Consider the following 56,584-nt stretch of genomic DNA (forward strand, 5'->3'; position numbering starts at 1 on the left):
CCCCCAACTTACCCCTCGCTAAACAGTGCAACAACGGCGGCGTCTCGACCTTTAGAACGCCGGCACTGTGTCAATAAAAGGACTAATATTTTGAAAAAGTCGCTACTCGCACTTTCCCTCGGCCTGGCTGCAGGCGTGGCCGGCACTTCGGCATTCGCCAATACCGGCACCATCAACTTCGAGGGCCAGATCACCTCCGGTTCCTGCCCGATTGAAGTCGTCAACCCGGCGGACAACTCCATTGGCAACCAGGTAAAAATGGGCAGTGTTGCAGCCAGCCGTTTTACCGCGACCGGTCAGGAACACGGGGGCAAGAGCTTTGCGCTGCGCGTGCCGGACAATTCAGGCTGCAACATCACCGCGAACAGCAAGGCTAGCGTGAAGTTCAACGGCACCCCCGACCCTAGCGGCAGTTACTTTGCCTTGACCCCCACCCCAGACGCTGCCAAGGACGTGGTGATCGCTCTCAAGGATAGAAGCGGCACTCCACTGGTTCCGGGCACCTCATCACCCGATTACGACCTGAACGATTCCGGCCCGACCGACCTGCTGTTCTACGCAACCTACCGCTCGACAGCGACGACAGTGACGGCCGGTAGGGCTTCGGCCGACGTGCAGTTCGTCGTCGACATCAACTAATCCCCGCCCCCTGCCCTCCTTTGCCACCCACATCGCCAGGGAGGGCACCAAGCGCTGTCCAGCAGTCGCTTACACCTGAAAAAAGGTAATGAACCATGTTCGGTTTGATCAAGCAGGCGGCCGCTTCCCGGCCTGCCCTTGGCGTCTGCATGTCTGCAATCATGCTGGCGACCAGCATTCCCGCCGCCCAGGCCGCCTTGACACTCAGCGGCACGCGTGTGGTGTTTGAGAGCAACAAACGCAATACGTCATTGATAGTCGCCAACCCCAGCAAACGGATATACGCCGTGCAAACCTGGGTCAACACCGCCGCCGATGATGCAACCACGGCGGTGCCGTTCATGCCTTCCCCACCCTTGTTCCGGCTCAACCCCGGCAAGGAGCAACAAGTCCAGATCAATGGCCTGCCGAACGATCTGCCGACAGATCGGGAATCCTTGTTTTACTTCAATGTTCAGGAAATTCCGCAGGCCAATCCAGAGGCGGGCAATGTCCTGAACATCGCCCTGCGCACCCGAATCAAGCTGTTTTATCGCCCAAGCCAGCTCAAGGACAACCCCATGGCCCGGCTCAAGGACCTGCAGTGGTCCATCCGTCAGGCCGACGGTAAAACGCAGCTGGAGTTGTTCAATCCGACCCCCTTCCACGTGACGTTTGCCCGCCTTGCCGTCAAGGGTATTGACCACAGCCAACTTGTCGAGAAAGCCGAAATGGTGGCGCCACTGTCGCGGCAGACCTTTGTGTTGTCGGGATCAGTGCCTTCGAAGGGCCTGCAGGTCGAGTTCTCGGCCATCAACGATTTCGGCGGTAGTTCCGCACAGCTGAACCTGCCCGTTCAGATTACCCCTTGAGACAGTGCGCCCCCGACCATGACCATCCCCCTATCCTTTGAGTGCCGACGCACACCGCGGCTGCACCTTGTTCACGTGCTTGTGGTGGGTTACAGCGGCGCCACGCTCGCTGAGCCGAGGCTCGCACAGGCAGCCCCCCCTGTTGAATTTCAATCAAGCTTCATGCGCCAGAGCCCGGATCATGCAAGCAGTGCGGGCCAGCAAGCGCTACAGATCCTGGCTCAAACACACGATCTGGGACCGGGGCGCTATCTGGTCGAGATACAAGTCAACCTGTCGTACTTCGGCCAACGAGAAATCGAGTTCATCCTCAGCCCCCGGGGCAATCAACTGACGCCCTGCCTGAGCGCCGAATTGCTGGGTCAGATGGGTGTACGACTCGACAGCATCGCCGAACCCGAGCGACTGACAACCCGGTGCGTCGATCTACAGGCAATGATCCCCGGCGCCGAAATCGACTTTGATGGCAGTCAGCTGTTACTGGCAATTTCCATCCCGCATATCGCCATGCGCCGTGATGTGCACGGTCAGATCGATCCGGAACGCTGGGACCATGGCATCAACGCGGCGTTTGTCAGCTACCAGGCGACGGCGCAGCAAGGCACCAACCGTTATCGCGGCCGGCAAAACTCCGATGATCTGTATCTCAACAGCGGCATCAATCTTGGACCCTGGCGTTTGCGCAGTAACCAATCGTTGCGCCAGAACGACGACGGCAAGCGTGAATGGGCCCGTGCCTATGCCTATGCGCAACGCGACCTGCCCGGCACCCACGCCAACCTGACACTGGGCGAAACCTTCACCAGCGGCGACGTATTCAGAAGCCTGCCCATCAAGGGCGCGTTGATCGGTTCGGACATGGGCATGCTGCCGGATGTCCTGCAAGGGTACGCACCGGTGATCCGCGGCGTCGCACAAACACGTGCCAAACTTGAAGTTTTCCAGAACGGATATCCCATCTACACCACCTATGTCAGCCCCGGCCCATATGAAATCGATGACCTGAGTACCAATGGCGGAAGTGGCGAACTGGAGATCGTACTGACAGAGGCCGATGGTCAGGTCAGGCGCTTTACCCAATCCTTTGCCAGCGTCGGTAATCTGCTGCGCGAGGGCGTTTGGCGTTATAGCACAGCCCTGGGTCGCTACAACGGCGCGCAGAATCTCGAGCAGCCACTGCTCTGGCAAGGCACCCTGGCCATGGGAACGGGGTGGCACTCGACGTTGTATGGCGGCCTGATGGCCAGCGATTTCTACCGGGCCGGGACTGTTGGTGCAGCCCGGGATCTGGGTAGGTTCGGCGCCCTGTCTCTGGACCTCACGCACTCCAGTGCCGATATCGATACGCTGGATTCGCCACAGGTCCAAGGCATGAGTTATGCGCTGAAATACGGCAAGTCCTTCGCCTCCAACACCAATCTGCGTTTTGCCGGCTACCGCTACTCTACCGAAGGCTATCGGGACTTCGATGAAGCCGTGCGCCAGCGAAGCCATGACTCCCATTGGTACGGCAGCCGCCGCAGCCGGCTGGAAGCCTCGATCTACCAGAGCATCGGCGCCAGCAGTGCCTTGAGCCTGACGCTGTCACAGCAGGACTATTGGCAAAGCAGCCAAACACAGCGGCAATACCAACTCAACGCCAGTACCCAGTTCCAAGGCGTCGGTTTGAACCTGTTCGCGTCACAATCGCTCAACTCGTCCAGGGGCAACGACCGGCAGGTCGGCTTGAGCGTCACGATGCCGCTGGATTTCGGCCACTCGGCCAATGCAACGTTCGACGCCCAGAAAAATGGCGAACATTTTGCCCAGCGCGCCAGCCTCAGCGGCAGCACCGACCAAAACCGCCTCAATTACCAGGCATCGGTCAGCCATGAGGACAGTGGGCAATCGGCAGCACTGTCGCTCGGTTATCAGGCCCCCTTCGGCAGCCTTGGCGCCGGCCTGACCCAAGGCCAGGACTACCGTAACGTTTCACTCAATGCCAGCGGCGCGTTACTGCTGCATGCCGATGGTGTCGAGGCCGGGCCTTATCTGGGCGAGACTACCGCATTGGTGGAGGTACCCGGCATTGCCGGTGTCGGCGTATTGAATGCCGTCGGCGTCAAGACCAATGAACGCGGCTATGCCCTCGCGCCGCACCTGCGTCCCTATCGGAACAATCAACTGGTACTGCAAACCGATCAGTTGGGCCCCGAAGTAGAAATCGATAACGGCACCACTCAGGTCGTGCCAAGGCGCGGCGCCGTGGTCAAGGCCTCCTTCCCCGCGCGGACCGTCACCCGTCTGCTCATCACCGGGCGAACCGTCAGTGGTCAAACATTGCCGTTCGGCGCACAGCTGGCCGATGAAAAAGGCACGGTCATCGGCATGGTGGGTCAGGCGGGCCAGGTCTTGCTCTCGACCAGCGCCGAGCCCCAAGTGGTGAATGTGAGCTGGGGCGAGCACGTTGAACCTCAATGTCAATTGCACATCGACCCCCAGCAAATGGATCAGGCGCAAGGCTATCGAATGCAGGAGTTGACATGTCGCTGACCACTGCAAAATCGAAATACACGCCACGGGCCAAGCCCCTGACTGCCTGCCTGCCCCACTCGGGAGAAACAATATGAAACGTTCCTTACACTGTTTGACCGGGCTGCTGGGGCTCGCGGCCGGGTGCCAGGTGCATCTTGCCGCAGCGGCTAACAATACCTGCGAATGGGGCGCCAACGGGAGCGGGACAATGACGTTCATCCAGGACCTTGGAAGCGTTTACATCCCCCGGGATGCCCCTGTCGGCAGCATTATCGGCAGCCGACGGTTCAAGCGAACCGACAACAATGAAAGGCGCAACATTATGTGTGATAACGATGGCAGTGTTCGCCTGACCTTCAACGCACAAACCAGCGTGCCTCCTGTTCAGGGCCTGCCTTCCGGAAGCGGTACATACGGAGCGGTGCACACGCTGTTGCCCACCAACATTCCAGGGGTCGGAGCCAGATTTGAACTGGGATTCCCGTTCAATGGCAGTGCAACGAATGCATTCACCCCTGACACGGGAGATTCCACGGTTCCCTTCAGCGCCCACCATCAGCGTCCAATGGGAACAGCGCAGCTGAACTTCGCCAACCTTGAAAGCTACATCACGCTGATCAAGACGGGGCCCATTGCCCCTGGCCCACAAACACTGACCGGACAGGAACTGTTTAGCGGCGCCTTATCGGGTATCCCGGGCAAGAGCTTTCGGGTCGGACTGAGCGGCACGGTCATCCAGGCTCATTGCGGCAGCAACAAAGTCAGTGCCGACCCGGTACAGTTGGGAGACTGGAACCTTGCCGACTTTTCCGGCCCTGGTCATGTCACGAGCGCTGTTGCGTTCAACATCACCTTGAGTGCTTGCGTCGCGGACGACACCAACACCAACATCGCCACCGCCAATCTCCGCTTCGAGGGTAGCGGCGGGTCATCACCTGTCATCCCGGCAATTCCCGGCGTTTTCAGCCTGACTCCGGCGTCCGGTGCCAAAGGCATCGGTATTCAACTGCTCAGAGGGGACAGGTCGACACCCGTGGAGCTCAACACGGAAGTCCCGATACAGCAAATCACCACCGGTGACACCGTACTCGACTTTGCCGCGCGTTTTTACCAGATAGAGTCAAGAGCGAACGTCAAGCCGGGCGACGCCAAAGGTGCCTTGAACTTCACGCTGACCTACAAATAGCGCGCACCCGGCCCCGTTGATACGGGGCCCTGACTGCTGACGGCTAGTCAACTAAGGTCAATTGCAGCAGGGGAAAATTGGGCGCTGCCAAAGGCGGCCATGTTTGTCCGCCATCAAAGCTCAGATAGACCTTGCCCGTTAAAGGCGCATTGCGCCGCAGCGTATTGAGGAATGCCTTGGGGACTCTGATATCGGTACTGAAACCAATCCCGCCTACGACTTCCTGCGCCGTGATCGCACGTTTCCTGATCGCTTCGAACACCAGATCCCCCGATGTGCCGACTCCCGTCATGGTGATCATGATCCATTGATCCGTTGTGATTAAACTCCATTTAGCCAGCGTCAACCGGGCCCCCACGGGTGCAACCGCGCTATAACGCAGGTTGCCACCGGTCAGCCCGTCACATCGCACAGCCTCGAAGCGATTGCTCGGGATGGTTTGAACCTGAAGCTGGCGGCGGAAGGAAAAATGCTCCCCGTCCTGCTCGTCAATTACGCGGTATTGCACTGATAAGGTCTTGCCGATGTGAGCGGCCACTGCCTGCATGTCGACCTGATAGCGGCGCTGTCCCGGAGAGATGGGCTGCTCAATCCGACGTGCACCCAGGGTTCCGGGCTCACCCCACTGCACCCACATTCGTTCGCCTGGATAAATCACCGCGTCTACCGGGATTTCCACCACCGCACCTGTCGTAGCCAGCAATGGATCCAGCGTCTGTTGCTCTCCCGCGCCCGACGCTTTCTCAACGGTAGGCCATGGCAGGTTACGAGGTATCGGGGTCGCGGCAACGTCCAGCTCAACAGGATCGGAAGGCGGTCGACTCACGTTACCTGCACGGTCGGACACCTCGTACCAGGCATAACGCAGGCCGTCCTTGCGATCCCGTATCAATTGGCCCTCGATGGTGACTACCACGGGCAGCTCGTAGTTTTTTTCATCAAGTTCAATGACCCCCCCCTTATTCAGGTTGCCCCGGGTTTCCCCCCAATACCAGGTGATGCAGTCCCAGGGACGCGGCGTTGTATAAACAGGCAGGTCCACCTTTACCTCATCGTTGTTTTGTTCAAGGTAGCGAGCGGTGAGCGTGTTGGGCGGGAGTACGGCAGAAGGAAAAACAAATGCACTGGATGGATTGAGCAATGGCCCGTTTTTATCAACGGTGATCACGAGTGGATCCGACTCATGAGGCGTCCCACTCCAGATCGTCACGATATAGCGAAGTTCGTGTACACCCGAGGGGAGCTTGTCTTCGCTGATGGCAACAAAAAGATCGCTGGGGGGGATGGGTGCGGTCCACTCCTTGCGGCCGATTTCAACGTCATTGAGGAGGATCTGGACTGACTCCGGATCCCCCACGGACGGTTGCGAGTTTTCCCATGGATCGAAGCACACCTTGAGTGGATTGTTCGGGTCACTCCAGGCCGTTCGGTGCAACAGATTGGTTTCCCCGCCCACGACATTGCTCAAGGGAGCAGGGACTGTGGTCGGTGGCGGCAGCGGCACAACGGTTTGCTCTGATGACATGGATATCTCCTGCGCCGAGTGCCGAACGCTGGAGACTCGCAGAGTCAAAGAGCCCCGAGCGCAATCAACACTCAGCTCCGTTTTCGGGAGCGCCGAGTGCCGTCATCAATGACGGCACTCGGCAGTAATGGCTGGCTACTTCAGAGGTTCAATTACCAGCTGTAACGCGCACCAACGTTGAAACCCCAAGGCTGCTCGATTTTGTCGCCGTTGCTGTAATCAAAATCGGCGTGCACCGAGACCTTGTCGGTCAGGGTCATGGCGACCCCCGCTCCCAGCTCACCACGGGAGCCCGAAAGATCGGTTTTAAACGGGTTGTTGTTGACCTCGACATCGTTGTTCTCGGCGAACTCATGCACATAAGCCGCCCGCAGGTACGGTTGCACGACTTTGCCTTCACCCAGATTGAAATTGCGTCCGGCTGTGGCACCGACCTTGCCGAGCAAGGAGCGCGCGCGATCACCCTCGGCGGACATGCCGTTGTCCAGGTTGTAACTGGCACCCTTGACGACTACACCCGAAAGCTGGGTAAAAGGCTCGACAAAGTAATCGTCGGCCAACTTGATATGCCGGCCGAATTCGAGCGACGCACCGACGCCATTGTTGTTGTAATCACCTTTGGCTTTTGTGCCGTCGCTGAGTCGTACGTCGGACTCATTCTGGAAGCGGTTGAACTTGAGCACGCCGTCGAAATAGTACCCGCTCGGCTCATCCAGCCAGGTGGTGTAGGCACCCAGATAGTAGCTATCAACCGTGCCACTGGAGCCACGGGCCATGTTCAGGTCGGACTTGCTGTAACCACCCAGCAGCCCCACCAACCACTGCCCGTCACCCAACGGCAAGGGAGCATCGGCACCGAACGACAACCCCTGCTGGGTTTGCTGGTAGGCCACACCAGAACTGGCGCTGACATCGAACTTGTTGCCATAGGCCCGAATCCATCCACCGGCCTTGCCGTTGTCCATGCGTACTTCGCCCATGCGACTGCGCAAAGTGCTCAGTTCACCGTACCAGACAGTAGGCGCGGCATTGAACAGCGCCATCACCGATTGAGTACCCGGGCTGATGGTTTTTGTAGCCGTATTCAGAAACCAGTCGTTGTCGCCCTGCTTGATCAGGTCGTAGGAAAACGCACCAAGGTCGACAGCACCGCCGGCCAGTTTGAACGTCGCATCCCCCGAGCCGATATGGACGACTGCGGTCGATGCCGGAGCCTGCGGTTCAGTGCCGCTGCTGTCGAGCGCTATCACATGGTTGCCGCTGGCGTTGCCGGTGACCGTAAGGGTATCGACCTGGCCGGTGGTGAAGTCGTGGTGCATGTAAAACGTACCGCCCTCCCCCGACAACGTTCCCACAGAGAGCTTGAAGAATTCCCCAGGGTTGCCGAACTGCACCCCGCCGCCATTCAAGGCCAGGTTTTCAACACTGCCATCGCCGACCATTATCCATCGGGCATCGCTGTTGACCGCCAGGTTCTGCACGTTTTCCAGGCGTCCGGTCAGGGTGGCGAAGTTTTCCAGGGTTACATTGGCGGTGCTGCTGCCATCGGCAACGATATCGCCCACCAGATGACTGTTACCTACACGCAGATTGCCTTCGGCGCCCCTGACGACTTCCATCAATACGCCATTGCTGCCCGTCAGGGTCGAGCCATCGAGTACGGCGATATTGGCCGATACGGTCCCAGTGCTCAGCGGGTCGACAATAATGGCCGAGCCGTCACGCCCGATGACGTGAGAGCCTCTGAGATTCAGCGTGCCGGGGGCATCAATCGCCGGATCGAAATTGATTTGAACACCGTTCTTGGCACCGACAATGGTGCTGTCATTGGCATTGACCGTACCATTGAACAAACGCAAGCCCGCTGCGCTGCCCCCCGTCACCGTACTGCCGGTCAGTGTCAGTGTGCTCATGGCATTGACCGTCGCTCCGTTTTGCCCACCGGAGATGGTGCTGCTGTTCACTTGCACGACAGAGCCTCTGGTGTTGGCGGCATCGTGACTGAGTACCAGGCCGATCCGGTCGCTGCTGATAGCGCTGCCGGTAATGGTGGCGGTGCCTGCATCCAGATGAATGCCATTGTTGGTTCCAGTGCCCTGCACTTGACTGCCGGTCAGGTTCAAGTTGGAACCACTGCTGACTCTAATATCTTGTGTCCGGGCGCCGTTGGCATTCAACGTGGCGGCGTTGATCAATCGATAACTGTCGAACGCAGCGCTGCCATCGATGCCGAGCGTTGTTGCATTGACCGTGCGAGTCGCTGATACAGCGTGCTCGCCGAGTAACATCAGCGGAGCGAAGGACAACAGTTTCAAGATTTGAGACAGGGGGCTCAAGGTGAACAAACGCGTGCCAGCCATAACAGGCTCCATGATTTCTGGACGAAGAAAGCCCGGATCAGCCCTACAGGCTGTGATGATCCGAACTACAAAGACGACGCAGAATATCCAGTAACAACTGATTGAAATGCGGGAGTATCCTTAAGATCCTGTAGGATTTTTTACCACCGGTTTCGACGCCCATCGCCGAATCAAAGCGATGGGTCCGTGCCCCATGACACGGATCACCGAGGGTTTGCTCCTGCCTGTTTTCACTTCACGGAATGACACAAGTTCCCGATCCCGCCGAGAGCACCACCCGCGTGTCTGATGCTGGCGATGGCACGGGTACGCTGTCGACAACAAGGGTGTAAATCACTTCGCCCTTGCCTTCCTGATCAGTGGGGCCTCCCCAGGTCGGTAACAGGTGCGTGTCATAGGGCTCGATCAGCCACATCAAGCCGTTGGCTTCCTGCTCGGCCGTGACAGGACCAAGCGTTGCGGTCTTGCCGGCTCCCGGCACGGGTTGAGGGTTGGCATATGTGGTGTAGGCTTTCCACTCCACGCTCACCATCATCCCTTCCTTGAGATAGTCGCTGGCTGGAATAAGGTATTGGAAGCCCATCTTGCCGCCTTCTGTATGCAGCGATCGACAGGTCAATCTGCCGTTGATGAGATGTTGTGGCTGGGCAACCGGCAAGTTCACCGTCAGAAACTCGATTCCAACCTCGGTTGGGTCCTTTGGCTCTTGAGGGTTGGCGATGGCAGGATTGGACAGGGAGTACGTCACCGGCATTTTCGGATTGTTGCCTTGCCGGCGGATCACGTCCCAATCCAGTTCGATTCGAATCTCGTCGCCGGCGGTATCGTTGGCGATATTAATCACATAGGGGGCGCCGATTGGAACACCATTCCACAGCACCTGATATTTGTCGCCATCGGCAATTGGATCGACCAGTTCGATCACCGCTTCGATGAGCTCGTCCTCATCACTGGCAACCAATTTGTTGGCAACGTTTGATTTACCAAACACATCCAGCGGCAGCAGCAACGGGTTGCCAGGCCACGGATCGGGATTGCCAGGGCCTGTGGTTTCGAAATTGACCATCACCGTGCCGGACGCACCACCCAGTTCGAGTATGCCGCGGTACAACTTGTATTCAATGGGGGTGGAAACAGCTCCGGTCGCGGCGCCGTACTGGTCACGCATGTGTACCCAGCTCACACCGATACTGATGGTATTACCTGGGCTAGAACCGACCGGCGTCTTATAATCCAACGCTACCCCATTCCAGATGATCTCGACCTCATCGGTGCTCTTCGCATGCAGAATGCTGGCGAACTCGACGTGAACACCCTGAAGCGCGTCGTTTCGATCGACATAACCTTTGGGGACCGCTTCCGGCACACTCGGTGCGGGGTAGGGCGTTGGCGGAAGGGTGCCTAGCGCAACGGGGATCAAGTCATACAACGAAATCCTGCTGCGGTTACCCGCCTTGTCGAAAATGGTATAGCCACCACAGAACCCACCGTCACCCAGTGAGCGAATGAGCGCAACCGGGAACTTCACCTTTCGGTCCGGCCCCAACTCGACCACGGCAATCGGAACAATATCGTTCGGGTCTTCGGGTAGCCGGTCCTTCATCCAGGCAAAGGCCACCCTGTCGCCTTGCGCAGCCCCGGCCCAGACGGGGATGGTGCCATCAACGTCCGTCAACCCGGCAAGTTTGTCCTCAGTAAAGGGCGGTGCAATTGAAAATGTAATCTTGTCAGGTGCCGCTGTACCGTTGGGCGGGGTCTTGTCGATAAAGACCGGTACATCTACCGACCAGGCAGACGTCCCGACCCAGTTCACATGCTCGTAGCGGATATTGAATGCCCCCTCGTTTTCAGGCTTCAACAAAAATGCAGCCGGGAGGGTGATCGGCAAAGGGAAAGTCGACGTACCGTGGGTGTAGGTGACAGTTGCAACATCTTCGTATTCATCACTGCCAGGCCGCGCAATCTGGAGTATCACGCTTTCAATTTCACCGTCATCAGTTGGTAGCGTTGCCCAGGCTTTAATCTCCAGTCCGATTCCGGCATCCAGTGACGCCCGAGGGAACAGGCCTGGCGGGTTTCCGGGCATCGTTACAGTACTGACATCCGGCTCGTCGAACGCCAATGGGCCATTGCGCCCGGGTACACGTTGACTCCATGCGGCTAATGATTGCTTGCTGTCTTGACTCGCCATGACATCGTTCTCCCATGAACAACACTTCGACCCTTGCGCACGCAATGGCCACCAAGCCTGTCTGGCAGATCGAGACATCGGGTAAGCACAACACTGTCCCTTCGCTCTGCTCGGTAACTGGACCTTGAGCGAATTAAACGGCAGTTTTTTACAACGCGATACTGTCAAAGTTGACAGGTACCCGCGCTTTTTTTTGCACGATGCAGTGCGTTTAAACGAGATTGAAACGGGCAATGGGACGCTCAAGCCGAAGTAAAAAAACTCAGGCCCGCCGCCCTTCAAGCATGTTCGTTACACACATCACGATACGTCGGCAGGCATCCGCCAGCTTCGGCCGGTCCACCACCAGGCCGATGCGAATATGCCCGGCCGCACTTGGCCCGAAGGCCTCCCCGGCCAGCACCGACACGCCATAGCCGTCCAGCAGTCGCTCGGCAAAATGCTGGGCCGACAACCCGGTCTGGCGCACGTCGACCATCACGAACATGCCGCCATCGGGGCGAATCGCCCGGATGCCAGGGCACAGATCCAGGCTGGCGCACACCAGGTCGCGACGCTGGCGATATTCCTCTCGCATCTGCGCCACGTGCGGCAGGTTTTCATCCAGCGCCAATTGCGCGGCGTTCTGGATGAAATCCGGAATGCCGAACAACATGCACAACGACAGATTCACCAAATGTTCACACAGGGAATGCGGCCCGATCACCCAACCCACCCGCCAACCACTCATGGCATGGGATTTCGACAGGCTGTTGATGGTCGCCGTGCGCTCGGCCATGCCCGGCAAACTCGCGGGGCTGATGTGTTCGCCCTCGAACAGCAACTCGCTGTACACCTCGTCGCTGATCAACCACAGGTCGTGGCGAATGCACAATGCGGCCAGCGCTTTCCAGGTCGTCAGCGGCAGGTTGGCGCCGGAGGGGTTGTTCGGACTGTTGAGCAACATCGCGCGGGTGTTCGGTGTGATCAGTGCCGCGACATCCGCCGGATCGACCCGAAAGCCATTCTGCGAACGCACCGGCACCGGCACCACTTTCGCCCCGCAGGCACCGAACACGCCCTCGTAGGTCACGTACATAGGTTCGGCGACGAGCACTTCGTCCCCCGGATCGAGCAGGCATTGCACGACCGAATACACCGCGCACTGCGCCCCGGGGAAGACGATCACGTGCTGCGCATCCACTGCCTGGCCACTGCGCTGGCGATGATGCCGGGCGATGCTGTCGCGCAAACCCTGGCTGCCGCGCACCGCCGGGTAGTGAGTGTCGCCGGCCAGCAAGCTGTTGATGGCCGCCTGCACGATGGGTTGTGGGGTGTCGAAGTCCGGGTCGCCGATCGACAGCAGCAAGACATCGACACCCTGCTCGCGCAGCGCCAGCGCTCGATCGTGAATCTGCCAGGCCGCCGCTCCGTCACCGGCGATTCGTTGGGTCAAGGCTGAGTAGCGCATGGCGTTCTCCTGTCGCGCGTATTCCTGGCGACAACCCTATCTCAAATCGCGCAATACGGCACCTTGCCAGCACTTGTTTAATGGTGTTTAAGGTTACTTCATGAAAGCCACAGGACCTTGCGCCATTGCCTACGCTTACGCCAGAATCCGCCGGCTTGTGCGCCTGGGGGGCCATCGGTAACTTGATTCGCGTCACTGCTCATCAGTGATCGGGTTTAGTCGCCCGGCTAAGGTAAAGCGGTCGCACAAGCATCATCAGTCAGGTTTTTGCCTGCGCTTGATGGTAGCTGTGCGCTTGGCGTCCTCGGGCGCGCCGGTTTTGCTTTCCTTGCCGGTCGACTAACTTGCGCACAGCTGCCACCCCCGGTTCACTGTTTACCGTGAACCCTGAAGTGACGACCGAAACCCTGGTGGTTTACCTGGTGGAAACGCTGGCGTCAGTCGACGTGATGGTCCATCAGTTGGTGGATCATCTGGATGGGGGATCGCGCAATGCGCTGCTGGGGATTTCCAACAGCGTGATGCTGGCGGAGATCACGGCGAACCGGGTGCTGGATCAGATTGACCCGCCTGAGTAGGAATGGATGAACCTGTAGGAGCGAGCCTGCTCGCGATAGCGGACTGTCAGTCAACATCAATGCTGACTGATACACCGCCATCGCGAGCAGGCTCACTCCTACAGGTTTTGTGGTGTTCAAACGTTTACCGGCTGGCCACCCGCCAGACCCGCGCCACATCGGTCGCCCGCTCACGCAGCAAACGCGGCGCCTCGGCGCAGGCCTGCTCAAGGGTCATCGGCCCGCTCGCCAGGGCAAACGCAGCGTCGATGCCATGCTCGTACAGTGCCTGATAGCCCTCGCCCAACGTACCGGCGATGACGATGACCGGCACGCCGTGTTCCCGGGCGACCCGCGCCACACCAAAGGGCGTCTTGCCGCGCAGGGTTTGCGCATCGAAACGCCCTTCACCGGTGATCACCAGGTCGGCGCCTGCAACGGCGTCGGCCAGGCCCACGAGTTCGGCTACCACTTCAACGCCCGCCTTGAATTGCGCACCGAGGAACGCCTTGGCAGCAAACCCCAGGCCGCCCGCCGCGCCACTGCCCGGCTCGTCGCGCACGTCCTTGTTCAAGGCTTGCGCGCAATGGTCGGCAAAGTGCCCCAGGGCGCGGTCCAGTTGCTCGACCTGCACGGGCGAGGCGCCTTTTTGCGGGCCGAAGATCGCCGAGGCACCGTGGGGGCCGCACAGAGGATTGTTGACGTCGGCGGCGATGTCGAAGCGCACCTGGGCCAGGCGCGGATCAATCTCGCCCAGGTCAACACGGGCCAACTGCGTTAGGGCGAGGCCGCCCGGTGACAGCGTCTGCCCCTGGAAGTCGAGGAGTTTCACGCCCAAGGCCTGCATGGCACCGGCGCCGCCGTCATTGGTCGCGCTGCCGCCAATCGCCAGGATCACCCGTTGTGCACCGGCATCCAGTGCGGCGCGGATCAATTGCCCGGTCCCGAAGGTGCTGCTGATGCACGCATCCCGTTGCGCCACCGGGACCAATTGCAAACCGCTGGCCTCGGCCATTTCGATGATCGCGGTGTGGCTCTGGGGCAACCAGCCCCAGGCTGCATTCACCGTAGCCCCTAAAGGCCCGCGCACCTCATTGCGGCGCAGTTCGCCATCGCACGCCGCCAGGATCGACTCGACAGTCCCTTCCCCGCCGTCGGCCATCGGGCATTTGATCAATTGGGCATCAGGCCAGACCTGGGCCAATCCCAATGCAATGGCATCGGCCACGCCTTGGGCGCTGAGGCTGTCCTTGAACGAGTCGGGGGCGATCACGATTTTCATGGGAATTCTCCAGTTCCAATGCCCACATGCTGCCAGCCGCCATGAACAATAACGCCGGGCCGCTGCACAAGCGGTGTTGAGGATTATTGTTCATTTCCACAAAGCCCGTGGAGGAACGCATTCCCTGTAGGAGCGAGCCTGCTCGCGATGGCGGAGTGTCAGCGACATCAATGCTGACTGATACGCCGCCATCGCGAGCAGGCTCACTCCTACAGGGGCATTGCCTGGCTCACAGGCTAGTGTCTGTCTGGGGCAGCAATTGCACACCCAGATACAACGCCAGCATGCCGTCCAGCCGCAACGGATCAACCCCGCTCAGCTCGGCAATCCGTTCCATGCGATAGCGCAGGCTGTTGCGGTGGATGCCCAGTGCATCGGCGCAGGCCTGGCTCTGGCCATCGTGTTCGCACCAGCTGCGCAGGGTTGCCAACAGCTGACCGTTGTTGTCCTTGGCAATAACCTTGCGCAGCGGATTGAGCAATTCGTCGAGGGCGTCGTCGTTGCGGTGGCGCCACAGCATCACCGGCAGCCGATAGCGATTGAGCGTCAGCAATCGGGAGCGCGGCAACACTTCGCGCCCGTAGGCCAGCAAGTCACCGACCCGGCGATAGCAGCGACGCAAGCCCGAAAGGCCATCGGCCTGCCCACCCACGGCAATGCGCAGGATGTTCCAGCCCAGGCCGTCGAGCTTGTCCAGCAAGCGCTCGTTCTCCACCGTCTGGCTCGCCGGCCGGCACCAGAGCAACGAGGTCTTGGCCGAGCTCACGCACCAACTGTCGGGGTGACGGCTCGTCAACCAGGCGCTGAGTGCCTCGACGGTTTGCCCCGGAGCGTGCTCCAGGCCCAGTTCGAACAGGTACGGCACCCGGGTCATCTGGGGCTTGAGGCCCAACTGCTGCGCTTCATCGACCAGTCGCGGAGCATCCCCGGCTTCGCTGAGCAACAACGCCAGCAGGTCATCGCAGCGCTGGCGCCGCCATTGCTGTTCGGCCTGCTGATTGCGCTGGCCCACCAGCATTTCGGCGGTCATGCGCACCAGCTCGGCGTAGGTGCGCAGTTGCTCGGGTTCGCCAGTGATACCCAGTACGCCGATCAGGCGCTGATCGAGCATCAGCGGCAGGTTGATGCCCGGCTGCACGCCCTTGAGATGAATCGCCGTCTGCGCATCGATCTCCACCACCCGGCCATTGGCCAAGACCAGTTGCGCGCCTTCATGCCGGGTGTTGACCCGCTCCGGCTCGCCGCTGCCCAGGATCAAGCCCTGGCTGTCCATGACATTGACGTTGTACGGCAGGATGGCCATCGCCCGGTCGACGATGTCCTGGGCCAGGTCGTGATCGAGTTCGAACATGCAAGTGATCCTTGAAGACAGTGATGGAACGGGTTGTTCACCCGCACAGGCCTTGGTTGCAAACCCTGTGCTCAGGCACAAAGACAGCCACCCTGAGGGTGGTCGAGACTCTGGGGGCGATCAACGTTACCCTTTGCATCGCAAAAAATCATAATAAAGAGAGAGCCGCCATGACACAGAGCGCCGTAGCGTCCGACGCCATCGCTGACGACAAAAACGCCGTCTACAAGCGCATCACCCTGCGCTTGATCCCCTTCATTTTCATCTGCTACCTGTTCAACTACCTCGACCGGGTGAACGTTGGGTTTGCCAAACTGCAGATGCTCGACGCGCTGAAGTTCAGCGAGACCGTGTACGGCCTCGGCGCCGGCATCTTCTTTATCGGTTACGTGCTGTGCGGCGTGCCAAGCAACCTGGCGTTGACCAAATTCGGCCCACGGCGCTGGATCGCGCTGATGATGATTACCTGGGGAAGCCTGTCGACCTGCCTGCTGTTCGTCACCACGCCGACCGAGTTCTATACCCTGCGCCTGTTCACCGGCGCGGCCGAAGCCGGGTTCTTCCCGGGCGTGGTGTTGTATCTCTCGCAGTGGTTCCCGACCTTCCGCCGTGGCCGCATCATGGCCTTGTTCATGTCGGCGATCCCGGTCTCCGGCCTGCTCGGCAGCCCGTTCTCCGGCTGGATTCTCAACCACTTCGGCACAGGCCAGGGTGGTCTCGCTGGCTGGCAGTGGATGTTCCTCCTGCAAGGCATTCCCACCGTCATCCTCGGTGCGCTGGCTTACTTCCTGCTCAGCGACAGCTATGCGAACGCCAAGTGGCTGACCCCGTTCGAGCGCTCGGTGCTGGAAGCCGACCACGCCGAAGATCTGGCGAACAAGCCGAAAACCACGACCGATTCGCTGCTGGCGGTGTTCAAGAACCCGGCGATCTGGGCTTTCGGCCTGATCTACTTCTGCATCCAGAGTGGCGTGTACGCAATCAACTTCTGGTTGCCATCGATCATCAAGAACCTGGGCTTCAGCGATAACCTGGTGATCGGCTGGCTCAGTGCGATTCCGTACCTGCTGGCTGCGGTGTTCATGCTGATGGTGGGCCGTTCGGCGGACCTGCGCCAGGAACGTCGTTGGCATTTGGTGGTGCCGATGCTGATGGGGGCACTGGGTCTGCTGATCGCGGTGAACTTCGCCGCCAACCCGGCCATCGCGATTCTCGGCCTGACCATCGCCACCATGGGCGCCCTCACCGGCCTGCCGATGTTCTGGCCGGTGCCGACCGCCCTGCTCAGTGCCGGCGCCGCGGCTGGCGGCCTGGCGCTGATCAACTCGATGGGGCAGATGGCCGGCTTCCTCAGCCCGTACCTGGTGGGTTGGGTCAAGGACAGCACCGGTTCGACCGATGCGGCGTTGTACCTGTTGGCGGGTGTGATTGTCTGCGGCAGTCTGTTGGCACTGCGCATGACCCGTACGCTGCGCGCCTGATCACCACCCACTTCCCCTGTAGGAGCGAGCCTGCTCGCGATAGCGGTTTCACAGTCAACATGGATGTTGGCTGATACTCCGTCATCGCGAGCAGGCTCACTCCTACAGTTGATTGGAGTGTGTTTGAGATTTGCGTTTGCTCCCGGCAATGGTTCTGGTATCTGATTGAGCCTTTCCCACTGGTAAAAGGATTTGCTCATGAGCTACCGCACGCTGGGTCATTCGGGTCTGCAGGTGTCCACCCTGACCCTGGGCACCATGATGTTCGGCGAACAGACCAGCGCCGAAGATTCCCTGCGAATCATCGACAAGGCCTGGGACCAGGGCATCAACTTCATCGACACCGCCGACGTCTACACCAACGGCCGTTCCGAGGAGATCGTCGGCGAGGCCATCGCCAGCCGTCGCCATGAATGGGTACTGGCCACCAAGGTCGGCTTCGGTCCCGTGGACGGCGTCCCCAACCGCAGCGGCCTGAGCCGCAAGCATCTGTTCAACGGCATCGATGCCAGCCTGACGCGCCTGGGCACCGACTATCTGGACATCTATTACCTGCATCGCGAAGACCACAATACGCCGCTGGAGGTCACGGTATCGGCCATCGGCGACTTGATCCGCCAGGGCAAGATCCGTTACTGGGGCCTGTCCAACTACCGTGGCTGGCGCATCGCCGAAGTCATTCGCATGGCCGACAAGCTCGGCGTTGACCGGCCGGTGATCAGCCAGCCGCTGTACAACATCGTCAACCGCCAGGCTGAAACCGAGCAGATCACCGCGGCGCAAAACTACGGCCTTGGCGTGGTGCCCTACAGCCCGCTGGCGCGCGGGGTGCTCAGCGGCAAATACGCACCGGATGTAAAACCTGATGCCAACAGCCGGGCCGGGCGCCAGGACAAACGCATCCTGGAAACCGAATGGCGCGTCGAGTCCCTGCGCATCGCCCAGCAAATCCAGCAATACACCCAGGAGCGCGGTGTGGGCATCGTCGAGTTCGCGATTGCCTGGGTGCTGAACAACAGCGCCGTGACCTCGGCCATTGTCGGGCCGCGTACCGAAGCGCAGTGGGACGCCTACACTAAGGCGCAGGCGGTGAAGATCACGGCCGAGGACGAGGTGTTCATCGATTCGCTGGTGACACCGGGGCATGCGTCGACACCGGGGTTCAATGATGTGAGCCATTTTGTGTCGGGGCGTACACCGCGCACTCCCTGAATCAACACAGAACCCATTGTAGGAGCGAGCCTGCTCGCGATAGCGGTACTACATTCAACAGAGATGTTGGCTGAAAGATCGCTATCGCGAGCAGGCTCGCTCCTACAGTTGGACCGTGTTGATTGATTGGTCAATATTCGACGCTAAAACCACGTATCCTCCGCACCCCGTTTCACCTTCAACCTCGCGAGGACAGCTTGTCTAAAGGTATCGCTCTATCGGTTTCAGCCTCGGTGCTGTTTGCCGTCATGTATTACTACACGTCGCTGCTCACCCCCTTGAGCGGCGTGGAAATCTTCGGTTGGCGCATGCTGCTGACTGTCCCGTGCATGACCGTGTTCATGGTGGTGTCCGGGGAGTGGAAACGCGTGCTGGAGATCGTTCGGCGCGCCAAGGCCAATCCGAAACTGATGGGCGCGTTGATCGCCTCCTCTGCCCTGCTCGGTGTGCAGCTGTGGCTGTTCATGTGGGCGCCGTTGAACGGCTACAGCCTCGACGTATCACTCGGCTATTTCCTGCTGCCGCTGACCATGGTCCTGACCGGTCGCCTGGCCTACGGCGAACGCCTGTCCTATCTGCAAAAAGTCGCGGTGGTGTTCGCCTGCCTGGGGGTGGTCAACGAGGTGTATCAGGTCGGTGGTTTTTCCTGGGCGACCTTGCTGGTCTGCATTGGCTATCCGACCTACTTCGTCCTGCGCAAACGGCTGGCGGCGGACAACCTCGGCGGGTTATGGCTGGACATGGCATTGACGCTGCCGGTAGCGTTCTGGTTCGTCCAGAGCGGCGCGCAAGGTTTCGGAGTGTTTGAACAGCATCCATGGTTGTCGCTGTTGATCCCGATGCTCGGCGTGATCAGCGCCTCGGCACTGGTGGTCTACATCATTGCCAGTCGCCTGCTGCCGTTCAGCCTGTTCGGCTTGTTGAGCTATGTCGAACCGGTGTTGCTGCTGGGCGTGGCGTTGTTGCTTGGGGAGAGTATCAAGGCCGGCGAATGGCTGACCTACATCCCGATCTGGATGGCCGTGTTGGTGCTGGTGTTCGAAGGGTTCAAGCATCTGGTCCGCCAGCGCAGACCTTAACGCAAAAAATCGCAGCCTTCGGCAGCTCCTACAGGGAATGCAAACCATGTAGGAGCTGCCGAAGGCTGCGATCTTTTGATCAAAAAAAACCGGTCAACGACCGGTTTTTTACTTTGGATCAGTCAGTGGACAACACACCACGACGAACCTGGTCACGCTCGATGGATTCGAACAGCGCCTTGAAGTTACCTTCGCCGAAACCGTCGTCGCCCTTGCGCTGGATGAACTCGAAGAACACCGGCCCCATCAGGGTTTCCGAGAAGATCTGCAACAGCAGACGCTTGTCGCCCGAATCGGACGAACCGTCCAGCAAAATGCCCCGCGCCTGCAGTTCGCCCACCGGCTCGCCGTGGTTCGGCAAACGGCCTTCGAGCATTTCGTAGTAGGTTTCCGGCGGCGCGGTCATGAAGCGCATGCCGATGCTTTTCAGGTGGTCCCAAGTCTTGAGCAGATCATCGGACAGGAACGCAACGTGCTGGATGCCCTCGCCGTTGAACTGCATCAGGAACTCTTCGATCTGGCCGGCGCCCTTGGACGACTCTTCGTTCAGCGGGATGCGGATCATGCCATCGGGTGCGGTCATGGCCTTGGAGGTCAGGCCGGTGTATTCACCCTTGATGTCGAAGTAGCGGATTTCGCGGAAGTTGAACAGCTTCTCGTAGAAGTTGGCCCAGTAGGCCATGCGACCGCGATACACGTTGTGGGTCAGGTGATCGATGATCTTCAGGCCGGCACCGACCGGATGGCGGTCGACGCCTTCGATGAACACGAAGTCGATGTCATAGATCGAGCTGCCTTCGCCGAAACGGTCGATCAGGTACAGCGGCGCACCACCGATGCCTTTGATCGCCGGCAGGTTCAGCTCCATCGGGCCGGTTTCGATGTGGATCGGCTGGGCGCCGAGTTCCAGGGCACGCTTATAGGCTTTTTGCGAATCCTTGACGCGAAACGCCATGCCGCACACCGACGGACCGTGCTCGGCCGCGAAGTACGAGGCGACGCTGTGGGGTTCGTTGTTGAGGATCAGGTTGATCGCGCCCTGGCGATACAGGTGCACGTCCTTGGAACGGTGGGTCGCCACCTTGGTGAAGCCCATGATCTCGAAGATCGGTTCCAGGGTGTTCGGGGTCGGCGATGCGAGCTCGATGAATTCAAAGCCCATCAGGCCCATTGGGTTTTCGTATAAATCTGCCATGGTCGGCGCCTCATCATTTTTTTATCAATTAACAAAGGTTAGTTGTAAGCAATGCTGAGACCGGTGGGTGGCGCACAGGAGATACCCCGCACACTGCGGGCGAGAAAGTCACCGTAGATCAGTTGAAACCCGAATATCTTCATTTTCGACCCAAGGCTCTTGCGGGCGAGGCTTCTGCTGCCAGAAGACGATTATTATTGTATGCGTAACCCGATTCTACACAGCGTAAATCAGTTTGTCCGCCTTCTGTATCAAATCCCCTTTTTCCATACCCGCGCAAGGGGTTTGTTGCAGAGGAAAATCCCCGCCAGAATCAGCCCGCCACCCAGGCACATGGCCAGCGTCAGCGGCTCATCCAGCAGCAGCGCGCCAAGGATCACCGCCGTCAACGGGTTCAAGGCAATGAACACCCCGGAACGGGTCGCGCCGATCTTGCGGATGCCGTCGTAGTAGCCAATGTACGCCAGCGCCGATCCCAGCACGCCCAGGTACAAAAGGCTCAACCATTGCTGCGTACCCAGTTGGGCGATCGCGGCGACACTCACCTCTCCGCGCACGATGCTGGTGGTCCAGAGCATGACGGTGCCCAGCAGGATCGACCAGGTCACGGTTTGCACCGGTCCCAGGCTGTGGTTCAGCTCTTTGGAGCACAGCGAGTAAACACCCCAGCCGAGGACGCAGCCGAAAATCAGCAGATCGCCGAGCCAGGCACCGGCACCGCCGGCCAGTAGTTGCGGGTCGCGACTGACGATCACCATGCTCGCGCCCGCCATGCAGATTGCAATGCCGACGACTTTGGCCCGGTTCAAACGCTCCTTGAACAGCAGCCAGGAAGCGAGGCCGATCACCGCCGGATTCAGCGCCACGATCAAGGACGCCCGTGAAGCGCTGATGTAATGCAGGCCGTAAAAGAAGCACAGGTTGTAGAAAAAGATCCCGAAAAAGCCAAGCAATGACAGTTGCAGCCATTGCCGGGGGTTGGGCCGGACCAGCGGTGTGCGCGCCATGCTTATAAACAGCAGCAACGCCAGGCTGGCCAGGAGAAACCGCAGGCTGGCCGCCAGTAACGGGCTGAGGCTACCAGCCAGATAGCGTCCGGCGACGAAGGTGCCACCCCACACCATGGTGACCGCCGCCAGTTTCAGATACACCGGCAAATCCGAGGGTTTTGCCAGGCTTTGCTCGCAGATCGTCATGGATTCCAGGACCGGATAGTGGAGAGATGCCGTATCATTCGGCTAATACCCAGTCATCGTAAAATGAGCAAACACTCATGACCCTCACTCAACTGGAGATTTTCTCCCTGGTGGCCGAACTCCACGGTTTCACGGCAGCGGCCAATCGCCTGGGTATTTCCCAATCGGCGGTGTCCCATGCGTTGAAGTCCCTGGAACTGGAGTTGGGTGTCGAACTGTTGCGCCGCCATCAATCCCAGGTCGAACTGAGCGACATTGGCCAGCAGTTATTGCTGCGCGCCCGGGCGATGCTCGGCCTGGCCAACACCCTGCGCCAGGAAGCGGCCGATGCGCGGGGCATGAAACGCGGTACGCTGCGCATCGGCTCCTTCGGCCCGACCTCATCGATCAAATTGCTGCCGTTGATTCTGCAGCAGTACCGCGCCGCCCATCCCGGCATCGAGGTGCATATCGACGAAGGCCCGGACCGCCAAGTGCTCCAGTGGCTGGAGGAACGACGGATCGACATCGGCTTTGTGGTATTGCCCGAGGAGCGTTTCGACACGGTCGCGCTGATCGAAGACCAGATGGTTGCGCTGCTGCCCGCCGGCCACCCGTTGGCGATTCACGACAGCCTGAGCCTGAAGGACCTGTGCGATTTCCCGTTCGTGCTGACCGAGGCCGGTTCTTCGGAGCTGGTTTCACGCCTGTTCACGGCGGCCCGACTGACGCCCAACATCCGTTATCGCTGCTCGCAGTTGATCAGCACCCTGGATGTCGTCGCTCGTGGCGACGCAGTGACGGTGGTTGCCGAAGGTTCATTGCCCGAACAGATTGACCGCCGCTGGGTGAAAAAACCACTGTCGCCGGCAGTGTTGCGGCAGGTCGGCCTGGCAGTGCTCGATCGACGCCAGGCATCACCGGCGACACTGGCCTTTATCAAGCTGGCCGAAAGCCTTGACTTGCGTTGAGCCGCATAACCGCCAACGGCCAACTATCATTGGCCATACCCGAACTCTTCATGGGAGGCGTTTTGCCCTGCCATCATTTGAGAGCCTTATTTCTTCGTGACAGGATTCGCGAATGCCGTTGAAAGCCAAAACCCGCAGTCGCAGAAAAAAAATTGCGGTCACCCTGATCAGTGGATTGCTCCCGGTACTGCTGGGGGCTGCCATTCTTTACCTGCAAGCAGGGCGTGCGCTCCAACAAGACACCCAGCAAACCGCCGAAGAAGCGATTCGCCAGTTCGACCTGATGCTCGACAGCACCGCCCAGGCCGCTCGTGAATTGATACCGCTGGCGGGCCAAAGTTGCAGTGACGTCAAACTGGCGCTGCGCGAGCAGGTCACCCGCCGCCCCTTCGTGCGCTCAACCAATCTGGTGTGGGACAACAACCTCTATTGCAGCTCTCTGTTCGGCGACTACCAGGAGACGGTCAACCCCGGTGACTACACCCAGGGCGCCTTATGGCTCATGAGCGGCAATCCGGTAACGCCCAACACCGCCTTGCTGGTGTACCGCCTGAGCGAAGGAAAAAAAGGCGCGTTGACGACCATCGATGGTTATCACTTGAGCAATATCCTGCGCCTGATCGGCCGCAAGACCTTGCTGTTGCTGCAAGTCGGCCCGGACTGGTTGTCCGCCGACGGCAAGTTTCATACGGGCGCTGCGCCCGAGTTGCCCGTTGCGCAAAGTCGTTTGACCTCCGGGCACTATGCTTTTGCCGTGGAAGCCGGTTTCCCCAAAGGCGAAACCTGGCGCTACATGAGCAGCGAATATCCACCGCTGTTCAGCCTGCTTATTTTCTTTGGTGTGATTGCCGGGGCAATCGGTCACTTCCTGCAAAAGCGCTCGTCGTCACCCACCTATGAAATGCAGCGGGCACTGGAAGCCAAAGAGTTCATTCCGTATTTCCAGCCCGTGGTGCATGGCGACAGCAAAAGCTGGTCCGGCGCTGAAGTGCTGATGCGCTGGCAACATCCGAAGGAAGGCCTGGTGCGTCCGGATCTGTTCATTCCGTTTGCCGAACACTCCGGGCTGATCGTACCGATGACCCGCTCGCTGATGCGACAAACCGCCGCCCTGCTCGCACCGCAATCGGCCAGCTTCAACAAGCCGTTTCACGTTGGCATCAACATCACCGCCAGCCATTGCCAGGACCTGGAACTGGTCAAGGATTGCCGCGAGTTCCTCGATGCCTTCGAGCCGGGCTCGATCCATCTGGTACTGGAGCTGACCGAACGTGAACTGATCGAGCCCACGGCCATTACCCTGCAATTGTTCGAGCAACTTCGCGAACTGGGCGTGAAAATCGCCATCGACGACTTCGGCACGGGCCACTCAAGCCTTGGCTACCTGCGGCAGTTCAATGTCGATTTTCTGAAAATCGACCAGAGTTTTGTCGCCATGATCGGCGTCGACACACTGTCGAGCCACATCCTCGACAGCATCATCGAACTGGCGGTCAAACTCGACCTTGCCCTGGTGGCCGAAGGTGTCGAAACCCGTGAGCAGAGTGATTACCTGAGCGTTCACCAGGTCAACTTCCTGCAAGGTTATCTGTTCGGAAAACCCATGCCCGGCGCGGAATTCATTAGTGCATTAAGCGACCATTAACTCGCGAATTTAATCGCCAAAACAAACGATTAGCCGCACCAATTTGAATCAAAACACTACTGACGTTACATGAAGAAAAAGACAGGATTTACTCTTGGCCAATTAACTACTACAATTTTTCATGCCTGCGCTAAATTGGCAGGTGAGCCACTATCACCGAGTCGCTTCAAGGCTCTTGGCTTATAGCTTTGTTTGCGGTTGGTATCAGCCAAACACACTATTGGAGTAAAGATATTGTCCAGACTCGCTGAATTTCGTGCAGCCGAAAAGGCCCTTCAAGAACAGCTCAAGCAGTTGGAATCCCTGAAGAACGATGCCGGGCTCAAGAAAGAAATCGAATTCGAAGAAAAGCTCCAGGGCTTGATGAAAACCTATGGCAAGAGCCTGCGCGACATCATCGCCATTCTCGACCCTAACCCGGCAAAATCCGGCCTGCAGCAGGCAGCACCTAAAACCCGCCGCGCCCGTGTGGTCAAGGTTTATCAGAACCCGCACACCGGCGAGCTGATTGAAACCAAGGGCGGCAACCACCGCGGCCTGAAAGCCTGGAAAGAACAGTACGGTGCAGCCACCGTTGATTCCTGGCTGCGCGGCTAACTCTCGCGGCGACAAAAAAAGCCCTGCTCTTGCAGGGCTTTTTCATGGGCCATCTAAACCCGAAGGCGGACACCGCACAATTAGCTGATTGCCACCAACTTTGTGCTTAATCCATTTGGATATCTAAAATTTTCTTCATGCATCGAAAAAGCACTGTCGCTTACTAAAGTTTCAAGCTGTTACGGGCTGCGTCTATTTCATCCTGGCTCGCCTTATAAGCCTCGGCCTGCCCTGCGTAGGAAAGAACATAGGCTTTATCGGCATCCACTGCGGCCACCAATGTTTGCGAAAGCACATGCCTGCCGTTTTGCGTGATGGTGCAGGTTGTTTCCAGCGCTGCCAATCGACTCAAGGTAGTCGAATGAATGCGCGTGCAGACACTTTGATACCCGCCCTGAAAGAAGTCTTTTTGAACCGACTTGCGCATCTCCAGCAATACGCCTTCGAGGTTTACCTGATGATCGCTTTGCACCGGGCTCATGGTCAGTTCCATCACCATGAGCGGCGATCCATTCTGATCATTTTTCACCGCCCGCTGGCGACTGACTCCCGACGCCGATTCAGGCACTTCTTCGACCTGCCAGCCTTCCGGCCAGGTGATTACTGGCGCATCGGCGCGAACAACGCCAGCCAGCGAAAACACGCTCAGCAGGATGAACAGCACGTTACGAAATCGAATCATTGCAATGGGCACTCAAGGATCAAGCCGTAAAGTCTGGGCCCAGGCCGGCTGTCAGGCAATAGCGGACTGTTTGGGTTTGGTGATGTCCGAACCCTTGCGTATCATTGTCGCCATTCGTTAGCCCACATATTTCCCGGAGGGCCCATGAGCCTGCACGAATTGAACACCTTCCCCGGCGTCACCGCCCAACCGGACGCCGCTACACAGAAATTTGTCTTCAACCACACCATGCTGCGGGTCAAGGACATCACCAAGTCCCTGGACTTCTACACACGCATCCTGGGCTTTACCCTGGTGGAAAAGCGCGACTTCCCGGAAGCCGAGTTCAGCCTGTATTTCCTGGCGCTGGTGGACAAGAACCAGATCCCGGCCGACGCCGCCGCGCGCACCGAGTGGATGAAATCGATCCCCGGCATCCTGGAGCTGACCCACAACCACGGCACCGAGAACGATGCGGATTTCGCCTACCACAATGGCAACACCGACCCGCGCGGTTTCGGCCACATCTGCATCTCGGTACCGGACATCGTCGCCGCCTGCGAACGCTTTGAAGCACTGGGCTGCGATTTCCAGAAACGCCTGAGCGATGGCCGCATGAAGAGCCTGGCGTTCATCAAGGACCCGGACGCCTACTGGGTCGAGATCATTCAGCCAGCTCCGTTATAAAGCAAAATAAAAAACCCCATGATCACTCATGGGGTTTTGAGTTTTCAGCGCCTGGGATTATGCCGGGGCGGAAGTCCGGATCAAGTGATCGAAAGCGCTCAGGGAAGCCTTAGCGCCCTCGCCCACCGCAATCACGATCTGCTTGTACGGCACGGTCGTCACGTCGCCAGCGGCGAACACACCCGGCACCGACGTTTCACCGCGAGCGTCGACGATGATCTCGCCACGGGGCGACAACTCGATGGTGCCTTTGAGCCAATCGGTGTTGGGCAGCAGTCCGATCTGCACAAAGATCCCTTCCAGTTCCACACTGCGCAATTCATCGCTCTGACGATCCTTGTAGCGCAGACCGTTGACCTTCTGGCCGTCGCCGGTGACTTCAGTGGTTTGCGCACTGGTGATCACGGTGACGTTCGGCAGGCTGTGCAACTTGCGCTGCAACACCGCATCGGCACGCAACTGCACGTCGAACTCCAGCAGCGTGACATGGGACACGATACCGGCCAGGTCGATGGCCGCTTCGACGCCGGAGTTACCACCACCAATCACCGCCACGCGCTTGCCCTTGAACAGCGGACCGTCGCAGTGCGGGCAGTACGCAACGCCTTTGTTGCGGTATTGCTGCTCACCCGGCACGTTCATTTCACGCCACCGTGCGCCGGTTGCGAGGATCACGGTCTTGGCCTTGAGCTTCGCGCCGCTGGCGAAGTGGACTACGTGCAACTCACCTTCTTTGCCAGTGATCAATTTGTCTGCGCGTTGCAGGTTCATGATGTCCACGTCGTACTGCTTGACGTGTTCTTCCAGGGCCACGGCCAGTTTCGGCCCTTCGGTTTCCTGCACCGAGATAAAGTTCTCGATGGCCATGGTATCCAGCACCTGCCCACCAAAACGCTCAGCCGCGACACCTGTGCGGATGCCTTTACGGGCCGCGTAGATCGCCGCCGAAGCACCGGCCGGGCCACCGCCGACCACCAGCACGTCAAAGGCATCCTTGGCGCTAATCTTCTCGGCCTGGCGTTCGATGCCGCTGGTGTCGATCTTGGCGAGGATTTCCTCCAGGCCCATCCGACCCTGGCCGAAGTTCACACCGTTGAGGTAGATGCTTGGGACCGCCATGATCTGGCGCTCATCGACTTCGGCCTGGAACAATGCACCGTCAATGGCGACGTGGCGAATGTTCGGGTTCAGTACCGCCATCAGGTTCAGTGCCTGGACCACGTCCGGGCAGTTCTGGCAGGACAGCGAGAAGTAAGTCTCGAAGTTGAACTCGCCCTTGAGCGAGCGGATCTGTTCGATCACTTCGACACTGGCTTTGGACGGGTGGCCGCCGACTTGCAGCAAGGCCAGCACCAAGGACGTGAATTCGTGGCCCATCGGGATGCCGGCGAAACGCAGGCTGATATCGGCGCCCGGGCGATTGATCGAGAACGACGGCTTGCGTGCATCATCGCCGTTGTCGAGCAAAGTAATCTGGGTGGAAAGACTGGCAACGTCTTTCAACAGTTCGAGCATTTCCTGGGATTTCGCACCGTCGTCGAGGGAAGCAACGATCTCGATCGGCTGGGTGACCCGTTCCAGGTACGATTTCAACTGGGCTTTAAGATTGGTGTCCAACATACGGGCGATTTCCTTGAATTCTTGAGACAAAAAAACGCCCGAGCGAATCTCGCCCGGGCGTTTTTATTGGGCGGTGCAGCTTGCTTAGAAGGTGCGGAAGTCCGCCCTGATGAAGCGCGTCACAGACTTAGATCTTGCCGACCAGGTCCAGGGACGGTGCCAGAGTGGCCTCGCCTTCTTTCCACTTGGCCGGGCAAACCTGGCCTGGGTGAGCGGCGACGTACTGGGCAGCCTTGATCTTGCGCAGCAACTCGGAAGCGTCACGGCCTACACCACCGTCGTTCAGTTCAACGATCTTGATCTGGCCTTCAGGGTTGATCACGAAGGTGCCACGGTCAGCCAGGCCTGCTTCTTCGATCAGCACGTCGAAGTTGCGGGAGATGGCGTGGGTCGGGTCGCCGATCATGGTGTACTGGATCTTGCCGATGGCTGGCGAAGTGTTGTGCCAGGCAGCGTGGGCGAAATGGGTATCGGTGGAAACGCTGTAGATCTCGACGCCCAGCTTCTGGAACGCGTCGTAGTTGTCGGCCAGGTCTTCCAGTTCAGTCGGGCAGACGAAGGTAAAGTCGGCCGGGTAGAAGAACACCACAGACCACTTGCCTTTGAGGTCAGCGTCCGAGACTTTTACGAAGTCGCCATTTTTGAATGCGTCAGCTTTGAAGGGTTTAACTTGGCTGTTGATGATAGGCATCGTTGACTCTCCGTCAGGGGTTAAGAAGTTGATGGAGAGAACTTTACCCACTCGACGGACGGTTGGCTCATTGGCAAACCTGATGCTGCTGATTGGCTTTCGCTATTAGCCAGCGGTATTAATAGAAGAAAACGGTATCTAGGGTGACACGGGCTTTTCCGTGATGCGCGCCATGCCGAGGAACGGACTGGCCTCGATGTAACGCATGGCCGACTTCATGTCCTTCCAACCCACATAGCTCATCAGCGACTTCAGGTCCCAGCCACTCTGATGCGCCCAGGTGGCAAAACCGCGACGCAAGGAGTGGCTGGTATAAAGCTCGCCGGCAATACCTGCCCGCGCCAACGCCTGACGCAATAACGGAATCACGCTGTTGGCGTGCAATCCCTCCTCGCCCAGATGCCCCCAGCGGTCGATGCCACGGAACACCGGCCCACGCACCAGTGCTGCCTCGGTAATCCAGTCGATATAAGCCTGCACCGGACACAAGCGTTGCAAGGCCGGCGTATGGTAGGTCTTGCCGAGGTTGTCGCGATCACTCTTGCTGCGCGGCAGATAGAGACTGATGCCGGAACCGGCGTTGGCCTGCACGTGTTCCACCTGGAGCCGGCACAACTCATCACTGCGAAAGCCCCGCCAGAAGCCCAGCAGGATCAGGGCCATGTCGCGCCTGGCCCGCAGTAGACCCGGTCGGTCGCCTGCGACCCTGGCTGTCTGCACTTCTTGCTCCAGGCAACTGACCACCTGCTCCAGATGTTGAAGCTGCAAGGGTTCGGCTTGTTTTTCCTGGGCCGGGTGCAACGCGCGAATGCCCTTGAATACCTTGCGCACCACTGGCGCCTTGGTGGGATCGGCAAACCCCTGGCTGTTGTGCCACTGCGCCAATGCCGACAAGCGCAGTTTCAGTGTGTTGATCGACAACACTCCGGCATGGGCCACCAGGTAGCGCGCCACGCTGTCGCCGGTGGCCGGCAGAAAACCGCCCCACGTGACTTCGAAATGCTCGATGGCTGCGCGATAGCTGCGACGGGTGTTGTCGCGCGTCGCCGCTTGCAGGTAACGATCCAGCTCGGTCATGGGGTCAACTCTTGAATTCATACCGCTTTGACGGGTCAAAAACCGGTACTGGGTGCATCACACGGGGTAATACCAGTATATCCCGTGTTAGTTACGTTCAGTATTTAACTTTATAAATTGAATGGTACAATGTGTATTTACGTGGTACGTACCACATCATCAAAACCCTGGAGATCTCATGGCACGCGGCGGTGTAAATAAAGCGGTGGTTCAAGCCGCTCGGTTGGCGATCCTCGCCCGCGGCGAAAACCCCAGCATCGATGCCGTACGGATCGAGATGGGCAATACCGGCTCGAAAACCACGATCCATCGCTACCTCAAGGAACTCGACGACAGGGTCGAACCTGTCGACGCACCGACAGAACCGATCGACGACGAACTGATGGCGCTGGTGGCGCGGCTCGCGCAACGACTCAAGGAGCAGGCGCAGGAGCCCATCGACCAGGCGCGCACGCAGTACGAGGACCAACGCAAAGCGCTGGATAACCAGCTCAGCGAAGCGCAAGAGGCCAACAGCGAACTGCACCAGCAATATGAATTTCAAAGCCTGGCGCTGACCCAGGAGTCCGAGGCCCTGCAAGAAACCCGTGCCATGCTGCAAACGGAGCAAACCCGCAACGCCGGGTTGAACCAGGCGCTGGCCGATTTCGAACTGCGCTTGAAGGACAAGGACGAGCAGATCCGCTCCCTTGAAGAAAAACACCTGCACACTCGCGACGCGCTGGAGCACTACCGCAATGCGGTCAAGGAACAGCGCGAACAGGAAATGAGCCGCCACGAAGGCCAGGTGCAACAGCTACAGATGGAACTGCGCCAGGCACAACAAAGCGCGCTGGTACGCCAGGATGAAATCACCCAGCTGCACCGCGACAATGAACGCTTGCTGACTGAAAATCGCGGCACGCTGCGCGAACTGAGCCTGCTGCAAGAACAGCTCAAGCAAAGCAATACCCGCCAGGATCAATTGCTGGAGCAGGCCACTCGCGTCGACGGCGAGCGCACCCTCCTCCAGGAACGCCTGCGCGTCGCCCTGCTGGAAAGCCAGGCACTCAAGCAGAACGTCGATGAGCAGTCGCAACTCAACAGGTCACTGGAAATGGATCTGGCCAAGACCCGGGCGGATCTGGAAGAGCGCGTACGTCTGGCCGCGACCCTGGCGGCAGCGGCAGACGCAGCGAAGGACGCTTAACCGGCGACCGGCGTACGCATGGTGACGAACTCTTCAGCGGCCGTCGGATGCACCCCGATGGTTTCGTCGAAGTCGCGCTTGGTGGCGCCGGCCTTCAAGGCAATTGCCAGGCCCTGGACGATTTCACCGGCTTCCGGGCCGACCATGTGGCAACCCAAGACCTTGTCGGTCCTGGCGTCCACCACCAGCTTCATCAGCGTGCGCTCCTGGCATTCGGTCAGGGTCAGCTTCATCGGCCGGAAGCGGCTTTCGAAGATCTGCACCTCGTGGCCGGCTTCGCGAGCCTCTTCCTCGGTCAAACCGACGGTGCCGATGTTCGGCAGGCTGAACACCGCCGTCGGGATCATCTTGTAATCCACTGGACGATACTGCTCTGGCTTGAACAGGCGCCGTGCAACCGCCATGCCTTCAGCCAGGGCCACCGGAGTCAGTTGAACACGACCGATCACATCGCCCAGCGCCAGGATCGACGGCTCGGCGGTTTGATACAGCTCATCAACCTCGACAAAGCCTTTCTTGTCGAGTTTGACCCCGGTGTTTTCCAGCCCCAGGTTGTCCAGCATCGGACGACGGCCCGTGGCGTAGAACACGCAATCGGCTTCCAGCTGGCGACCATCCTTGAGCGTAACATTCAGGCTGCCATCGGCCTGCTTGTCGATGCGCTCGATGTCCGTATTGAATTGCAGGTCCATGCCGCGCTTGGTCAACTCTTCCTGCAAATGCTTGCGCACGGAACCGTCGAAGCCGCGCAGGAACAACTCGCCGCGATACAGCAGCGTGGTCTTGGCACCCAAACCGTGGAAGATCCCGGCGAACTCGACCGCAATGTAGCCACCGCCCACCACCAGCACACGCTTGGGCAGCTCTTTGAGGAAGAACGCCTGGTTGGAACTGATCGCATGCTCGTGCCCCGGAATCTCCGGAATCTGCGGCCAGCCACCGGTAGCGATCAGGATATTTTTGGCGGTAAAGCGCTCGCCATTGATCTCGACCTGATGCGGATCGACGATCTTCGCGTGCCCCTCATGCAAGGTCACGCCACTGTTGACCAGCAGGTTGCGATAAATGCCATTGAGGCGATTGATCTCGCGGTCCTTGTTGGCGATCAATGTCGGCCAGTCGAACTGCGCTTCATCCAGGCTCCAGCCAAAACCCGAAGCCTGCTCGAAGTCTTCGGCGAAATGCGCCCCGTAGACCAGCAATTTTTTCGGCACGCAGCCGACGTTCACACAGGTCCCGCCCAGGTAGCGGCTCTCGGCCACGGCCACTTTCGCGCCGAACCCGGCGGCAAACCGCGCAGCCCGCACACCGCCGGAACCGGCACCAATCACATAAAGGTCAAAATCGTAGGCCATTTTCAATCTCCTCGGCAGGCCAACAGCATACCTGCGGACGGCCGCTGAGCAAGCATTGTGCTGAAATGCTCGGGCCGTGCGATGCGCGGCCCAATCTTCGTTTTCGATCAATGCCCCTCTGCGGATTGCGTTTTCGGTGTCCGCAGAGTGCGCCAAGCAATCAAAACCGCCATGAGTGCCAAGCCGAACGTCACCCACGAAACCAAACCGATCCCACCTTCGAATGCCCTTCCCGCCTGCGCCATCAATTCCCTTGCTTGATCACCCGACAAGTCTGCCGCCACATGATAGGCGCCAGACAGCGTCTCTCTCGCCAGCATCATCTGCACTTCGCTCAGGAACCCCGGAAGCTGCAATGCGCCGCGATAGTAGGCGGTGACGACACCGCCGAGCACTGTCGTCCCCAAAACTACGCCCACTTCATAGGCCGTTTCGCTAATGGCCGACGCGGCGCCCGCCTTTGCCGGTGGTGCGGCTGACAAAATCACATCATTGGACACCGTCGCGATCGCGCCCACGCCAATGTTCAGCAAGGCAAAAGCCACCACTAGAACGGTCAGGCTACTGCCCATGCTGGCGACCAGCAACAACGCCGCTCCAGCAAACGCCATCAAAATCGGTATCAGCACATGCACCTGTAATCGCTGTGCGACAGGCACGACCGCCATCCCCACTACAATCGCCATGACCTGACCAGGAATCAACGCGAGGCTAGCACTCAAGGGCGACATCTGAAGAACGATTTGCAGGAACTGAGTGGTAAAGAATACGAAGCCGACGAGAAACGCGAGACTCATCAAATTGATCGCGACAGAGCCGCTAAAGGTGCCACTGCGGAACAGACTCAGGTCCATCAGCGGCACTGGCAGACGTAACTGTCGACGCACAAACATCCAGCCCGCAACTGCGCCGACTGCAAACGCTGTCAGCGTCATCCAGTCGATACCATTACTGGCGCTGTGTTTAACGCCATAAACGATGGCACCAAGGGCAACCATCGATTGCAGGATGCTAAGCGGATCCAGCGGTCCTGAAACATCTCGCTCGGATTCGGGCAACAACAGTGGCCCCAATACCAGCAGTGGCACCAACACGGGCACCGCCAACAGGAAAATCGACCCCCAACTGAAGAATTCCAGCAACACCCCGCCCACCAAAGGACCGAGTGCCGAGCCGACCGTCAACGTCGTTGCCCAGATCGCGACTGCTAGTCTGCGTTCTTCTCGGTCCTCGAACACCGAACGTATCAACGCCAACGTTGAGGGCATCAGCATTGCACCGAAAACGCCCATGCAAGCTCGCCCGGCAATCAGTTGCGTGGCGGTATCGGAATACGCGGTTAGCACCGACACAATCGCAAAACCCAAGGACCCGATCAGCAATAACTTACGATGACCGACCCGATCTCCCAGACTGCCCATCGACACCAGCAACCCCGCCAATACCAGCGAATAAGCATCGATCATCCACAGTTGCTGGCTAGCACTCGGACGCAGGGCCTCGGCAATTTTTGGTAACGCGAATCCAAGCACCGTATTGTCAACTGTCACCAGCAATACAGGCAGCATCAGCACGCTTAGAGCCAACCACCGTTTTAGGGTCACGCTTCCTGTTAACGCCATTCACGAAACTCCATTTCCTCATAAACCCCCAGCGACTTTAAGCGCACCCTTGACGTGACATGAGTCACGCCGAGCAAACCGGTCCTGCTATACCCCATTTAATACAGTGGTTTTTAGCCGCAACAATCATCGTTTGCGCCAGCAATTAACAAATCAGGATTTTCTTTCGCAAGTCCTACCGATGGATGTCAGGCGATACCTACCTTTCGCTCCCCTGCGTAACTGAGCCCGCACAAAAGCAAACGCCCCGAACAAGTCGGGGCGTTTGCCTGGGTCTTCATCTGTTTGTTGTTACACAACCTGAGAAGGTGAATTCAATGCAAGCAGCTCAAGCGCAATCAGTACGCCTTACCCGTCTTGTAGAAGTTCTCGAAGCAGAAGTTGGTCGCGTCGATGTAGCCTTCGGCGCCACCGCAGTCGAAACGCTTGCCCTTGAACTTGTAGGCAATCACGCAACCATCCTGCGCCTGTTTCATCAGGGCGTCAGTGATCTGGATCTCGCCACCTTTGCCTGGCTCGGTTTGCTCGATCAGGCTGAAGATGTCCGGCGTCATGATGTAACGACCGATGATCGCCAGGTTCGACGGGGCATCTTCCGGCTTTGGCTTCTCGACCATGTTGCGCACGCGGTACAGGTCGTCACCAATCAGGTCGCCGGCAATCACACCGTACTTGCTGGTTTCTTGCGGGTCGACTTCCATGATCGCGACGATGGTGCAGCGATACTGTTTGTACAACTTGACCATCTGCTTCAGTACGCCGTCACCTTCCAGGTTGACGCACAGGTCATCCGCCAACACCACGGCGAACGGCTCGTCGCCGATCAGTGGACGACCGGTCAGGATCGCATGACCCAAACCTTTCATTTCAGTCTGGCGAGTGTAGGAGAACGAGCACTCATCCAACAGGCGGCGGATGCCGACCAGGTATTTCTCCTTGTCGGTGCCCTTGATCTGGTTTTCCAGCTCGTAGCTGATGTCGAAGTGGTCTTCCAAGGCGCGCTTGCCGCGACCGGTGACGATGGAGATTTCGTTCAAGCCGGCATCCAGTGCTTCTTCGACGCCGTACTGGATCAGTGGCTTGTTCACCACCGGCAGCATTTCTTTGGGCATGGCTTTAGTCGCTGGCAGGAAGCGAGTACCGTAACCGGCTGCTGGGAACAAGCATTTCTTGATCATATAAGTCCTTGAAAGGGCTGTGTGTACGAGTTTCGGCGCAGTCTAATCAGGCGGCGTGCACCTTACAATGCCCCGCGCTGGCTAACCGATGTCAACATAGAGAAATATTCTTGCCGATAGTTCCCTGCGAGAGTGCGCAGGTCGCTGCACAGCCTCTTATGCATAGCAGAGACTTGCACAATTGCACGGCTTTCTACCGCCCGAAACCCATCACCATACGCCCATCGGCACCCCTTGAGTGCGTTTGGCGGTATCATGGCGCGATTGAACCAGACAACGAGGCAAGTAGATGTCGGCAGTAAAAAGCGTCAACGGATTCCTGATCAATCAGGAGAAAGACGGCCAATGGTGGGTGGCCAGTGTCTCCGGTGAAAATATCGCCGGGCCTTTCCCTTCCGAAGCCCTGGCAATCGAAGTGGCCTCGGTGCTGGAGCTTGAGCACCCGGAACCCAAGCGACGCGGCAAGGACAAGAGCTGATCGACGCTCGATGGGAAAAGCCCTGCCATGGCGCAGGGCTTTTTTATGAAAAACGAAAAAGAAGTGGCCTTTGGCTATAACCTTTTGATTACGGCGCTGTCTCAGCCTTAGCCCACCCCCCTGACGATGATCAAGCCATGAATAAAATTTTGCCTTTGCTAACGGTATTGGCCCTGAGCGGCTGCGCAACGTCGGAACAAACCTACCTCGCTAACGGAGAGCAAGGTCTATCGATTGACTGCTCCGGGGAAGCCAACTCCTGGGCTGCGTGCTACGAAAAGGCCGATGCGTCCTGCGCGGGCACCGGTTACAAGATTGTCGGGACCGATGGCACCCCCGCGCTCAAGGAGAGCGAAAAGACCCTCGGCGCCGACGTCGGCAACTACAAGAGCCGCAACGTCGTGGTGATCTGCAAGTAAGGCACCACGCCCTACAAATGGATTTCGGCGAATTTGATTCCAAGCCCGCGCACGGTATCGATCAGATCATCAAGGCGGCTGAAGGACTCGACTTCATCATTGTCATCCACCAGGAAATAGCTGCGCCCGGCGCTTTTCTTGAAAAACACGATCCATTCCCCCAGCTCCGCCGGGTTCTGAATCACGTGGGTGGCAGAGATCAAACCCTCTGCATGGCGCTCCCGGACTTGCTCTCGCTTCATGTTCGACTCCAGAAATGACGATGCCGCCAAAGCAGGGCTTGGGCGGCATCGGTGCTGATGGTCGATAGTCTATCAGCCGGAAATGCACTCGTTGGCAGCATTCTGTACGTCCTTTGGCCGCACCGGGACATTGGACATGCTCTCGTGCAGCTTGATGCTGCTGCCGCCGGAGCGTTCTTCAATGTCAAACACGGCAGACGGACCGGAGGAGTACTTGAGCGGCACGATCACGCGCAAGCCATCCTTGTGCGGCTGGATCTGCAAGGCACCACGGCTGGCGGCCAGCTTTTCGCTCAGGCATTGCGCGTATTCATGGGGCTTCTTGCCGGAAATCACGTTCATCGTCGGCAAGGACTCGTTGATCTCCGAGACGTTCGCGCAACCACTGATCGTCAATGCCATCGGCAACAACCACAAACCCCACTTCATACCAAACCTCCGATAAAGAAGCTCGGACAGCGCAACTGCGATTTTTCTCCGAGACAAACTGCTTTATCGCTCATCAAATGTGAAATAAGCGTTTTTTATTGTCGAAGCGGCCGGATAATAAGGCGTTCGGGCTGATAAACTGCGCCAATCGCCCATGCTATCGTTTTGATTTTGTAGAAAAAGCCCTTCTGGAGGCGCCTCATGAAATTTATCCATCAGCGCGAGCACCTCAATGAAGACGACATCGTCGTCATTCAATGCTCCCAAATGTGCAACATCCGCTTGATGAACGACGCCAACTTCCGCAGCTTCAAGAATGGCGGCCGTCACACCTATCACGGCGGTGCATTCGACACCTTTCCGGCCCGCATCACCGCCCCTAGCACCGGCTTCTGGAACATCACGATCGACACCGTCAACCACCGCGCCATCAGCGTGACGCGCAAACCCACCCTGACGCACTCGATCAAAATCATTCGCCGTTCCAGCACGAAACTGAGCTGATCAGCGAACCCGAAACACAAGACAGGCAGATACAACCGTGGCCCAAACGACCAAGTACGTCATCAAATACAAACTCAACGGTGAGCGCCGCTTCGAGTTTGCCCAGCTTGAAAACGGCACCCCGGAAGAAGCCAAAGCGGCGCTGGATGCCCTTCATGGGCAGGACGATGTCATCAGCGACATCAGCGTCAGCAAAGCGCTGTAACGCGATCCGGAGCGACAATGGACGTCGCCTCCCACTCGCAGTTCGACCGCAAGCACCGGAGTGCCAGCTTCATCCTTGCCTTGCAGACTGGCCACCTCAACAACAAGAGGCCCGGCAATGAGCGAGCAATATCTGGACCGGCTGGACTGGCCCCGGCTGGAGCAGCAACTTGATCAGGACGGCTACGCCGTCATCCCGTCACTGCTGAGCCACAAGGCTTGCGGCCAAGTCAGCGCCCTGTACCCTCGAACCGAACTGTTTCGCTCCCACGTGGTGATGGCTCGTCACGGGTTCGGCCGAGGCGAGTACAAATATTTCAGCTACCCGTTGCCGGAACTGGTGGTCCGCTTGCGTAGCGCGCTTTACCCACGACTGGTGCCCATCGCCAATCGCTGGCAGGAACAGATGGGGTTGCCGGACCGTTTTCCTGAAGCCCATCCCGCCTTCCTCGAACGCTGCCATGCCGCCGGTCAGAACCGTCCGACACCCTTGTTGCTGCAATATGGTCCGCAGGACTACAACTGTTTGCATCAGGATCTATACGGTGAACACGTGTTCCCGCTGCAAGTGGCGATCCTGCTGTCAGACCCGGATCAAGACTTCACCGGCGGTGAGTTTGTCCTGACTGAACAGCGCCCGCGAATGCAGTCACGCCCGATGGTCATCGGCCTGAAGCAAGGTGACGGGTTGATCTTTGCGGTCAATCAACGGCCGGTCAAAGGGACTCGCGGTTACTACCGCGTGACCCTGCGTCACGGCGTGAGTCGCCTGCACAGCGGCAAACGGCATACCCTTGGAATCATCTTTCACGATGCATCATGAACCCATGAATCCGCTGACTTTCGATCTGTTTGCCGATGCAGAGCCCGAGCAACAGCCCAGGCGCGAGCAGATCGGCGAACAGTCCTACGTACTCAGGGGCTTCGCCCTGCCCTGGCTGGAGCGCTTGCTGCCTGCCCTGGAAGAAGTGCTGGTGGCCGCGCCATTTCGGCAAATGGTCACACCCGGCGGTTTCACCATGTCGGTTGCCTTGAGCAGTTGTGGCACATTCGGCTGGACCACGGACCGCAGCGGCTATCGGTACACCCGCGACGACCCACAGACCGGCCGGCCCTGGCCAATGATGCCCGAGGTGTTTTTCCAACTGGCACAAGCGGCGGCGCAGGCAGCAGGGTTTACCGGTTTTGCGCCGGACTCCTGCCTGATCAACCGCTATATCCCCGGGGCAAAAATGTCATTGCACCAGGACAAAGACGAACATTCCTACGCAGCCCCCATCGTTTCGGTATCCCTGGGCTTGCCGGCGATGTTCCTGTTCGGCGGCTTTGCACGCGGCGACAAAAGTCAGCGCGTCCCCCTGTTCCACGGCGACATCGTGGTCTGGGGTGGCGTGGATCGCTTGCGTTATCACGGTGTGTTGCCGATCAAGGACGGACATCATCCGAAACTCGGCGAGCAACGCATCAACTTCACCTTCCGTACCGCTGGATAATGACTTCGAATTTGACCGCAAGCGCCGGAGTGTGTGGGAATTGCCCCATGGTTAATGTGCAGGCAACCCCTCAATGGACGTGACGCCATGACAACCCAATCGACCAAGGTCACCATCGAAAACGATCCGCGCTGGGCCGCCGTGGTCGCGCGCGATCCCAAGGCTGACGGACAGTTTGTCTATGCCGTGAAGACCACAGGCATCTACTGCAATCCCAGCAGCCATGCGCGCTTGCCCAAACCACAGAATGTCGAATTCTTCGATAGTGCCGAACAGGCCCTGGCCGCGGGTTATCGTCCGAGCAAGCGCGCGACGAAGGATCAGAGCGAACTCGCCGCGCAACATACCGCCACCGTGGCCGCTGCGTGCCGCCAGATCGAAAGCGCGCAAACACTGCCTGCCCTGGGCGAATTGGCCGAGGCGGCGGGCCTTAGCAGCTTCCACTTCCATCGCGTGTTCAAAGCCGTCACCGGCCTGACGCCCAAGGGCTACGCCGATGCCCATCGCTCACGCAAGGTGCGCGAGCGCCTGGCGGACGGCGGCTCGGTGACCGATGCCCTGTATGACGCCGGCTTCAACTCCAACAGCCGGTTTTATGAAGCGGCAGACCAGTTGCTGGGAATGAAACCCGGGGACTACCGCGCGGCCGGTCAAAACAACGACATTCGTTTTGCCGTCGGCCAGTGTTCTCTGGGCGCGATTCTGGTGGCGCAGAGTGAGCGCGGGGTTTGCGCGATCCTCTTGGGCGATGATCCACATCAACTGGTCTGCGATCTGCAAGACAAATTCCGCCGCGCCAACCTGATAGGTGCCGATCATGAATTCGAGCAGTTGATTGCCAGGGTCGTCGGCTTTATCGAGGCGCCGGCCGTTGGCCTTGATTTACCGCTGGACGTACGCGGCACGGCGTTTCAGGAGCGTGTCTGGCAAGCGCTGCGGGAGATTCCCGTGGGCAGCACTGCCAGCTACGCCGATGTCGCCCAGCGCATCGGTCAACCAAAAGCCGTTCGCGCCGTGGCCCAGGCCTGCGGTGCGAACAACCTGGCGGTGGCGATCCCTTGCCATCGCGTGGTGCGCAGCGATGGCAATCTGTCGGGCTATCGCTGGGGTGTCGAGCGCAAACGGCAGTTGCTGGAGCGCGAGTCGCAGTGATCAGCGATTCACATCCACCACCACGCGCCCGCGCAGCTGCCCGGCCAGCAAGCGCGGCGCGGCTTCGATGGCTTCGCTCAAGCCGATTTCGTGACTGATCAGCGGCAACAGGTTGAAGTCCAGATCCCGGGCCAAGCGATTCCAGGCCTCCACGCGCTTGGCTTTGGGCTGGGTCACGCTGTTGATGCCGGCCAGGGTCACGCCGCGCAAGATGAACGGCGCCACGGATGCCGGAAAGTCCATGCCCTGGGCCAGACCGCAGGCCGCGACGGTGCCATTGGCCTTGGTGCTGGCGCACGCGTTGGCCAGGGTGTGGCTGCCGACCGAATCGATGACGGCCGCCCAGCGCTCCTTGGCCAGCGGCTTGCCCGGCTCGGACAAGGTGGCGCGATCGATGATTTCGCCGGCCCCCAGTTGCTTCAGGTAGTCGTGCTCCGAGGTCCGTCCGGTGGACGCGACCACCCGGTAGCCGAGCCGGCTCAACAAGGCGATGGCGAAACTGCCGACGCCACCGTTGGCGCCGGTCACCAGAACTTCACCCTGCCCGGGCGTCACGCCGTTGTGCTCCAGCGCCAGGATGCACAGCATGGCCGTGTAGCCCGCCGTACCGATGGCCATCGCCTGGGCAGCGCTAAACGCCTTGGGTAGCGGGATCAGCCAGTCACCGTTAAGGCGAGCCTTCTGCGCCAATCCACCCCAATGCCCTTCGCCCACACCCCAGCCATTGAGCAGGACCGGGTCACCGACCTTGTAGTCCGGATGCCCGCTGGCTTCGACGACACCGGCCAGGTCGATGCCCGGCACCATCGGGAATTTGCGCACCACCGGACTGCTGCCGGTAATCGCCAGGCCATCCTTGAAGTTCAGCGTGCTGTAGGCAACACGCACCGTGACATCGCCCTCGGGTAACTGATCGTCCTGGATCTCCTGCAGTGTGGCCCGGTAACCGCTGTCGTCTTTGTCGATCAAAATGCCTTTGAACATTACGGCCTCTCAATGGAATCAGTCTGGTGGTGGAGCATTTGAAATAACACATGGCAACGGATTGCCGTACCCGACTTTAAGCCAATCAGGCAAACCGCCGAGCGTTTTCATTGACGGCAGCTATGCTTTTTCGCAACCCTGAAGTACCGCAACAAACTGTCTTGTCGATGGAGCTGACAATGCCTCAACTGCGTTTATTCACCGTTTTACTGATGCTCTGCATGATTCCGCTCAGCGGCGTCCAGGCAGCCGAGCAACCCGCCCAACCTCCCGCGAATCAGGCGCCGGCCTCACCCAGCTGGCCACAGGTGCTGGCTGCCGGCGACACCAAATTGACCATCTACCAGCCACAACTGGACAGTTGGGACGGTTACACTCTGCACGCGCGGGCTGCCGTGGAGGCCACGGACACCGATGGAAAATCCACCTACGGCATCGTGCAGTTCAGCGCCCACACCCTGGTCGACAAGGCCTCCCGCTGGGTGGCGCTCGACCAGTACACCATCACCAAGGCCGACTTCCCCGACAGCGCCACCAAGGCTGACAGCTGGGTCGCCGCGGTGAAGCAAGACGCCGAGAACCGCACGAAAACCATTTCCCTCGACCAGCTCGAAGCTGCGCTCGGCGTCATCGCCGCCGAGCAAAAGTCCAACAGCGAGCCGCTGAAAAATACCCCGCCGACCATTGTTTCGTCCGAGGTACCCGCGCTGCTGGTGTACATCGATGGCGAGCCTGCCTATCGCCCCGTTGATGGCACCTCGCTGCAGCGGGTGATCAACACCCGGCCGTTGCTGCTCAAGGATGCACAGGGCAAGCATTACCTGCACGTGTTCGATGGCTGGATGGTCGCGGACAACCTGGGCGGACAATATGCGCCACTGCCCTCGCCTTCGGCCGAGCTGGAAAAAGCCAAGAAAGCTGCGATCCAGGGTCACCAGGTTGACCTGCTGACAGGCCAGAGCGATCCGAAGGACAAGATACCGACGCTGGCCAAGCCGCCGATTCCGCAGATCTATATCGCCACGGTGCCGACCGAGTTGATCGTCACTGACGGCGCGCCGCAATGGCAGCCGATCCAGAACACCAAGCTGCTGTATGTGACCAACACCACCGGGCATATTTTCAAGGAGATCGGTGACCAGGACAGCTACGTGCTGATCTCGGGGCGCTGGTTCCGCGCCGGTGACATGAAAGGCCCCTGGACCTTCGTGGGTGCAGACAAGTTGCCGGCGGACTTCGCCAACATTCCCGATGACAGCCCCAAGGAAAACGTAAAAGCCTCGGTGGCCGGCACGCCCCAGGCCAAGGAAGCGGCCATTGCAGCGACCATTCCACAGACCTCGGCGATCAAGAAAAGCCAAGTGAAAATGACCAGGCCGACTTTTGACGGCGAGCCGCAACTCAAGGCCATCAAGGGCACGCCCCTGCAATATGTAGTCAACAGCCCGATGCCGATCATCATGGTCGATGCACAAAGCTGGTACGCGGTGGAGAACGGTATCTGGTTCGTGGCCACCTCGGTTCAAGGCCCCTGGACGGTCGCCTCTTCGGTGCCGGCGGTGATCTATTCGATTCCGCCCAGTTCACCGATGCACTACGTCACTTATGTGAAAGTCTACGAAGCCAGTGGCGATACGGTCGTCGTCGGTTACACGCCGGGGTACCAGGGTTCGACGCTGGACCCTGACAGCGGTGTGGTGGTGTATGGCACCGGTTATCCGTATACGCCGTGGGTGGGCAGTGTCTGGTATGGCCCGCCAGTGACCTATGGCTTTGGCGTGGCGATGCGCTACACACCCTGGACGGGCTGGACCTTCGGCTTCGGCTTCGGCTGGAGTTGGGGTGGCAGCACGGTCGCCGTGGGTTGGGGCTGGGGCGCTTATCCGTGGTGGGGCAATTACGGCTGGGGTTACGCCTGGGGCCCGCACCTGTACCCGGCGCCAATGCCCTGGGGCGGTGCCGCTTACGGCTATCATGGCGGCGCCGTCGCCTGGGGCCCCGGTGGTTGGGCCGGCACGACCGGCAACATCTACCGCCAATGGGGCGACCGGGCTTCGGTCAGCCGCTATGGCGGCGGTTACAACGCCTGGACCGGCAATCGCTGGGCCGGCCAGGTAGGCGCCTCCTACAACTCGCGTACCGGCATCGCTGCGGCAGGCCAGCGCGGCGCGGTACATAACGTCTACAACGGCAACTATGCCGCTGGCCGCAGCGGTGTGGCCGTCGGCCCGAACGGCGGGGCCATCGCCGGCCAGCATGTGACCGCCGGCAACGTCCGCACCGGCACCCAGGTCTCCGCCAATCGCGGGGCCGTCTACAACCCCAATACCGGCAACACCACCCAGTACGGTGGTATCCATGATCGCAACGGTGGCGTGGCGCATGTCGGCGACAACGTGTACGCCGGCCATGATGGCAACGTTTACAAGAGGACCGACAGCGGCTGGCAATCGATGGTCCAGGGCGGTGCAACCCGTCTCGATTCGGCCAACACTACCCAGGTCCAGAATCTCAACCGGGAATACGATGCGCGCTCCTTCGGCAATGATCGCTTCAACAGTTATCACGACTCGTCCCGGTTCATGAATCACTCCTTCGGGGGTGGCGGCTTCCACCGACGCTGAAAAAGCCTGAACCGCTGAAAAGACGACTGGCCTTGCGCCAGTCGTTGCGTTACAAATTCTGTTCTACCGTCCCTGCCCGGATCCAACGTCGGAGAACACAGCACATGAACCAATGGCCAGATACCCGCATTCTTGACCTGCTCGGGATCGAACTGCCGATCATTCAGGGGCCGATGGCCGGTGCCACCAGCTCGTCCATGGTGATTGCCGCCTGCAATGCCGGCGGCCTGGGCTCGATGCCAGCGGCGATGCTCAGCACCGAACAACTGCGCGAAGAGCTCAAAACCATCCGCCAACACACTCGGCGCCCGATCAACGTCAACTTCTTCTGTCATCAGCCTCCAGCTCCGGATGAGCAACGCGCACAGGACTGGAAAAACCTGCTGCAACCCTACTACCAGGAGCTCGGCATCGACTTCGATGCGCCGACGCCGGTGTCCAACCGGGCGCCGTTCGATAACGCGGCCTGCGAAGTGGTCGAAGCGTTTCGCCCGGAAGTGGTGAGCTTTCACTTTGGCCTGCCGGAAAAATCCCTGCTCGACCGGGTCAAAGCCACCGGTGCGAAAGTGCTGTCCTCGGCCACCACCGTCGCAGAAGCGGTGTGGCTTGAGCAGCATGGTTGCGATGCAATCATCGCCATGGGCTACGAGGCCGGGGGCCATCGCGGGATGTTTCTCAGCGATGACCTGAGCAGTCAGGTGGGGACTTTCGCCCTGGTGCCCCAAGTCGTCGATGCGGTGAAAGTGCCGGTGATTGCCGCCGGCGGCATCGCTGACGCACGAGGCGTCGCCGCCGCCTTCATGCTGGGCGCTTCGGCGGTACAGGTGGGAACGGCGTACCTGTTCACCCCAGAGGCCAAGGTCAGCCCGTCCCATCACAAAGCCTTGCGCACCGCCAGGGAAAGCGAGACGGCCGTCACCAACGTGTTCACCGGTCGCCCGGCCCGGGGCATCCTCAATCGGGTGATGCGTGAACTGGGCCCCATGAGCGCCAAGGCCCCGGCCTTCCCCCTTGCCGGTGGCGCGCTGATGCCGTTGCGGGCCAAAGGTGAAGCGGACTTCAGCAACCTCTGGGCCGGCCAGGCCTTTACCCTCGGCGTCGATTTGACCAGCGAGGCACTGACTCGAAAACTGGCTGAAGAAGGATTAGCGAGGCTGCTAGGTCGCTACTGAACATCAGTTTCGTTAAAATTGTATACAATTCTGCGACAACACATTCCGTTCAAAGGCATTTCGCTATATATTTAAGTACATAACGATTTACCCTTGCCGCGATTGCCTTTAACGGAGCCGTTTCATGACCATTCGTGCCTCACGTTTTGCCCCGACCTGCCTGGCGAGCCTTCTCGCCGTATTCGCCTTCGGCTCAGCCCAGGCGGACGAAGTCCAGGTGGCTGTCGCCGCCAACTTCACCGCGCCTATCCAGGCCATCGCCGCTGATTTCGAAAAAGACACCGGGCATAAACTGGTCGCCTCCTTTGGTGCCACCGGCCAGTTCTACACCCAGATCAAAAACGGCGCGCCGTTCGAAGTGTTCCTCTCGGCAGACGACAGCACCCCGAAAAAACTTGAAGCCGAAGGCGACGCCGTCAAGGGTTCGCGCTTCACCTACGCCGTCGGTACCCTGGCGCTGTGGTCGGCCAAGGAAGGCTACGTCGATGCCAAGGGCGATGTGCTGAAAAAGAACGAGTACCAGCACCTGTCCATCGCCAACCCGAAAGCCGCGCCTTATGGCCTGGCGGCGACCCAGGTGCTGGCCAAGGAGGGTCTGACCGACAAGGTCAAGGACAAGATCGTTGAAGGCCAGAACATCACCCAGGCCTACCAGTTCGTCTCCACCGGCAACGCCGAATTGGGTTTTGTCGCCCTGTCGCAGATCTACAAGGACGGCAAGATCACCAGCGGTTCGGCCTGGATCGTTCCCGCCAGCCTGCACGATCCGATCAAACAGGACGCGGTGATTCTCAACAAGGGCAAGGACAACCCGGCCGCCAAGGCACTGGTTGACTACCTCAAGGGGCCGAAAGCGGCAGCTGTCATCAAGTCCTACGGTTACGAAATCTAAATGTCGCTATCGAGTGCCGATTTTTCCGCCATCTGGCTGACCCTGAAACTGGCGTCCCTGACGACCGTTATCCTGCTGATTGTCGGCACTCCGATTGCGTTATGGCTGTCGCGCACCCGCTCCTGGTTGCGCGGCCCGATCGGGGCGATTGTCGCCCTGCCCCTGGTGCTGCCACCGACGGTGATTGGTTTCTATCTATTGCTGGCGCTCGGCCCTCACGGGTTCCTGGGCCAGCTCACCCAGTCACTCGGCTTTGGCACCCTCACGTTCAGCTTTGCGGGGCTGGTCATCGGTTCGGTGCTGTATTCGATGCCGTTTGTGGTCCAGCCGCTGCAAAACGCTTTTTCCGCGATTGGCACGCGCCCACTCGAAGTGGCCGCGACCTTGCGGGCCAATCCCTGGGACACCTTTTTCAGCGTGACGCTGCCCCTGGCCCGCCCAGGTTTCATTACCGCAGCCATTCTCGGCTTTGCCCACACCGTCGGCGAGTTCGGCGTGGTGCTGATGATCGGCGGCAACATTCCCGAGAAGACCCGCGTGGTCTCGGTGCAGATCTACGATCACGTCGAAGCCATGGAATATGCCCAGGCCCATTGGCTGGCCGGGGCGATGCTGGTGTTCTCGTTTGTCGTCCTGCTGGCGCTGTATTCCAGCCGTAAAACCAAAGCGGGCTGGAGCTGATCGATGATTCATATGCGTTTGAAACTACGTTATTCAGGCTTCGCCCTGGACGTCGACCTGCAGCTGCCCGGCCGAGGCGTCACTGCGCTTTACGGTCATTCCGGCTCGGGCAAGACCACTTGCCTGCGCTGCATCGCCGGCCTGGAACGGGCCGATCAAGGCTTTATCCAGGTCAACGATGAAGTCTGGCAAGACAGCGACAACCGGATCTTCGTCGCGCCGCACAAACGCGCGCTGGGCTACGTGTTCCAGGAAGCCAGCCTGTTTCCTCATCTGTCGGTGCTGGACAATCTGGCATTCGGCCTCAAGCGCATCCCCAAGCCGCAGCGTCGGGTCGACATGGCCCACGCCACCGAGTTGCTGGGCATCGGCCATTTGCTGGACCGGCACCCGCAACACCTTTCAGGCGGTGAGCGACAACGCGTCGGCATCGCCCGCGCCTTGCTCACCAGCCCGAAACTGCTGTTGATGGACGAGCCACTGGCGGCGCTGGATGCCCAACGCAAAAGTGAAATCCTGCCCTACTTGCAACGCCTGCACGACGAACTCGAGATCCCGGTGCTGTACGTCAGCCACTCCCAGGATGAAGTCGCGCGGCTGGCCGACCATATCGTGTTGCTCAGCAACGGCAAGGCACTGGCCAGCGGCCCGATCGGCCAGACCCTGGCACGCCTCGACTTGCCGCTGGCAATGGGCGATGACGCCGGGGTGGTGATCGAAGGCCGCGTCAGCGCCTATGACGCCGACTATCAATTGCTGAGCCTGCAACTGCCCGACACCGCCCTCGAAATTCGCGTGCCGCATACGCCAATGGACGTGGGCCAGGCACTGCGCTGCAAGGTCCAGGCGCGGGATGTGAGCCTGAGCCTGGACAATGCCGGGCACAGCAGCATTCTCAATCGGCTGCCGGTCACCGTGGTCAGTGAGATGAACGCCGACAACGCCGCCCATGTGCTGATTCGCCTGGACGCCGCTGGCACGCCACTGCTTGCGCGGATCACGCGCTATTCCCGTGATCAACTGAACGTCCATCCCGGCCAGCCACTCTGGGCGCAAATAAAAGCGGTCGCGGTGCTGGCGTAAATCCGAAAGCACGACTGCACCGGGCAGAGGTCAGCGCCTGAACCGACGAATTGACCTGCCTATTTTTTGCACGATCAGCAATGGCTTCTATAGTTGAACTGAACACGAATCCGCTGCGGAGACGCCATGGAAGACATTTTCGTCGTGAAGCGTTGCAACAAGATCATCATCCATGGCCGCCGTGCGGGTGAATACAGCCACCTGCCACCGGATGCCTCGGTCTGGTATCGCATCGCCGATACCCGCACCCAAGGCTTCATCGGCGATGGCTACGAGGTTGAAGAAGACGCCGTGCGTGTTTGCCGTCAGTTGAACGCTAAATCACAAGTGACAGCCCGACAAAGTTGAGGAGTGTCACCACTTTTTAACGGGTCTATACTGAAATGGCTGAAGGATCAGTAACCCATTCGGCAGAAAGCTCGCTCCCGGCGGGCTTTTTGCTGCCACACCAGGTTTCTTGAACGGAGGTGTCTCCCATGTCCGAAAAAGAGTCCATCACCACCCTGCTCACCTTGCTGGACTCCCGTCAGGCCCGCCTGGCCGCAGCCTGCAAGGAAATCGCCGACTGGGTCGATCATCAAGGCGGACACCCCACCGCCCTCAGAATCCGTGATCGCCTGAACGACATCGAAAAGGACACGCCGCTGATCCGGAACACGCTGTCGTCTCTCCAGCCTGTCGACCGGCCTCTGCCTCGGTTCAGATGATCCGTCACGGATTCGCGGTGCGAGGACAGGCCCGATTCGGGCAGCATGATCGGTGACACTGACGTCTCCGAACCTTTGGCTGCCTGCTGGATTTCCATCCTTTCTCAAAACCCGGCCTGGTGTCGGGATTTTTTGTTGCGCAAAACCAATCGAACGCCCCCGATCACGTGGAGTCAACCTGTCACATGTCACGAAGGAGACGTTACTTGACGACGCCCTTGCGCGCCGGCTCCATGACCTCGCGCAGGGACATGCGTTTGAACGCCTCGACCAGCGCTCGCCCCTCCTCGGGAGCACAAGTGACAGCCAACCGCATGGTTGCCTCGCCCAGGTGCCAGATCAAAAACGCGGACTCCTCGACCTGTTGTTCGTCGCAATCGGGATACACACGAAGCATCGCCTGGGCCAGCAGCGCTCCGGCAACCCGACTCTCCTCCAGCTCCAGCTGCAACAACTGCTTGTCGGCCTGCATGCCGGACCAGATGTCACGCATCACCGGTGTAGCCATCACGATCTCGTAATACAGGTCGAGCAACTGCGAATAGGCAGCCTGCAACCCCCGAGCATCCTCGACGGCCTCCATTGCCTCTGCAATGCAACGACGGCTCTCAGCGTTATAGCGCTCGGCCAACGTACGGATCACTGAACTCTTGTCGGGGAAATACTGATAAAGGGAACCGATCGAGATCTCGGAGCGCTCGGCGATTTCACTCATCTTGAGTTGATCGCTGCCCTTGTCCGCGATCAATTGAGTCGCCATGGCCAGAATCCGCTCCTGACGATCGCGGCTGCGCTGTTGCGTGGGATTGCGTCGAACCGGCTCTGCAGCAGGCTGTTCGAGGGTTTCAGAGGGCTTTTTGCGCACGAGTGAATTCCCGATCAAAAACGTGACATGTACTCACCTTAGCATCACCACTCCCTATGCCCAACAACAGATGCCACACGTCGGGGAATTCGATCTGATGGGTTGACGATAAAACATGAGCATCTATCATCTTTTAAACGTGAGCATCACTCACATTAACCGATGGAGATGAACGCGATGAAAACTGCCCAACCAATCACGCTGGTCCTCGGTGCCACCGGTAAAACCGGACGGCGCATCACACAACGACTCGAAGCCGCCGGCCTGCCCGTCCGCCGGGGTTCCCGCGACGCCAACCCACCCTTCGACTGGGAAGATCGATCAACCTGGGACGCTGTGATCGATGGCGTTCATTCTGTCTACATTTCCTTTCAACCGGATCTCGCCGTTCCGGGCGCCCTTGAAACCATCCAGGCGTTCACCGACCTGGCGGTGAAAAGCGGCGTCCGCAAACTGGTCTTGTTATCCGGGCGCGGCGAAGTGGAAGCCGAACAGGCCGAACGCGTCGTACAGGTCAGCGGGATTGACTGGACGATTCTGCGGGCCAGTTGGTTCTGCCAGAATTTCAGTGAGGCACACTTTCTTGAACCCATTCTGCAAGGTGAACTCGCACTCCCCGTCGGCCAGGTCGCCGAGCCCTTTGTCGATGCAGAAGACATCGCCGAGTGTGCCGTCGCGGCACTGACCCAACCCGGGCACACAGACCAGCTCTATGAACTGACCGGCCCTCGGGCGTTGACCTTTGCTCAAGCTGTCACCGAGATTGCCCGCGCCACCGGTCGCACCATCGAATACGTGGCCGTACCACCGGACGCCTATCGACAGGCAATGGAACAGGAACAACTTTCCCCGGCCTTGATCGATCTGGTGTTGTATCTGTTCACGACTGTGCTGGACGGGCGCAACACACCCGTGGCCGATGGCGTACAGTGGGCACTGGGACGCCCGGCGCGCGACTTTAGCGACTACGTACAACGCACTGCCGCTACGGGCATCTGGGGCAATGGCAGTCCGACGTAACGCAGTGGCGGTAACCCGCTTCGTCGACTAGGGTTTTGGACGTATCGAAATGCGGCGCCTTTATTGGCAGGAGCCTGATTAAGGAGGAACCCATGTCACCCAATCGTAGTGCTGAACAAACCTACCGCCAGTGGTCGACCCCGATCCTGTTGGAACTCAAGGAGCGAGAACATCAGATGGCCCCGTCAGACCGCCAGGCCCTGGAAAACGTACTGCTGGAAAGAAGACTGATCGATACCGGCAATCCGGCCGGCAGCGATCGTCGCAAGGCAGGCCCGGCGTCCTGAAAGCATCAGGCAACCACGATCAAAGATAGAAATTAATGAAGCAGAAACAAACAAGGGCTTGCATCCGCTTTCGCTTGCAAGCCCTTGCTCCTCGATGATGCCGCGCTAAAACCACCCGCTACGATCATCTTCCAGTTCCTGGCGACACTGCTTGAGCTGGGCGCTGTAGACCTCTGACTGCTTTTGCACTTTCTGGGCAACCTGCATCAGCCACGGTTTACTGCGATAGGTATTGCGGCTGAAGCCCCCTCGCCCCTCGTGATAAGCCAGGTACTGATTGTAGGTGTCCCATTTGGAGATTCCGAGCTGACGTTGGGTGCCAGTGGTGTACCAACCGATAAACATGATCGCGTCGTCGAAGCTGTCACGCGAACCACCGTTGCCAGTATTGTCCCTGTACTCACCCCACACCGGGTCCTGAGCCTGCGCATAACCGTAGGCCGAACTGACTCGCCCCCAGGGGATCACCCATAGCAGGTAGTCACGAGGCGGCAATGCGTCCGCCACGTAGCTGCTTTCCTGCTTCATGATCGCCATGGCCACATGCAGCGGCGTCCCATATTCACTCTGCATTTGCAGCGAGTCCTCATACCAGTCGGGATACTCACGGAAGATGCTGCAGAGATTGCCTTGGTCTTTTGGCGGCGTAGTCGTGCAACCCGTTAAAAACATAATCAACAAAGCCAACAGCAGAACTTGTCCTTGTTTCATTCATTACCCTCAAGAATAAGGGCATAGGTACCCTCCGTTTACTGCAAGGAGCCTGAGTCAGGCAGGTGCAGGCAAAAACCTCAGAAGACCTCCGGCTTGACCGCGTCACCCTTATCGAGAGGCTTCTTTGTAAGTCCCTATTGCACGGCGACCTGACGCAAGCCCTGAGCTCTGATTGAATGCTCACAGCCGTGGGCGTGAACTCCGGATTTCGATCTAGAGCATTTTCTCCAGGCCGATCTTGTCGCTGGGCTCCTTGCGCAAGGTCTGCAGGCGACCGTCGTCCTCGGTGAGCCAGACGATTTCGCCGTTTTCCAGTCGGGCCTGGTAACTCATGGCCGGCGCCATACCCTCAAGCGCCAGCTGACGCACCTGGCCGGCGAGTTCGGGACTATCGACCAGCACCCCGACTTCAGTATTCCAGAACACTGAACGCGGGTCGAAATTGAACGAGCCAATGAACACTTTCTGCTTGTCAAGGATCATGGCCTTGGTGTGCAGGCTGGAGTCCGAGCCGCCACTGAAACCAAACGAAGAGCTGCGGCCGGGATCGTCTGGCTGGCGTCGCAGCTCATAGAGTTTCACGTAATGTTCGAGCAGAGTCTTGCGATACGGTGCATAGCCGCCATGCACCTCCGGCACATCGGTGGCTTCCAGTGAGTTGAGCGCGTGGTGGCGCAACCGACGAGCAGCAGCGCGAACAGCATGGCGGGGAGGAACCGGGACATGGGCAAGGGCTGGTCCTCAACCTCGACAGGTAGTTTTGCACTCGGCATCCAGCCAGTACTGGCTGCCGAGAACATGCAGCCCTCGGTAATCTGCACGACTTGTTCCAGTAAAGCCCGTTTCAAGCAGCGTGTCGAAATTTCCCGGCAGCTGCGCCCGGAGCATGAAAGCGCCCTGGGACCTCGTTGCGCTACTGATCCGACGGCAGATTCGCTACTATGTTTACCCGCCTTCCCTGTCTGCGGATTTCTTCATTCTGGAGCCCGAATGCCTAGTCAAAAGGACATCGCCGCCGAAAGCGGCGCACCGATGATCCCTGAGCAGCGCCGTGAATTGATGCTGCGACAGTTGCGCAAGCATCAGGTGCTGAGCGTTCATCAATTGATGGAAATGTTCGACTGCTCGCACATGACCATACGCCGCGACATTGCGTTGCTGGAGCAGGAAGGTCGTGCTTACTCGGTAACGGGTGGGGTGCGGATCGCCAGCCAGCTGCACAGCGAACCCAGCCATCAGATCAAGGCGGTGGTGGAGTTGCCGCAGAAACAGGCCATGGCCAGGCTCGCTGCCCGGCTGCTGCATGCCGACATGACGATTTACCTGGATGCGGGAACCAGCACGCTGGAAATCGTCCCCTACATCAAGGCGCTGTCCGGCATGACCGTGGTGACCAATGACTTCGGCATTGTCCAGGCACTGATCGAAGCGCCCCATGTCACGGTGATTCATACCGGAGGACAGCTGGATCACTCCAATCAATCGTGCGTGGGCGGCCTGGCGGTTGCCACTTTGCGTCAGGTGGTCACCGACATCGCGTTCATATCGACCAGCTCCTGGGATTTGCGGCGCGGCCTCACAACCCCTTCGGCGCTGAAGGTTGAGGTCAAGCAAGCCGCGATGCAATCGGCTTCGCAAGTGGTGCTGGTGGCCAGCAGCTCGAAATACGGCACCTTCAGCATGTACAGGATCGCCGGACTCGAGCAGTTCGACATCATCCTCAGCGACGACGCATTGACCCCTGCGGCGGCCGATGGCATCCGCAAGCAGGGTGTCGAGTTGTTGTTGCCGGCTGACAACACACCAGCGTGAAACGACGGGTTCCTGCATCCAGTGGAGCCCGTCGCCACCCTTCCCTATAGCGCCCGCGCTTTCCAGTCGCGCAACCACTGCAAGCCGGCAGACGTGTTGCCTCGTGGCCGATATTCGCACCCTACCCAGCCGTCATAACCCAACTGGTCGATCAGCTCGAACAGATAGGGATAATTGACTTCCCCCAGGTCCGGTTCATGCCGATCCGGCACGCCGGCGATCTGGATATGGCCGATACCCTCGAAGTCGCGACGCAGTTTGGTTGCCAGGTCACCCTCGACGATTTGGCAGTGGTAGCAGTCGAACTGAACCTTCAGGTTGCTGGCGCCCACTTCCTTGCAGATGGCCTGGGCCTGATCCTGGCGGTTGAGGAAAAAGCCTGGCATGTCTCGTGTATTGATCGGTTCGAGCAATACGGTGACGCCTGCCTTGGCCGCCTGGGCGGTGGCGTAGGCGAGGTTCTCCAGGTACACACCGTGATGCCTTGGGCGATCGCTTTCCGACGGCAACAGCCCGGCCATGACATGGATGCGCGAATTGCCCAGCACACCGGCGTAATCCAGAGCGCGATCAAAACCGCTACGAAATTCACCCTCCCGACCGGGCAACGACACCGTGCCCCGCTCCCCCGCAGCCCAATCACCGGGCGGCGCGTTGAACAGTGCCTGCACCAGGCCGTTGTCGCTCAAGCGTTGCTTGAGTTCTTCAGCGCCGTAGTCGTAGGGGAACAGATATTCCACCGCTTCGAAACCGTCAGAGGCAGCGGCGGCGAAGCGATCCAGAAACTCATGTTCCGGGTAGAGCATGCTGAGGTTGGCAGCAAAACGAGGCATGGTAGCTCCTGAGATAAAGGGTTAGACAAAGGGCCAGATCAGCAGGGTAATACAGAAACCCAAGGTGCCGAGCAAAGTGGTCATCACCGTCCAGGTGCGCAGACCGTCGGCCACGTTCAGGCCTGACAGCTTGGTGAAGATCCAGTAACCGGCGTCATTGATATGGGACATGGCCAACCCGCCACCGCCCATGGCCAGGCACAGCAGGGCCATGTGGTTCGGGGTGAGATCGAGGGTCGCAATCAGCGGGCTGATGATGCCGGCAGTGGTCACCAGCGCCACCGTGGTCGAGCCCTGCACCGCGCGCAACAACATGGTCAGCAGAAAGCCCAGGGCCAGCACCGGCAGACCGGTGGTGCGCAGCATGTCGGAGACCACGGCACCGATTCCGGTATCCACCAGCACCTTGCCGAACACACCGCCGGCACCGGCAATCAGGATCACCATGGCCACACCAGGCAAGGCCGAACCGATCACGTCGGACACCTGAGTGCGGCTCCAGCCCCGACGCGAACCCAGCAGCCAGGCACACAGCAAGGTGTCGATCAGCAGCGCCACCAGCGGCGCACCGAGCACGGTCATGATGCCGCGCAGAGTCGATTCGGCAGGCAGCAACGAGGTAGACAGAGTCCCCAGCAGAATCAGAATGATCGGTAGCAGGATCAGGCTGACGATCAGGCCAAAACCCGGTGCGGGGGCCGGCGGCAATTTGGAAACGATGCTGCTGGTCGACTCTTCCAGGCCCATGTGTGATACGGCTTCAGCCGCTCGATCAGCGCTGATGTCGTTGCCATTGGACCAGGCAGCCAGATCCTCGTTGGTGACATGCGGGCCATAGACCTCGGCACGAATATCGTCGGTCATCGGGTACGCCCGACGGGTCATGCGCCCGGCCACGCGGTAGCCGACATAGCAAAGGAACGCGGTGATCGGCAAACCGAACATCAGCACGCGGCCCAGGTCCGCGCCCAATTGGCTGGCAGCGGCCACTGCACCCGGGTGCGGTGGCAAAAAGGCGTGTACGGTCAACAACGCAGCACACATCGGCAACGCAAACACCAACAGCGGCTTGCGCGCACGCCGGGCAATACCATAGGCCAACGGCATGAGGATGATCACGCCAACCTCGAAAAATACCGGCACCCCGACCATGAAGCCGGCAATCGTCAAGGCCAGGGGCGTACGCCGGTTACCGAAACGGGTGATCAGCGTCTTGGCCAGCGCCTCGGCACCACCGGAAAGCTCGATGATCCGCCCGATCATCGCGCCCAGAGCAATGATGATTGCGATATGACCCAGGGTCTTGCCCATGCCGCCTTCGATGGTGGCAACCAGATCGGCCGGTTTCACCCCGGCCACCAGCGCCACCAGAATGCTCACCAGCATCAAGGCCACGAAGGGCTGGAACTTGTACTTGAGCACCAGGAACAACAACAGCGCGATGCCTGCCCCAGCGGTAACCATCAGGATTAACGGGCTCATTTCACAAGCCCTCCACGGAGGGTAAATGAAAGGGTACTGCCACTGGATCTGAACATGCCGCAGTGAAGGTGAGTCATGCTTGGATTTCCTGTTGTTATTGTTTTTTCAGGCAAGCCGGGGCCGTCGAGAGTCCCTGTGCGTTTCCCGGGTAGTGCCTGTGTTATCGATCTGTCGTGTTAAGGCAATGCGTTACCAGTGCGCACCAAAGGTTGCTCGCAGTTCGTCCAGCGCCACCTGATCGAGCGGTTCCGGCTTGGGATTACTCATCAGCCACAGCCGCGCGGTTTCCTCGAGCTCTTCCAGGGCGTAGCTGGCCCTGGAGACCGAACTCTCCCAGACCACCGGCCCCAGCCGTTCGAGCATCACGCCGCGAACGCTGTTGGCCAGCAGCGCGACCTGTTCGGCAACCTTCGGCGAACCGGGTCGCTGGTAGGCAATCAACGGGATATGCCCGACTTTCATGACCTGATACGGCGTCAGCGGCGGCAGAATGTCGTCCGTCTGCCAGACACCGGCCAGCGTCAAAGCCACCAGATGGGTGGAGTGGGTATGCACCACGCCGCCGACATTCGGGTTGCGGTCGTAGACCTGGCGATGCAACGCCAGGGTCTTTGAAGGCTTGTCACCGGACACCCATTCACCCGCCAGATTGACCTTGGCGATGGTTGCCGGATCGAGACGCCCGAGGCAGACATCCGTCGGCGTGATCAACCAGCCGTCATCCAGGCGTGCGCTGATATTGCCGGCGCTGCCGACGGTGTATCCGCGCTCGTAAAGGCTGCGGCCAACCTCACAGATTTCTTCGCGCAGGGCGTTCTCGTTGCTCATTGCGCAGCTCATTTTTCACCCCCGGCCTGGGCGAGTTGGTTCAAGGCTTTACTGAAGAAATCCCGGCCACCGAAGTTGCCCGATTTGAGTGCCAGCGCCAAAGGCTCCTCGGTACTGCTGACGGTCGCCGGAACACCCGGATCAATCTGCGCGCCGATCTGCAACAGCTGTACACCCAGGGCCTGAACCACAGCACCCGAGGTTTCTCCGCCGGCGATCACGAAACGGCGCACGCCACTCTGGCGCAAGCCCTGTGCAATTTCGCCAAAGGCGTTTTCCACCAGGCTACCGGCCTGCTCGACGCCCAGTTGCTGTTGCACCAGCTTGACCTCTTGCGG

Annotated in this window: 53 protein-coding genes and 2 pseudogenes (1 of these 55 cut by a window edge); 30 read left to right on the plus strand and 25 right to left on the minus strand. The window is 59.4% G+C overall.

Translation table 11 applies throughout. The annotated features are described in order from the left end of the window. Positions 1-90 precede the first annotated feature (90 nt). The 4 genes from KGB07_RS17880 to KGB07_RS17895 all read left to right on the plus strand — a co-directional run bounded on the left by KGB07_RS17880 (position 91) and on the right by KGB07_RS17895 (position 5,190). Positions 91-639: a fimbrial protein gene (locus KGB07_RS17880; protein ID WP_046043801.1), complete on the plus strand. Its 549-nt coding sequence runs from the start codon at positions 91-93 to the stop codon at positions 637-639. 95 nt (positions 640-734) lie between these two features. After that, entirely contained in the window at positions 735-1,490 is a 756-nt protein-coding gene (locus KGB07_RS17885; protein WP_223466103.1) for a molecular chaperone, read from the plus strand. Between the two features lie 18 nt (positions 1,491-1,508). Continuing rightward, positions 1,509-4,022 (plus strand): fimbria/pilus outer membrane usher protein, encoded by a 2,514-nt coding sequence (locus tag KGB07_RS17890; RefSeq protein WP_223466104.1) that lies wholly within the window; start codon positions 1,509-1,511, stop codon positions 4,020-4,022. A gap of 73 nt (positions 4,023-4,095) precedes the next feature. Then, positions 4,096-5,190 carry a fimbrial protein gene (locus tag KGB07_RS17895; protein ID WP_223466105.1) on the plus strand — a complete coding sequence of 365 codons (1,095 nt, stop codon included), beginning with the start codon at positions 4,096-4,098 and terminating at the stop codon, positions 5,188-5,190. 43 nt (positions 5,191-5,233) lie between these two features. Here KGB07_RS17895 and KGB07_RS17900 read toward each other — a convergent pair whose 3' ends face one another. The 4 genes from KGB07_RS17900 to KGB07_RS17915 form a co-directional block, all read right to left on the minus strand. Continuing rightward, positions 5,234-6,715 (minus strand): hypothetical protein, encoded by a 1,482-nt coding sequence (locus KGB07_RS17900; RefSeq protein ID WP_046043806.1) that lies wholly within the window; start codon positions 6,713-6,715, stop codon positions 5,234-5,236. A 152-nt stretch (positions 6,716-6,867) separates the two neighbouring features. Beyond that, positions 6,868-9,075 (minus strand): autotransporter outer membrane beta-barrel domain-containing protein, encoded by a 2,208-nt coding sequence (locus KGB07_RS17905; RefSeq protein WP_223466106.1) that lies wholly within the window; start codon positions 9,073-9,075, stop codon positions 6,868-6,870. 235 nt (positions 9,076-9,310) lie between these two features. Next, complete coding sequence (locus KGB07_RS17910; RefSeq protein ID WP_046043809.1) at positions 9,311-11,266, minus strand: hypothetical protein; 1,956 nt, start codon at positions 11,264-11,266, stop codon at positions 9,311-9,313. Between the two features lie 262 nt (positions 11,267-11,528). After that, complete coding sequence (locus KGB07_RS17915; protein WP_223466107.1) at positions 11,529-12,716, minus strand: pyridoxal phosphate-dependent aminotransferase; 1,188 nt, start codon at positions 12,714-12,716, stop codon at positions 11,529-11,531. 350 nt (positions 12,717-13,066) lie between these two features. Between KGB07_RS17915 and KGB07_RS17920 the strand changes: the two are divergent. Then, positions 13,067-13,294: pseudogene (locus KGB07_RS17920) on the plus strand (DUF6124 family protein); the annotation flags it as partial. Positions 13,295-13,418: 124 nt separating this feature from the next. On the opposite strand, the gene KGB07_RS17925 reads toward KGB07_RS17920, so the two are convergent. After that, on the minus strand, positions 13,419-14,555 hold the full coding sequence (locus tag KGB07_RS17925) for a glycerate kinase (RefSeq protein ID WP_046043812.1): 1,137 nt from the start codon (positions 14,553-14,555) through the stop codon (positions 13,419-13,421). Between the two features lie 229 nt (positions 14,556-14,784). Further along, positions 14,785-15,906, minus strand: coding sequence for a sugar diacid recognition domain-containing protein (locus KGB07_RS17930; protein ID WP_046043813.1), 1,122 nt, complete (start codon positions 15,904-15,906; stop codon positions 14,785-14,787). Between the two features lie 170 nt (positions 15,907-16,076). Between KGB07_RS17930 and KGB07_RS17935 the strand changes: the two genes are divergently transcribed. The 3 genes from KGB07_RS17935 to rarD all read left to right on the plus strand — a co-directional run bounded on the left by KGB07_RS17935 (position 16,077) and on the right by rarD (position 19,678). Then, positions 16,077-17,387: an MFS transporter gene (locus KGB07_RS17935; protein ID WP_223466108.1), complete on the plus strand. Its 1,311-nt coding sequence runs from the start codon at positions 16,077-16,079 to the stop codon at positions 17,385-17,387. Positions 17,388-17,585: 198 nt separating this feature from the next. Beyond that, positions 17,586-18,599, plus strand: a complete 1,014-nt coding sequence (locus KGB07_RS17940; RefSeq protein WP_223466109.1) for an aldo/keto reductase — start codon at positions 17,586-17,588, stop codon at positions 18,597-18,599. Positions 18,600-18,796: 197 nt separating this feature from the next. Then, entirely contained in the window at positions 18,797-19,678 is an 882-nt protein-coding gene (gene rarD / locus KGB07_RS17945; RefSeq protein WP_046043816.1) for an EamA family transporter RarD, read from the plus strand. A gap of 118 nt (positions 19,679-19,796) precedes the next feature. Here rarD and hppD read toward each other — a convergent pair whose 3' ends face one another. Both hppD and KGB07_RS17955 read right to left on the minus strand, forming a co-directional pair. Beyond that, the gene (gene hppD, locus KGB07_RS17950; protein ID WP_223466111.1) at positions 19,797-20,873 is read right to left on the minus strand and encodes a 4-hydroxyphenylpyruvate dioxygenase; all 1,077 of its coding nucleotides are present in this window, start codon (positions 20,871-20,873) and stop codon (positions 19,797-19,799) included. Between the two features lie 251 nt (positions 20,874-21,124). Then, positions 21,125-22,069, minus strand: a complete 945-nt coding sequence (locus tag KGB07_RS17955) for a DMT family transporter (protein ID WP_223466112.1) — start codon at positions 22,067-22,069, stop codon at positions 21,125-21,127. 77 nt (positions 22,070-22,146) lie between these two features. On the opposite strand from KGB07_RS17955, the gene KGB07_RS17960 reads away from it, so the two are divergent. The 3 genes from KGB07_RS17960 (at position 22,147) to KGB07_RS17970 (ending at position 25,261) form a co-directional block, all read left to right on the plus strand. Next, on the plus strand, positions 22,147-23,019 hold the full coding sequence (locus KGB07_RS17960; protein WP_223466113.1) for a LysR family transcriptional regulator: 873 nt from the start codon (positions 22,147-22,149) through the stop codon (positions 23,017-23,019). Positions 23,020-23,131: 112 nt separating this feature from the next. Next, positions 23,132-24,664, plus strand: coding sequence for an EAL domain-containing protein (locus KGB07_RS17965; RefSeq protein WP_223466114.1), 1,533 nt, complete (start codon positions 23,132-23,134; stop codon positions 24,662-24,664). A 234-nt stretch (positions 24,665-24,898) separates the two neighbouring features. Further along, positions 24,899-25,261, plus strand: coding sequence for a histone-like nucleoid-structuring protein, MvaT/MvaU family (locus tag KGB07_RS17970; protein WP_008065377.1), 363 nt, complete (start codon positions 24,899-24,901; stop codon positions 25,259-25,261). Positions 25,262-25,424: 163 nt separating this feature from the next. On the opposite strand, the gene KGB07_RS17975 is transcribed toward KGB07_RS17970, so the two are convergent. Further along, positions 25,425-25,943, minus strand: a complete 519-nt coding sequence (locus KGB07_RS17975) for a DUF4946 domain-containing protein (RefSeq protein ID WP_223466141.1) — start codon at positions 25,941-25,943, stop codon at positions 25,425-25,427. A gap of 144 nt (positions 25,944-26,087) precedes the next feature. Between KGB07_RS17975 and gloA the strand changes: the two genes are divergently transcribed. After that, positions 26,088-26,609: a lactoylglutathione lyase gene (gene gloA, locus KGB07_RS17980; protein WP_090455458.1), complete on the plus strand. Its 522-nt coding sequence runs from the start codon at positions 26,088-26,090 to the stop codon at positions 26,607-26,609. Between the two features lie 57 nt (positions 26,610-26,666). On the opposite strand, the gene ahpF is transcribed toward gloA, so the two are convergent. The 3 genes from ahpF to KGB07_RS17995 form a co-directional block, all read right to left on the minus strand. Beyond that, positions 26,667-28,229, minus strand: coding sequence for an alkyl hydroperoxide reductase subunit F (ahpF, locus tag KGB07_RS17985; RefSeq protein WP_223466115.1), 1,563 nt, complete (start codon positions 28,227-28,229; stop codon positions 26,667-26,669). Between the two features lie 127 nt (positions 28,230-28,356). Further along, entirely contained in the window at positions 28,357-28,920 is a 564-nt protein-coding gene (gene ahpC / locus KGB07_RS17990; protein ID WP_007975937.1) for an alkyl hydroperoxide reductase subunit C, read from the minus strand. A gap of 138 nt (positions 28,921-29,058) precedes the next feature. Beyond that, positions 29,059-29,997 (minus strand): site-specific integrase, encoded by a 939-nt coding sequence (locus KGB07_RS17995; RefSeq protein WP_046043830.1) that lies wholly within the window; start codon positions 29,995-29,997, stop codon positions 29,059-29,061. Positions 29,998-30,175: 178 nt separating this feature from the next. Here KGB07_RS17995 and KGB07_RS18000 point away from each other — a divergent pair, with 178 nt between their 5' ends. Continuing rightward, a complete protein-coding gene (locus KGB07_RS18000) occupies positions 30,176-31,186 on the plus strand; it encodes a DNA-binding protein (RefSeq protein WP_223466117.1) in 1,011 nt (336 codons plus the stop codon). On the opposite strand, the gene gorA is transcribed toward KGB07_RS18000, so the two are convergent. From gorA to galU, 3 genes are all read right to left on the minus strand, one after another. Further along, positions 31,183-32,541, minus strand: a complete 1,359-nt coding sequence (gene gorA, locus KGB07_RS18005) for a glutathione-disulfide reductase (protein WP_223466118.1) — start codon at positions 32,539-32,541, stop codon at positions 31,183-31,185. The two genes, KGB07_RS18000 and gorA, sit on opposite strands and share 4 nt — an antisense overlap. A 107-nt stretch (positions 32,542-32,648) precedes the next feature. Continuing rightward, a complete protein-coding gene (locus tag KGB07_RS18010; RefSeq protein WP_223466119.1) occupies positions 32,649-34,163 on the minus strand; it encodes an MFS transporter in 1,515 nt (504 codons plus the stop codon). A 338-nt stretch (positions 34,164-34,501) separates the two neighbouring features. Next, on the minus strand, positions 34,502-35,341 hold the full coding sequence (gene galU, locus KGB07_RS18015) for a UTP--glucose-1-phosphate uridylyltransferase GalU (RefSeq protein ID WP_007975949.1): 840 nt from the start codon (positions 35,339-35,341) through the stop codon (positions 34,502-34,504). 289 nt (positions 35,342-35,630) lie between these two features. On the opposite strand from galU, the gene KGB07_RS18020 reads away from it, so the two are divergent. Beyond that, the gene (locus KGB07_RS18020; protein ID WP_046038392.1) at positions 35,631-35,819 is read left to right on the plus strand and encodes a hypothetical protein; all 189 of its coding nucleotides are present in this window, start codon (positions 35,631-35,633) and stop codon (positions 35,817-35,819) included. A 137-nt stretch (positions 35,820-35,956) separates the two neighbouring features. Further along, positions 35,957-36,238, plus strand: a complete 282-nt coding sequence (locus KGB07_RS18025; RefSeq protein ID WP_046038393.1) for a hypothetical protein — start codon at positions 35,957-35,959, stop codon at positions 36,236-36,238. An 11-nt stretch (positions 36,239-36,249) separates the two neighbouring features. On the opposite strand, the gene KGB07_RS18030 is transcribed toward KGB07_RS18025, so the two are convergent. Further along, positions 36,250-36,480 carry a hypothetical protein gene (locus KGB07_RS18030; protein WP_046038394.1) on the minus strand — a complete coding sequence of 77 codons (231 nt, stop codon included), beginning with the start codon at positions 36,478-36,480 and terminating at the stop codon, positions 36,250-36,252. A gap of 72 nt (positions 36,481-36,552) precedes the next feature. Next, positions 36,553-36,909, minus strand: a complete 357-nt coding sequence (locus KGB07_RS18035) for a hypothetical protein (protein ID WP_046038395.1) — start codon at positions 36,907-36,909, stop codon at positions 36,553-36,555. Between the two features lie 201 nt (positions 36,910-37,110). Between KGB07_RS18035 and KGB07_RS18040 the strand changes: the two genes are divergently transcribed. From KGB07_RS18040 to ada, 5 genes are all read left to right on the plus strand, one after another. Beyond that, entirely contained in the window at positions 37,111-37,413 is a 303-nt protein-coding gene (locus tag KGB07_RS18040) for a DUF1883 domain-containing protein (protein WP_046038396.1), read from the plus strand. 37 nt (positions 37,414-37,450) lie between these two features. Continuing rightward, complete coding sequence (locus KGB07_RS18045) at positions 37,451-37,618, plus strand: hypothetical protein (protein ID WP_185754744.1); 168 nt, start codon at positions 37,451-37,453, stop codon at positions 37,616-37,618. A 117-nt stretch (positions 37,619-37,735) separates the two neighbouring features. Next, positions 37,736-38,440, plus strand: a complete 705-nt coding sequence (locus KGB07_RS18050; RefSeq protein ID WP_223466120.1) for a 2OG-Fe(II) oxygenase — start codon at positions 37,736-37,738, stop codon at positions 38,438-38,440. Continuing rightward, entirely contained in the window at positions 38,430-39,110 is a 681-nt protein-coding gene (gene alkB / locus KGB07_RS18055; RefSeq protein WP_046038399.1) for a DNA oxidative demethylase AlkB, read from the plus strand. Before KGB07_RS18050 ends, alkB begins: the two co-directional genes overlap by 11 nt. 87 nt (positions 39,111-39,197) lie before the next feature. Beyond that, positions 39,198-40,262, plus strand: coding sequence for a bifunctional DNA-binding transcriptional regulator/O6-methylguanine-DNA methyltransferase Ada (gene ada / locus KGB07_RS18060; RefSeq protein WP_223466122.1), 1,065 nt, complete (start codon positions 39,198-39,200; stop codon positions 40,260-40,262). Here the strand turns inward: ada and KGB07_RS18065 are convergent, their stop codons facing one another. Beyond that, positions 40,263-41,246 (minus strand): MDR family oxidoreductase, encoded by a 984-nt coding sequence (locus KGB07_RS18065; protein ID WP_223466124.1) that lies wholly within the window; start codon positions 41,244-41,246, stop codon positions 40,263-40,265. It abuts the gene before it with no gap. Positions 41,247-41,425: 179 nt separating this feature from the next. On the opposite strand from KGB07_RS18065, the gene KGB07_RS18070 reads away from it, so the two are divergent. The 7 genes from KGB07_RS18070 (at position 41,426) to KGB07_RS18100 (ending at position 48,405) form a co-directional block, all read left to right on the plus strand. Then, a complete protein-coding gene (locus KGB07_RS18070) occupies positions 41,426-43,870 on the plus strand; it encodes an autotransporter (protein ID WP_223466125.1) in 2,445 nt (814 codons plus the stop codon). Between the two features lie 104 nt (positions 43,871-43,974). After that, positions 43,975-45,042: an NAD(P)H-dependent flavin oxidoreductase gene (locus tag KGB07_RS18075; RefSeq protein ID WP_223466128.1), complete on the plus strand. Its 1,068-nt coding sequence runs from the start codon at positions 43,975-43,977 to the stop codon at positions 45,040-45,042. 124 nt (positions 45,043-45,166) lie between these two features. Next, a complete protein-coding gene (modA, locus tag KGB07_RS18080; RefSeq protein ID WP_223466130.1) occupies positions 45,167-45,934 on the plus strand; it encodes a molybdate ABC transporter substrate-binding protein in 768 nt (255 codons plus the stop codon). Further along, complete coding sequence (gene modB / locus KGB07_RS18085; protein WP_223466132.1) at positions 45,935-46,615, plus strand: molybdate ABC transporter permease subunit; 681 nt, start codon at positions 45,935-45,937, stop codon at positions 46,613-46,615. Positions 46,616-46,618: 3 nt separating this feature from the next. Continuing rightward, a complete protein-coding gene (gene modC / locus KGB07_RS18090) occupies positions 46,619-47,698 on the plus strand; it encodes a molybdenum ABC transporter ATP-binding protein (protein WP_223466133.1) in 1,080 nt (359 codons plus the stop codon). 126 nt (positions 47,699-47,824) lie between these two features. Next, on the plus strand, positions 47,825-48,046 hold the full coding sequence (locus tag KGB07_RS18095; protein WP_046038412.1) for a hypothetical protein: 222 nt from the start codon (positions 47,825-47,827) through the stop codon (positions 48,044-48,046). 128 nt (positions 48,047-48,174) lie between these two features. Beyond that, on the plus strand, positions 48,175-48,405 hold the full coding sequence (locus KGB07_RS18100) for a hypothetical protein (protein WP_046038414.1): 231 nt from the start codon (positions 48,175-48,177) through the stop codon (positions 48,403-48,405). Positions 48,406-48,607: 202 nt separating this feature from the next. Here KGB07_RS18100 and KGB07_RS18105 read toward each other — a convergent pair whose 3' ends face one another. Beyond that, positions 48,608-49,270: a TetR/AcrR family transcriptional regulator gene (locus KGB07_RS18105; RefSeq protein WP_223466134.1), complete on the minus strand. Its 663-nt coding sequence runs from the start codon at positions 49,268-49,270 to the stop codon at positions 48,608-48,610. A 177-nt stretch (positions 49,271-49,447) separates the two neighbouring features. Between KGB07_RS18105 and KGB07_RS18110 the strand changes: the two genes are divergently transcribed. After that, positions 49,448-50,290, plus strand: a complete 843-nt coding sequence (locus KGB07_RS18110) for an NAD(P)H-binding protein (RefSeq protein ID WP_223466136.1) — start codon at positions 49,448-49,450, stop codon at positions 50,288-50,290. Positions 50,291-50,382: 92 nt separating this feature from the next. Continuing rightward, the gene (locus KGB07_RS18115; RefSeq protein ID WP_046038420.1) at positions 50,383-50,577 is read left to right on the plus strand and encodes a hypothetical protein; all 195 of its coding nucleotides are present in this window, start codon (positions 50,383-50,385) and stop codon (positions 50,575-50,577) included. Positions 50,578-50,682: 105 nt separating this feature from the next. On the opposite strand, the gene KGB07_RS18120 is transcribed toward KGB07_RS18115, so the two are convergent. Both KGB07_RS18120 and KGB07_RS18125 read right to left on the minus strand, forming a co-directional pair. Further along, on the minus strand, positions 50,683-51,288 hold the full coding sequence (locus tag KGB07_RS18120; protein ID WP_046038422.1) for a hypothetical protein: 606 nt from the start codon (positions 51,286-51,288) through the stop codon (positions 50,683-50,685). A gap of 216 nt (positions 51,289-51,504) precedes the next feature. Then, positions 51,505-51,951, minus strand: a pseudogene (locus KGB07_RS18125) (phospholipase D-like domain-containing protein); the annotation flags it as partial. Between the two features lie 330 nt (positions 51,952-52,281). Between KGB07_RS18125 and KGB07_RS18130 the strand changes: the two are divergent. Beyond that, on the plus strand, positions 52,282-53,103 hold the full coding sequence (locus KGB07_RS18130; protein ID WP_046038425.1) for a DeoR/GlpR family DNA-binding transcription regulator: 822 nt from the start codon (positions 52,282-52,284) through the stop codon (positions 53,101-53,103). A 44-nt stretch (positions 53,104-53,147) separates the two neighbouring features. Here KGB07_RS18130 and otnI read toward each other — a convergent pair whose 3' ends face one another. The 4 genes from otnI to otnK form a co-directional block, all read right to left on the minus strand. Further along, positions 53,148-53,936 (minus strand): 2-oxo-tetronate isomerase, encoded by a 789-nt coding sequence (gene otnI / locus KGB07_RS18135; protein WP_223466137.1) that lies wholly within the window; start codon positions 53,934-53,936, stop codon positions 53,148-53,150. 21 nt (positions 53,937-53,957) lie between these two features. Beyond that, positions 53,958-55,418, minus strand: coding sequence for an SLC13 family permease (locus KGB07_RS18140; RefSeq protein WP_046038428.1), 1,461 nt, complete (start codon positions 55,416-55,418; stop codon positions 53,958-53,960). 189 nt (positions 55,419-55,607) lie between these two features. Next, positions 55,608-56,246, minus strand: coding sequence for an aldolase (locus KGB07_RS18145; protein ID WP_046038429.1), 639 nt, complete (start codon positions 56,244-56,246; stop codon positions 55,608-55,610). 8 nt (positions 56,247-56,254) lie between these two features. Continuing rightward, positions 56,255-56,584: the 3' end of a 3-oxo-tetronate kinase gene (gene otnK / locus KGB07_RS18150; protein WP_223466138.1), read on the minus strand. 969 nt of this gene lie beyond the right edge of the window; the window shows 330 of its 1,299 coding nt (coding positions 970-1,299); its start codon lies beyond the right edge, outside the window; it ends in the stop codon at positions 56,255-56,257.

The organism is Pseudomonas sp. GL-RE-26 (assembly GCF_019956275.1).
Lineage (GTDB): Bacteria > Pseudomonadota > Gammaproteobacteria > Pseudomonadales > Pseudomonadaceae > Aquipseudomonas > Aquipseudomonas grandcourensis.

What these genes read in the sequence shown, in the direction of transcription:
- KGB07_RS18140 (WP_046038428.1), bottom strand. Translation starts at nt 55,418, where the DNA reads ATGAGCCCGTTAATCCTGATGGTTACCGCTGGGGCAGGCATCGCGCTG.
- KGB07_RS17890 (WP_223466104.1), top strand. Translation starts at nt 1,509, where the DNA reads ATGACCATCCCCCTATCCTTTGAGTGCCGACGCACACCGCGGCTGCAC.
- KGB07_RS18110 (WP_223466136.1), top strand. Translation starts at nt 49,448, where the DNA reads ATGAAAACTGCCCAACCAATCACGCTGGTCCTCGGTGCCACCGGTAAA.
- KGB07_RS18035 (WP_046038395.1), bottom strand. Translation starts at nt 36,909, where the DNA reads ATGAAGTGGGGTTTGTGGTTGTTGCCGATGGCATTGACGATCAGTGGT.
- KGB07_RS18115 (WP_046038420.1), top strand. Translation starts at nt 50,383, where the DNA reads ATGTCACCCAATCGTAGTGCTGAACAAACCTACCGCCAGTGGTCGACC.
- KGB07_RS18075 (WP_223466128.1), top strand. Translation starts at nt 43,975, where the DNA reads ATGAACCAATGGCCAGATACCCGCATTCTTGACCTGCTCGGGATCGAA.
- KGB07_RS18050 (WP_223466120.1), top strand. Translation starts at nt 37,736, where the DNA reads ATGAGCGAGCAATATCTGGACCGGCTGGACTGGCCCCGGCTGGAGCAG.
- KGB07_RS17975 (WP_223466141.1), bottom strand. Translation starts at nt 25,943, where the DNA reads ATGATTCGATTTCGTAACGTGCTGTTCATCCTGCTGAGCGTGTTTTCG.
- KGB07_RS18070 (WP_223466125.1), top strand. Translation starts at nt 41,426, where the DNA reads ATGCCTCAACTGCGTTTATTCACCGTTTTACTGATGCTCTGCATGATT.
- ahpF (WP_223466115.1), bottom strand. Translation starts at nt 28,229, where the DNA reads ATGTTGGACACCAATCTTAAAGCCCAGTTGAAATCGTACCTGGAACGG.
- KGB07_RS18020 (WP_046038392.1), top strand. Translation starts at nt 35,631, where the DNA reads ATGTCGGCAGTAAAAAGCGTCAACGGATTCCTGATCAATCAGGAGAAA.
- KGB07_RS17910 (WP_046043809.1), bottom strand. Translation starts at nt 11,266, where the DNA reads ATGGCGAGTCAAGACAGCAAGCAATCATTAGCCGCATGGAGTCAACGT.
- ahpC (WP_007975937.1), bottom strand. Translation starts at nt 28,920, where the DNA reads ATGCCTATCATCAACAGCCAAGTTAAACCCTTCAAAGCTGACGCATTC.
- alkB (WP_046038399.1), top strand. Translation starts at nt 38,430, where the DNA reads ATGCATCATGAACCCATGAATCCGCTGACTTTCGATCTGTTTGCCGAT.
- KGB07_RS17960 (WP_223466113.1), top strand. Translation starts at nt 22,147, where the DNA reads ATGACCCTCACTCAACTGGAGATTTTCTCCCTGGTGGCCGAACTCCAC.
- KGB07_RS17915 (WP_223466107.1), bottom strand. Translation starts at nt 12,716, where the DNA reads ATGCGCTACTCAGCCTTGACCCAACGAATCGCCGGTGACGGAGCGGCG.
- ada (WP_223466122.1), top strand. Translation starts at nt 39,198, where the DNA reads ATGACAACCCAATCGACCAAGGTCACCATCGAAAACGATCCGCGCTGG.
- modA (WP_223466130.1), top strand. Translation starts at nt 45,167, where the DNA reads ATGACCATTCGTGCCTCACGTTTTGCCCCGACCTGCCTGGCGAGCCTT.
- KGB07_RS18145 (WP_046038429.1), bottom strand. Translation starts at nt 56,246, where the DNA reads ATGAGCAACGAGAACGCCCTGCGCGAAGAAATCTGTGAGGTTGGCCGC.
- KGB07_RS17940 (WP_223466109.1), top strand. Translation starts at nt 17,586, where the DNA reads ATGAGCTACCGCACGCTGGGTCATTCGGGTCTGCAGGTGTCCACCCTG.
- KGB07_RS17885 (WP_223466103.1), top strand. Translation starts at nt 735, where the DNA reads ATGTTCGGTTTGATCAAGCAGGCGGCCGCTTCCCGGCCTGCCCTTGGC.
- KGB07_RS17995 (WP_046043830.1), bottom strand. Translation starts at nt 29,997, where the DNA reads ATGACCGAGCTGGATCGTTACCTGCAAGCGGCGACGCGCGACAACACC.
- KGB07_RS17925 (WP_046043812.1), bottom strand. Translation starts at nt 14,555, where the DNA reads ATGAAAATCGTGATCGCCCCCGACTCGTTCAAGGACAGCCTCAGCGCC.
- KGB07_RS18030 (WP_046038394.1), bottom strand. Translation starts at nt 36,480, where the DNA reads ATGAAGCGAGAGCAAGTCCGGGAGCGCCATGCAGAGGGTTTGATCTCT.
- galU (WP_007975949.1), bottom strand. Translation starts at nt 35,341, where the DNA reads ATGATCAAGAAATGCTTGTTCCCAGCAGCCGGTTACGGTACTCGCTTC.
- KGB07_RS18095 (WP_046038412.1), top strand. Translation starts at nt 47,825, where the DNA reads ATGGAAGACATTTTCGTCGTGAAGCGTTGCAACAAGATCATCATCCAT.
- KGB07_RS18010 (WP_223466119.1), bottom strand. Translation starts at nt 34,163, where the DNA reads ATGGCGTTAACAGGAAGCGTGACCCTAAAACGGTGGTTGGCTCTAAGC.
- KGB07_RS17935 (WP_223466108.1), top strand. Translation starts at nt 16,077, where the DNA reads ATGACACAGAGCGCCGTAGCGTCCGACGCCATCGCTGACGACAAAAAC.
- KGB07_RS18130 (WP_046038425.1), top strand. Translation starts at nt 52,282, where the DNA reads ATGCCTAGTCAAAAGGACATCGCCGCCGAAAGCGGCGCACCGATGATC.
- gorA (WP_223466118.1), bottom strand. Translation starts at nt 32,541, where the DNA reads ATGGCCTACGATTTTGACCTTTATGTGATTGGTGCCGGTTCCGGCGGT.
- KGB07_RS17895 (WP_223466105.1), top strand. Translation starts at nt 4,096, where the DNA reads ATGAAACGTTCCTTACACTGTTTGACCGGGCTGCTGGGGCTCGCGGCC.
- modC (WP_223466133.1), top strand. Translation starts at nt 46,619, where the DNA reads ATGATTCATATGCGTTTGAAACTACGTTATTCAGGCTTCGCCCTGGAC.
- KGB07_RS18065 (WP_223466124.1), bottom strand. Translation starts at nt 41,246, where the DNA reads ATGTTCAAAGGCATTTTGATCGACAAAGACGACAGCGGTTACCGGGCC.
- KGB07_RS17930 (WP_046043813.1), bottom strand. Translation starts at nt 15,906, where the DNA reads ATGTTCGAACTCGATCACGACCTGGCCCAGGACATCGTCGACCGGGCG.
- KGB07_RS18000 (WP_223466117.1), top strand. Translation starts at nt 30,176, where the DNA reads ATGGCACGCGGCGGTGTAAATAAAGCGGTGGTTCAAGCCGCTCGGTTG.
- KGB07_RS17905 (WP_223466106.1), bottom strand. Translation starts at nt 9,075, where the DNA reads ATGGCTGGCACGCGTTTGTTCACCTTGAGCCCCCTGTCTCAAATCTTG.
- gloA (WP_090455458.1), top strand. Translation starts at nt 26,088, where the DNA reads ATGAGCCTGCACGAATTGAACACCTTCCCCGGCGTCACCGCCCAACCG.
- KGB07_RS17955 (WP_223466112.1), bottom strand. Translation starts at nt 22,069, where the DNA reads ATGACGATCTGCGAGCAAAGCCTGGCAAAACCCTCGGATTTGCCGGTG.
- KGB07_RS18100 (WP_046038414.1), top strand. Translation starts at nt 48,175, where the DNA reads ATGTCCGAAAAAGAGTCCATCACCACCCTGCTCACCTTGCTGGACTCC.
- otnI (WP_223466137.1), bottom strand. Translation starts at nt 53,936, where the DNA reads ATGCCTCGTTTTGCTGCCAACCTCAGCATGCTCTACCCGGAACATGAG.
- modB (WP_223466132.1), top strand. Translation starts at nt 45,935, where the DNA reads ATGTCGCTATCGAGTGCCGATTTTTCCGCCATCTGGCTGACCCTGAAA.
- KGB07_RS18025 (WP_046038393.1), top strand. Translation starts at nt 35,957, where the DNA reads ATGAATAAAATTTTGCCTTTGCTAACGGTATTGGCCCTGAGCGGCTGC.
- KGB07_RS17965 (WP_223466114.1), top strand. Translation starts at nt 23,132, where the DNA reads ATGCCGTTGAAAGCCAAAACCCGCAGTCGCAGAAAAAAAATTGCGGTC.
- KGB07_RS18040 (WP_046038396.1), top strand. Translation starts at nt 37,111, where the DNA reads ATGAAATTTATCCATCAGCGCGAGCACCTCAATGAAGACGACATCGTC.
- hppD (WP_223466111.1), bottom strand. Translation starts at nt 20,873, where the DNA reads ATGGCAGATTTATACGAAAACCCAATGGGCCTGATGGGCTTTGAATTC.
- KGB07_RS17900 (WP_046043806.1), bottom strand. Translation starts at nt 6,715, where the DNA reads ATGTCATCAGAGCAAACCGTTGTGCCGCTGCCGCCACCGACCACAGTC.
- KGB07_RS18120 (WP_046038422.1), bottom strand. Translation starts at nt 51,288, where the DNA reads ATGAAACAAGGACAAGTTCTGCTGTTGGCTTTGTTGATTATGTTTTTA.